Raw genomic sequence first — 55,987 nt, 5'->3', positions numbered from 1 at the left:
ACCCACCGCGTCGCGCAGCGCCGCGGCCAAGCCGACCGCCGCGGCCACGTCGGAGGTGCCCGAGCGCAGGTCGCGCTCGTGGCCACCGCCGTGGACCAGTGGCACACAGGGCACCTGCCTGCCGAGCAGCAGCACGCCGATGCCGTGCGGGCCACCGACCTTGTGTCCGGCGACACTGAGCGCGGCCAGGCCGCTCGCGCCGAAATCGACGGGGATCTGGGCCACCGCCTGGATCGCGTCGCTGTGCATCGGGACGCCGAATTCCTCGGCGACAGCTGCCAATTCGGTGATCGGCTGGATCGTGCCGACCTCGTTGTTGGCCCACATGACGCTGACCAGCGCGACCTCGTCGGCGTACTCGGCGAGCACCTCGCGCAGCGCCTGCGGCGACACCACGCCCTCGGCGTCCACGGGCAGCCAGCTGACCCGCGCGCCCTCGTGCTTCTCCAGCCACTCGACCGCGTCGAGGACCGCGTGATGCTCGACGGAGCTGGTGACGATCCTGGTGCGCCGCGGATCGCCCGCCCTGCGCCCCCAGAAGATGCCCTTGAGGGCCAGATTGTCGCTCTCGGTCCCCCCGGAGGTGAAGATCACCTCGGACGGCCGGGCACCGAGCTCGGCCGCGATCGACTCGCGCGCCTCCTCCAGCGCCCGCCGCGCGGCCCGGCCCGATCCGTGCAGCGACGAGGCATTACCCACCGTCGTCAGCGCGGCCGTCATCGCCTCGACGGCGGCCGACAGCATCGGAGTGGTGGCCGCGTGGTCGAGGTAGACCGTCTTGGGCGCACCGTTGACCGGACCCGTGTAAGCCGACTTCATGACCGACAAAGCCTATACCACCGCTGACCTGGGCATCTTCGGGGTCCACCCCTGCTCTCTACGATTTTTCGACGATTTACCCAGGATCCTCAACGCGTGCGTCGCCTCTCGGTATTCCCGCATCGGCGACGAAGGGCCCGGTCAGCAGGGCTGCGAGTACGACGCGCGGAGGCAGTGGCGGCCTCGCGCGAGCGGCGACGGTGGGGCGGTCAGGTTGTCGCGGAGTGGGCGGCCTGGACGACGCCGAGTTGCTGCAACATGCCGAGCGTGTCCCAGCAGGCCCAGCTCTCGATGATCTTGCCGTCCTGGAAGCGATTGACCGTGATGCCTTGCACGACCGCCGATTTCCCAGTGGCGTGCATGCCCATCATCTCGCCGTCGTTGGTTCCCGTCCCGGTCCATCGGGTGGTCACGAAGTCGCCCTCGGCGATCTGTTCGTTGACCAGGAAACGCTGATCCGAGAACGCGGCGAGATACATCTGCGCGAGTCGTTTCAGGCCGTCGGGTCCATGGAGTTCGGCGAAGGGGTTCTGTGGATCGTGGTTGATGCAGTCGGGCGCGATGACCTCGTCGAAAACGTCGAGGTCGCGCGAGTTCCACGCGTCGAAGATGCGCTTGGCGGCAGCCTTGTTCTGCTCTGACATGGCGTGTCCTATCCAGTAGTTACGCCGAACCGGCGAAGGCTCGCAGTCGCTACAGGCAGCGTTCGCCGCGCCCGGCGTTCAGTGGGGTGTGCGCGATGCCGACGGCGAAGCCAATCGTCACTACCCGATACGAAGACACTGCCGGCACGATGCCCGCCGGAGTCCAGCCCGGCAGAGATTCGGCTACCCGTCGGTCGCAACCTTGAAGCCGGTGTACGGAATCATTGTGCGCCCTTTTTCTCCGCGAGGTAAGGGGCGCCGGAGAGCGCGACTCCCCGGCGCACCACCGTCAGGTCAGCGCACTCATATCGACGTCGTACTCCTTGATCCAGGCGTTGGCGCGCAGAATCGTCTCGGTCCGAAGGCGGGCCCACGAGCCGCTGCCCGCGGTATCGGTGCCGTCGACGATCGCCGTGGCCGCGTCGACGTTCAGGAACTCCCGGATCGGCTCGTCGGCGCCGGTCAGCACCTCGTTCAGGCCCTTGCGCAGCATGTCGTCGTAGCCGGTGTCCAGGGTCGCCGGGAAGACCGACTTCGGGCGGTTGCGCACCGCGTCCGGCAGCAGATCACCGGCGGCGGCGCGCAGCAGCCATTTGCTCTCGCCCGGGCGCTGTTTCATCGACCACGGCACGTTGAACAGGTAGTCGATCAGGCGGTGGTCGCAGAACGGGACGCGGACCTCGAGCCCGACCGCCATGCTCATGCGGTCCTTGCGGTCGAGCAGCGGCCGCATGAATCGGGTGAGGTCGAGATAGTTGGCCGCCCGCATCCGCGCGTCCTGGGGTGATTCGCTGTCGAGGCGGGGCGCCTCGGCGATGCCCTGCGCGTACATCCCGCCGATGCGCTCGAACAGGCCGGTACGCGCCAGCACGCCGCCGTCGAACAGGCTGAACGTCGACGGGGTCCCCTGCAACAGCTGGAACGCCATCCACGGATAGATCGGCACGTCGAGAACCTTCTCGTCGTGCAGCCACGGGTACCCACCGAACACCTCGTCGGCGCCTTCCCCGGAGATCGCCACCGTGCAGCGCTCCCGCACCGCCTGGAACAGCAGATACAGCGAGACGTCCATGTCGCCCAGGTGGTTGGGCAGATCCCAGGCCCGCAGCACCCGGCGCCGGACGTCAGGGTCACAGAGCGCGGCGGTCGCCACGTCGATGCCCTCGTGCTTGCAGCCGACGTAGTCGACCACCTCGCGGATGAAGGGCGCGTCCTCGGTCGCGCGCAGGATGTCGGCGGAGGTCTCGAAGAAGTCGGCGTGCCCGACGAAATCGATGGAGAACGACCGCACCACATCGGCCGCGGTGTTGGATCGAGTCGCCAGCGCGGTCAGCAGACTCGAGTCGATGCCGCCCGACAGCAGCGTGCCGATCGGCACGTCGGACACCAGCTGCCGCTCCACGATGTCGGCCAGCAACGCGCGCACCGTCTCCACGGTGGTGTCGAGATCGTCCTCGTGCGGGCGGGCCGTCAACCGGTAGTAGCGATGCCGCTCGATTCCCGCTCTGCCGACCCGCAGGTATTCGCCGGGCTGCAATTCCAGCAGACCGGCGAACGGCGTCTGGCCCGACATATTCGCCTGCAACACAAGGAAACTGGCGAAACCGTCGACATCGACCTTTCGCTCGGCCGCCGGGTTGGCCAGGATGGCCTTGGGCTCGGAGCCGAACAGGATCCCGTCGGGGGTCGGGTAGTAGTAGACGGGTTTGACGCCCACCCGGTCCCGCACGAGGAACAACTCCTGGCTGCGCTCGTCCCAGATCGCGAACCCGAACATGCCGTTGAAGCGCTCGACGCAGGCGATGCCCCACGCGAGGTAGGCGCGCAGCACCACCTCGGTGTCGCTCTTGGTCGTGAACCGGTGACCCGCGCCTTCCAATTCTTGCCGCAATTCCCGGAAATTGTAGATCTCGCCGCTGTAGGTCAACACGACGTCATCGCGGACCATCGGCTGGACACCGCCCTCGATATCGATGACCGACAATCGACGATGCCCGAGCGCGGCGTGCCGGGAAATCCATTCCCCGCCGGCATCCGGTCCGCGCAGGAGCATCGTCTCCGTCATTCGCCGAACAATCGATCGTTGCGTCTCGAGATCTCTCGAGAAGTCGACCCATCCGACAATTCCACACATTTGTTTTCAACCTCCGAGAATATGACCGAGCGAATGCGGCGACGCGCGTGCGCAGGGGCGCCTGGCAGGTCACCGCCGGGACGAAACCGGTTGGCCACCAACCGGATCACGCCCTCGACACGGGGCCGACATGGTTAGCTACGCCACCTATCGAATTCGCCGAGCCCGCCGCCACACACCCCCATCGAACGCACACGGGGCACGGTCGCGCAATGACCGGAACCCAAGAGAATGCCCGACTCAGCTCAGACGACGAGCGCGGACTCCAGTTTTCTTTCCCCCTCGCCTCAAAGCCCGCAGCCCAAAATATGCGCTCGACCTTCGTGCGTCAAGGCGCTCGACTCGACACCATTCAGGGAATCACCCGACGAGAGCGGAACTCTGGTGCGCGACACTATTGCGCCGATCCGCGGGGCCGCCTCAGACCCGGCCCGCGACGGCGCGGCCCGCTGCGCGTCCGGAGAAGAGACAGCCGCCCAGGAACGTGCCCTCCAGCGCGCGATACCCGTGCACCCCGCCACCGCCGAATCCCGCGACCTCACCCGCCGCGTACAGGCCCTCGACCGCCGTCCCGTCCGGTCGCTGGACCTGGGATGACAAGTCGGTTTCGATGCCGCCCAGCGTTTTCCGGGTGAGCAGATGCAGGCGGACGGCGATCAGCGGGCCCGCCTCGTGGTCGAGCAGCTTGTGCGGTGCGGCTACCCGGATGAGCTTGTCGGGGCGGTAGGCGCGCGCCGCGCGGATCGCCGCGATCTGCAGATCCTTGCCGAAGGGATTGTCGAGCTCGCGGTCACGCGAGGTCACCTCACGCCGCACACTCGCCACGTCGAGCACATCGTCACCGGCGAGTTCGTTCATCCGGCGCACCAGATCGTCCAGTTCGTTCTCGACGATGAAGTCGGCGCCCTTGCGCTTGAACGCCTCGACCGGGCCCGGCGCGCCCTTCTTCACCCGCTCCAGCAGCAGCCGAATGTTGCGGCCGGTCAGGTCGGGGTTCTGTTCCTGCCCGGACAGCGCGAATTCCTTCTCGATGATCCGCTGGTCCAGCACCAGCCAGGTGTAGTCGAAGCCGGTGCGGTTGATGTACCGCATCGAGCCGAGCGTGTCGAAGCCGGGGAACAGCGGAGGCGGCAGCCGCGTGCCGGTGGCGTCCAGCCAGAGCGAGGACGGACCGGGGGCGATGCGGATGCCGTGGTTGGGCCACACGGGGTCGTAGTCGATGACGCCCTCGGTGTAGTGCCACATCCGGTCGCGGTTGATCACGCTCGCACCGGCGCGCTCCGAGATCTCGAGCATCCGCCCGTCCACGTGCGCGGGCACCCCCGCCAGCATGTGCTCGGGCGCGCGACCCGCACTCGCCGGCCAATTCCGGCGGATCAGCTCCGGGTTGTGCCCGATGCCGCCGGAGCTGACGATCACCGCCTGCGCACCGAACTCGAACTCCCCCAACGGTTTCCGGGACGACGCGACACCACGCGCCGTGTCCGAGGGCTCGAGCACGGTGCCACGCACACCCGTCACCGCGCCGTCGGTGACGACCAGTTCGTCGACCTGATGGCGGAACGCGAAGGTCACCAGCCCCCGATCGACGCCGTCGCGAACCCGCGACGCGATGATCTCGACGATCCGCGGCCCGGTGCCCCAGGTGATGTGGAAACGCGGCACCGAGTTGCCCGGCCCGTAGGCGCCGTAGCCACCCCGCTCGGCCCAGGCGACGATCGGAAACGACTTCCAGCCGCGTTGGGACAGCCAGCCGCGCATTTCCCCGGCCGCAAATTCGACATAGGCCTGCGCCCACCTGCGCGGCCAGTGGTCCTCACGCGCACGATCGAATCCGGCATTGCCCAGCCAGTCCTGCCATGCCAGGTCATAGGAGTCCGTGATGCCGACCCGGCGCTGCTCCGGGCTGTTCACCAGGAACAGCCCGCCGAAGGACCAGAACGCCTGTCCGCCGACATTGCCGGCGTTCTCCTGCTCGACGATGAGCACCCGCTTGCCCGCGTCGACCAGCTCCGCCGCGGCGACCAATCCGGCGAGTCCGGCTCCGACGACGATGACGTCAGCAGATTCGGCCATCATCAACGGTAACTCCGCGTCCCGGCCCGGGGAAGAGACACTTCCGCCGTGCCAGAATGCGGCATGACCATCAAGTTCGACGCACTCGATGCCGCGTTGCTGGCCGAACTGGCCGCGGACCCACGGGCGCCGATCCTCGAGCTGGCCCAGCGGCTCGGAATCGCCCGCAATACGGTGCAGGCGCGGATGAAGCGGCTCGAATCCTCGGGCGCGGTGCGGGGCTATCCGCCGGACATCGACGTGCAGGCGATCGGCTTCGCCGTGCACGCGTTCCTCGGGGTCGAACTCGATCAGAACAAGATGGATCCGATCATCGAGACGTTGCGCGGTTTCCCGCACGTGCTCGAGGTGCACGCCACCACCGGACGGGCGGATCTGCTGGTCCGCATCGCGGCGCGGTCACAGCAGGACCTGCTGGAGATCATCCAGCGGGTACACGCCATCGACGGGGTCAACCACACCGAGACCATGCTCGCGCTGGCCACCCCGATCGGCTACCGGAGCCTGCCGCTGGTCGACCATCTGACCCACCGGCCGAATCAGCCGTAGCGGAGTCGGGTCGCCACTTCGACGACTCGCCGTCGCCGACCGGTGCCGCGACGGCGACGGAAGACCTCGGCCTGCGGGACCTGCGGCCCTGGCCGGGGCGATCGGCCGACGACGATGCTGGAGGTGACAGCACCAACCGACGACAGAAGGCACCCATGCGCGGGTCCCGACTCTCCGAGACCGATTTCCTCACGTGGCGGCTGCAGCAGAACCCGATCCTGCGGCCGACGATCGTCGCGGTGCTGATCCTCGATTCCGCACCCGGCTGGGATCGGCTGGTCGGCGCGGTCGAGCGCGCGACCCGGGCGGTGCCGGGATTCCGGAGCAAGCTGGTCGGCGAACGCCTCGGCCTGCGTCCGCCGCACTGGGTACCGGACCAGGCCTTCGACCTGTCGTGGCACCTGCGAGAGGTGCGAACTCACCGCCCGGTGGATGCCTCCGTGGCGCTCGAGTTCGCTCGCGCGGAGGCGATGGCGGTCTTCGATCGCGCCCGTCCGCTGTGGCGAGCGCAGCTGATACAGGGACCCGATGACGGCACCGCCGCACTGGTGCTGACGGTCCACCACACCCTCACCGACGGCGTCGGCGGTATGCGCATGCTGTCCGCGATGTGCGATGGCGAGGCAGCCGGGCACCGCTCGGACACCGGACCGGCGGCCGGCGCCACGCGTTCCGGCCCAGCCCACCGCGTGCGATCCGTGCGGGGCGCCGCCACGGCGGTGACCTCCCTCGCTCGCCTGGTCAAACCGGTCCTCTCGACCCTGTCACCGGTCATGACCGAACGCAGCACCGGACGCAGGCTCGCGGTGCTCGATCTTCCCGCCGAGCAGTTGCGGCGCAGCGCGCACACCGCTGGATGCACGATCAACGACGCCTTCCTGACCGCGGTCCTCCTCGGCCTGCGCCGCTACCACGACCAGCACGGCGCGACCGTCGACCGGCTGCGGGTGACCATGCCGATCAGCCTGCGCGCCACCGACGATCCCCTCGGCGGCAATCGGATCAGCCTCGCCCGCTTCGTGGTCCCGGCGGACATCGCCGATGCCACCGACCTGATGCTCGCGGTGGACACAGCGGTTTCCGCCCAGCGGAACGAGCCGGGCGTCCACTACTCGGGCGCGGCCGCCGCTGTCCTCAACCGGGTCCCGATCCGGTTGATCTCGAGCATGCTGGAACACATCGACTTCGTCGCCTCGGATGTCCCGGGTTCCCCGGTGCCGCAGTTTCTCGCCGGGGCGCGCATCGATCGCCTGTACGCGTTCAGCCCGACGCTCGGCGCGTCGTTCAACATCACGCTCACCACGAATACCGGGATCTGCGGTGTCGGCATCAACGCCGACACCGCGGCCGTTCCCGATCTCCCGGCGCTGCGCGACTGCGTCGCGGCGGGATTCGACGCCGTACTGCGGGTGGGGCGCGACTCGGGCGAGACGGACCAGACGTGATGTGACCAAGGTCTCCCCGCTCGAGCAGATTGACACCCCCACCCCAGTGGCGTAGATCACTTTTGAGCAGACTGATCAACTTTTCGACTGACTGTTGACACCCATCACCCACCCACGGCAGATTTCGCGGCACCGATAGCAAGTTCCTTCGTTGCAGTGAGGCGTCCATGACCACCGTCGTCTGTCCGACCGCCCGGCCGCAGGCCGAGCCTGCCGCGCCCTACGACCTCGCCGATCGTTATCGCTCCGGAGCCGGACCGGTGCTGCTCACCGGCGTCCAGGCCATCGCGCGGCTGCTCGTGGAACAGCATGTGCGCGATCTGCGCGCCGGGCGCCGGGTGGCGACCTTCGTCTCGGGCTATCAGGGCAGTCCGCTGGGCGGGGTGGACAAGATGCTGCTCGGGATGCCGGAGGTGCGTGCCGAGCACGACATCACCTTCGTCCCCGGGTTCAACGAGGAACTGGCCGCCACCGCGGTCTGGGGCAGTCAGGCCGAGCTGCCCGCCGGCACAGCGACCCATGACGGCGTGGTCGGCGTCTGGTACGGCAAGGGGCCCGGCGTCGACCGCGCCACCGACGCGATCCGCCACGCCAACATGTACGGGGTGAACGCGCGGGGTGGCGTACTGCTGCTGGTGGGCGACGATCCGGCGTCGAAGTCGTCGACCGTGCCCGCGGTGAGCGAACGCTCGCTGGCCGCGCTGGGCGTGCCGGTGCTGTTCCCGCGCAATGCCGAGGAGATCATCACTCTGGGGATGCGGGGCATCGCGCTGTCGCGGGCCTCGGGCTGCGTGGTGGCGTTGAAGATCGTCGCCGACGTGGCCGACGGCGCCTGGACCGTCGACGCGAGCGTGGCCGATCTCGCCGTCACCGTGCCCGAGGTGCAGTGGGAGGGCAAGCCGTTCGGCTACCGGCAGCGGCCGATGGCGGCGCCCGCCGACAGCGTGCTCGCCGAGGCGGACCTCTACGGTCCGCGCTGGGCGATGGTGCAGGCGTACTCGGCGGCCAACGCCCTCGACGTGGTCGAGGTGGATCCGGCCGGGGCGAAGCTGGGCATCGCGGCCACCGGGACCACCTTCGACGCGGTCCGCCAGGCGCTGCTCGACCTGGGCGTCGACGAGGCGGCCATGCATCGGGCCGGTATCCGGCTGCTGCGCATCGGCATGCCGTACCCCGTCGGCGCGGCCGCGGTGACCGAGTTCGCCCGCGGCCTCGACGAGCTCGTGGTGGTCGAGGACAAGACCGCGTTCATCGAGACCCAGATCCGCGACATCCTCTACGGCACCCAGGACGCACCCCGCGTCCTCGGCAAGCACGACGAGCGCGGCGCGCGCCTGATGCCGGTCGACGGCGAACTCACCGCCGGTCGGCTGCTCGCCCCGCTGCGCCGGGTCCTCCGCGGCCGGGTGGAGCTGAAAAGGGCAGCGCCCCCGGCACTTCCGCTGGAGGTCCTGTCCGCCAAGCGCACGCCGTACTTCTGCAGCGGCTGCCCGCACAACCGGTCCACCGCGCTGCCGGAGGGCTCGATCGGCGGCGGCGGCATCGGCTGCCACACCCTGGTGACCATGTCCGGACGCGCCGACAGCGCGGTTACCGGGCTGACCCAGATGGGCGGGGAGGGCAGTCAGTGGATCGGCCAGGCGCCGTTCACCGATGTGCCGCACCTGTTCCAGAACATCGGCGACGGCACCTTCTTCCACTCCGGGCAGCTGGCCGTGCAGGCGTGTGTCGCGGCCGGGGTGAACATCACCTACAAGCTGCTCTGGAACGAGGTCGTCGCGATGACGGGCGCCCAGGACGTGGAGGGCGTGCTCACCGTCGCGCAGCTGACACACAAGCTCACCACCGAGGGCGTGCGGCAGATCATCATCTGCGCCGACGAACCTCGGCGGCACCGGAAGCGCTCGCTCGCCAAAGGCACGCTGCTGTGGCACCGCGACCGGCTCGACGAGGCCCAGCGGAGGCTGCGCGAGATCGAGGGCGTCACCGTGCTGATCTACGACCAGCACTGCGCCGCCGACGCGCGCAGGCAGCGCAAGCGCGGCGCGCTGCCGGTGCGCAACACCCGGGTGGTGATCAACGAGGCGGTCTGCGAGGGCTGCGGCGACTGCGGCACCAAGTCGAACTGTCTGTCCGTGCAGCCGGTCGAGACCGAGTTCGGCCGCAAGACCCGCATCGATCAGACCTCGTGCAACACCGACTACAGCTGCCTCGACGGCGACTGCCCGTCGTTCGTCACGGTGGAGACGGTGCCCGACAAGCCCCGAAAGGCCAAGCGCCGCAAGTCCACCGCACCGCCCACCGTCGCCGACCCCGGCCTCGGCGCGCCACAACGCACCCAGAACGTGCTGATCGCCGGCATCGGCGGCACCGGCATCGTGACGGTGAATCAGGTCTTGGCCACCGCTGCCCTGCGCGCCGGCTACGAGGTGGAGAGCCTGGACCAGATCGGGATGAGCCAGAAGGCCGGTCCGGTGGTCTCACACCTGCGGTTCTCGGGTGCGGAGCTGGAGCCGGCCAACCGGCTGACCCCGGGCAGCGCGGACTGCCTGCTCGCCGTCGACCTGCTCACCGCCACCGAATCGCGGTATCTGCAGTACGGCGACGCGGCCCGGACCGTGGCCGTGGCCTCGACGAGCCAGACCCCCACCGGCGACATGGTCTACGACAAGTCGGTGGCCTACCCCGCCACCGAGACGCTGCTGGATCGGCTCGCGGCGGTATCGCGTTCGACGCACCAGCTCGACGCCCTCGCGGCGGCGCAGACCCTGTTCGGCAACACCGCGGCGGCCAACTTCCTGATCGTCGGCGCGGCCGTGCAGTCCGGTGGGCTGCGGCTGCCGGTGGCGGCGATCGAGGAGTCCATCGGGATCAACGGGGTCGCGGTGGATGCCAATATCGCGGCGTTCCGATGGGGGCGGGTCGCCGTCGCCGATCCGGCCGCGTTCGCCGCGGCTGTCGATGAGGGGCAGCCGCGACGCACTCCCCCGCGGGTGCCGGTGGAACTGCTGGCGCACACCGACTTCGACGGCGAGGTGCGGCGGCTCCTGGAGCTGCGGGCGGCGAACCTGATCGGCTACCAGAACGCCGAGGTGGCCCGACGCTACATCGAGACCGTCGACATCGCCTGGGCGGCGGAGCGGAAGGTCACCGACCGCACCGACTTCAGCGAGGCCGTGGCACGCGGGCTCTACAAGTTCACCGCCTACAAGGACGAGTACGAGGTGGCCCGGCTGCTGGTCGATCCGGCATTCCTCGACGAGGTAGGGGCCCAGGTCCCCGGCGGCGAGAAGCTCACCTACCGGCTGCATCCGCCGGTACTGCGGGCCCTGGGCAGGCGCAAGAAGATCGGGCTGGCGCCGAAATCGCATGTGGCGCTGAAGGTACTGGCCAAGGGCAAGTTCCTGCGCGGCACCAAGCTCGACCCCTTCGGCTATGCCCACGTCCGCAAGGTCGAGCGGGAACTGCTGGCCCACTACACCGACATGGTGCGGCGGCTGGCGGCCGAGCTGCGCCCGGAGAACTACGACACCGCCACCGCGGCCGCCGCGCTGCCCGACGTGGTGCGCGGCTACGAGGACATCAAGCTCGCCAATGTCGAGCTGTACCGCGACAGACTGCGCGAGCTCGGCATCGAGTACTGACGAAACACCCTGCGGCGCGCCCACTGCGGAGCTCCGCGACACCCGTCGCGCACCGGCGGTGACGATCCCACCGTCGTGCGCCACCGCACCACGACCCCCGTGGTGCGCCCCACCGCCGCACACCCGCGGCACCACAACACCGACGCACCCCGGCACGACCCGTGGTGCGCGGCCACCGAAAGGAATCGACAGTGACCGTTGTGCACACCGAAGCGGGAGTCTTCGGCCGATCGCACGAGTTGAGCGCCCGCGCCCACGAGCAGGTGGTGTTCTGCGAGGACGACAGGTCCGGGCTGAAGGCGATCATCGCCATCCACTCGACCGCGCTCGGTCCGGCCCTGGGCGGCACCCGCTTCTACCCGTACGCCGACGAGTCCGCGGCGCTGCAGGACGTGCTGCGGCTGTCGTGGGGCATGACCTACAAGGCCGCCGCGGCCGGGGTCGACCTCGGCGGCGGCAAGGCGGTGATCATCGGCGATCCGGCGACCGCCAAGAGCGAAGAACTGCTGGCGGCCTACGCCCGCTTCGTCGAGACCCTCGGCGGGCGCTACATCACCGCGGGCGATGTGGGCACCGACACCGATGACCTGGATGTCATCGGCAGGCACACCCGCTACGTCACCGGCCGCAGCGTCGCCGCGGGCGGCAGCGGCGACAGCGCCAGGCTGACCGCCCTCGGTGTCTTTCACGCGATGCGCGCCGGGGCGGAATCCGTGTGGGGCGCACCGACACTGGCCGGTCGCACGGTCGGCGTGGAAGGCGTCGGCAAGGTCGGCCGCGAGCTCACCGCTTTGCTGCTGGCCGACGGCGCCGAGGTCTGCGTCACGGATGTGAACGAGGCGGCCCTGCGGCGCATCGCCGACGAACAGCCCGCCGTGCGGCTGCTGTCCACGGTGGCCACCGCCCCGGTCGACGTCTACGCCCCGTGCGCCATGGGCGCCACGCTCACCGCGGCGAGCGCACCGACGATCGAGGCCAAGCTGATCTGCGGCGCGGCCAACAACCAGCTCGCGACCCCCGAGGTGGAGCAGGCGCTGAGCGACCGCGGCATCACCTGGGTGCCCGACTTCGTCGCCAACGGCGGCGGCCTCATCCAGGTCGCGGGCGAACTGCGCGGCGCCGCTCCGGCCGAGGTCGAGGCCGAGGTCGCCGACATCTACCCGCGCTGCCGCGAGATCATCGCCACCGCGCTGTCGGCAGGGATCGGGACCGGCGCCGCCGCCAACCGGTTCGCCGAACGCCGGCTCGACGCCATCCCCCGGTCGCTCTGATGACCGGCACGAGCGGCTTGTTCCGCACCAAATCGGTCGAGCAGTCGATCCGGGACACCGACGATCCGGAGTCCAAGCTGCGCAAGGATCTGACGGCCAAGGACCTGACGATCTTCGGTGTCGCGGTGGTGATCGGCGCGGGCATCTTCACCCTCACCGCGCGCACCGCGGGCACGGTGGCGGGACCCGCGGTCTCGCTCGCCTTCGTCTTCGCGGCGGTCGCCTGCGGCCTGACGGCCCTGTGTTACGCCGAGTTCGCCTCGACCGTGCCGGTCGCCGGCAGCGCGTACACCTTCGCCTACGCGACCTTCGGTGAGGTCATCGCCTGGATCATCGGCTGGGATCTGATCCTGGAGTTCGCACTCGCGGTCGCGGTGGTCGCCAAGGGATGGTCGCAGTATCTGGGCAATGTGCTCGGGTCGTCGGCGCCGGTGGTGCAGATCGGCTCGCTGCACTTCGATTGGGGCGCGGTGCTGATCATCGCGGTGGTCGGCGTGCTGCTGGCCACCGGGACCAAGCTGTCCTCGCGGGTGTCGGCCATCGCCGTGGCGATCAAGCTGGGCGTGATCGCGCTGGTCCTGGTGGTCGGCGCGACCTACTTCACGCCGTCGAATCTGACCCCCTACATCCCGCCGTCGGCACCGTCGGAGAAGGCCGAGGGCCTGCGGCAGTCGCTGTTCGCCTTCCTCACCGGCTCCGGCGGCACCAGCTACGGCTGGTACGGCCTGCTCGCCGCGGCCAGCCTGGTGTTCTTCGCCTTCATCGGCTTCGACGTGGTCGCCACCACCGCCGAGGAGACCCGCAACCCGCAGCGCGACATCCCGCGCGGCATCCTGGGCTCACTGGCCATCGTGACCGTGCTCTACATCGCGGTCTCGCTGATCCTCACCGGCATGGTCCCCTACACCGCGCTGGCCGACGGCAACGCCACCCTCGCGACGGCCTTCGCCATCCACGGTGCCACCTGGGTGAAGAACATCATCGCGATCGGCGCGCTGGCCGGTCTGTCGACGGTGGTCATGGTGATGTTCCTGGGCCAGACCCGGGTGCTGTTCGCCATGGCCCGCGACGGGCTGCTGCCCCGCGGCCTGGCCCAGACCGGGAAGAAGGGCACGCCGGTCCGGTTGACCGTGATCGTGGGCGTGGTCTGCGCGCTGCTGGCCGGGTTCGTCGACTTCGGCACGCTCGAGGAAATGGTCAATATCGGCACCCTGGTGGCCTTCGTGCTGGTGTCGGTCGGTGTGCTGGTGCTGCGCCGGACCCGCCCCGATCTGCCGCGTGGCTTCCGCGTCCCGTTCGTTCCGGTGGTGCCCGTCCTCGGCGCGCTGGCGTGCGTGTGGTTGATGGTGAACCTCTCGATCGAGACCTGGCTGCGCTTCGTGATCTGGATGGCCCTCGGTGTCGTCGTCTACTTCGCCTACGGCCGTCGGCACTCGGTCCTCGGTCGCGGGCGACGGGAGCCGGCCGAGCCGGAGCTGACGCCCGTCCGATAGCNGCCTACGGCCGTCGGCACTCGGTCCTCGGTCGCGGGCGACGGGAGCCGGCCGAGCCGGAGCTGACGCCCGTCCGATAGCCGAAACCCGCTGGGCCGCCACCGCTCGACCATCGAGGCGGTGGCGGCCCGGTGGGCGTCCGTGCCCCCGGTGGCCAGCGCTTTCGACAGCCTGTGGCACTCAGTGCCAGCTCGGGTGAAATAATCCCCGGGACAGCCAGGGCAATGCGATGTTGGGAGTTCTGCAGTGGAGTTGATCGGAGTGATCGGTGGCGGCACCATGGGTGCCGGCATCGCGGAGGTGTGTGCCAAGGCAGGCAGCTCGGTGCTCGTGCTCGAGACCAAGCCGGAGTTCGCCGAGGCGGCCGAGCAGCGGATCGCGAGCTCGATCAGCCGGGGCGTGTCCCGCGGCAAGATCACCCAGGAGGAGGCCGACGCGGCGATCGCGCGCGTGCGGGTCACCCTGGACATCGACGAGTTCGCCGACCGTGACCTGGTGATCGAGGCCGCGCCGGAGATCGAGTCGGTCAAGTACGAGATCTTCGGCAAGCTCGACAAGATCGTCAAGCCCGAGGGCATCCTCGCCACCAACACCTCCTCGATCCCGGTGATCAAGGTGGCCGGCGCCACCGAGCGTCCCGAGCGCGTGGTCGGCGTGCACTTCTTCAACCCGGTGCCGGTGATGCCGCTGGTCGAGATCATCTCGACCCTGGTGACCGCGCCGGAGGCGGCCGCGGCCGTCACCGACTACGCCAAGAACACCCTGGGCAAGATGACCGTGCAGGCCGGTGACCGCTCCGGCTTCATCGTCAACGCGCTGCTCATCCCCTACCTGTGCTCGGCGATCCGGATGCTCGAGTCCGGCTACGCCACCGCCGAGGACATCGACGCGGCCATGAAGGGCGGCTGCGGCTACCCGATGGGTCCGCTGACCCTGCTCGACACCGTCGGCCTCGACATCGCCCTGGCCGCCTCGGAGTCGCTCTACGCCGAGTTCGCCGAGCCGCACCTGGCCCCGCCCGCGCTGCTGCGCCGGATGGTCGACGCGGGCCGCCTCGGCCGCAAGTCCGGCCGCGGGTTCTACGACTACGCGAAGTGATCGCGTCCCGCGGGAGCCGGCTGCGCGGCTCCCGCGGGGTCTTCCCCTCAGAAACTCACCCGCAGGGCCGAGGCGGCCAGCAGGTCGATGAGATCGCGGTCGTGCACCGGTAGCCGGCCGGTCGTGCCGATGGCCGCCAGCGCGCCCGCGACGGTGCCGTCGGTCGCGCGCACCGGCACCGCGACGGCGCTGCGGCCGACGCGACATTCGTTCACCTCGGTGGCGACGGCGCGCGCGCTGACCCGCCGCAATTCGGCGGCGAGTTCGGCCGGGGAGGTGATCGTGAAGGTCGTCACCCGGCGCAGTGGGCCCTCGGCGAGCTCGGGGTGCTGTGCCATCAGCACCTTGCCGATGGCCGAGGCATGCGGATGGCGGACGAGAATCTTCTCCCCGCTCAGCTCGTGATCGGGATCCTTGTCGATCATCCGGATCCGGTGGCCGGTGAACGCGGCGAGATGGATGCCGAAGCGCACCTGGGCACGCACATCCTCGAGTACCTGACGGTGATCGGTCGCGGGTTCGGGTGCGGCACCGGCCAATTCGCGAGTGCGGCGGCCGAGCGCGAAGCCGGACAGGTCCTCGATGCGCACCAGGTAGCCGTCGGCGACGAGCAGATTCAGCAGCCGATAGGCCGTCGCCGGGGCGATCCCGGTCTGCGCGGCGATCTCCTTCGCGGTGGCGCCCGAGCCCAGCCGCGCCACCGCTTCCAGCAGGGCCAGGGCCTTCTGGACAGCGCGCGGCTCGTGTCCGGTCGGGCCGTCGCGGCGGGTCGTCGCGGTCATCGTTCGCCGGGGCCGAACCGCCGCCGCCCGGCCTGATTCCCCCCGTTTCGCCGCACCCCGACCAGGGCGATCGCGCCGCGGGCGTTGACGGCGAACACCCCGGCGCCCGGTAAGACGTCGGCCGACTCGGGGCTGTCGAAAACCCCGATGGCGCGGAGGCTTTCGGGATGCGCCCGCCGGAGATAGCGGTACCAGAGCGCGCCCGCGAGCAACACGGCGACGACCATCACGGGCGCGATCAGGACACCGTGCCGCGCGTCGGAGACCGTCAGATACCCGAGGACGACGGCGAGGACGGAGCTCGCGGTCCCGCCCGCGTAGCGATCCAGGTGGCTCAGCTCGTCGATGCGGGCGAGAAACCGCACCGCCGCCACCGCGACCAGGATGTAGGACAGCGCCAGCGCGGTCCGCACGACGGTCTTCACCGGCATGGGCACCCCGTCGAGCGCGACGAAGAGCAGACCGCCCGCCGCGACCGTGCCGGTGCTGACGATCAACGCGACGTGCGGGGTCCGCAGCCGCGCGCCCACCCGGCCGAACACCCGCGGCAGTACACCCTCCACGCTCATCGAATAGACCAGCCGCGAGGCGGCATTCGACGACGCCATCGACGAGCCGAGCCACGAACACGTGAGTCCCGCGTCCAGCAGGATCACCACGAGCAGGCCGGCTCCGCCCGCCGTGCCGTGCAGATACGCGTTGACCACCGTCCCCGCGCGCCCCGACCAGGCCGCCCAGGACGCGAAGATGAACAGGGCACCGCACAGGATCGGGGTCCACAGCACGGTGCGGGTCACCGTCACCAGCGGACGCCGCGTCTCCGGCGCGAAGAAGGTGGCACTCTCGAATCCCGCCAGGGCGAACAGCGCCGACAGCGCGATCGCCAGCACCGCGGGCACGTTCGGCGCGACCGGGGTGATCGGCACCGCGGGCCCCGACACCAGCATCAGACCGATGATGAAGCTCAGCGAACACGCCTCGACCGCCAGGATCGCGATCGCGGCGAACCGGACACCCCGCACCAGCACGGCGCCGACGAGCACCGCGATGGCGAGGTAGACCGCGCCGATCCCCCAGCCGCGCACAGTGATTCCGAGCTGCGCGGCCAGCGCCAGCGCGGTCTGCGAGCCGTGATACATCGTCAGCGCGGCACTGCCGAGATACTTCACGAGCATGCCGACCCCGCAGGTCAGCGCCGCCCGCGGCCCGGCGCCGTGGCTGACGAAGGTGTAGAGCCCGCCCGCCGCGGACAGCCGCCGGGTGAACTGCGCCAGGCAGTGCGCGATCAGGGTGACGACCACCGTCGCGACGACGATCGTGACCAGCCCGGGCAGCAGCGCGTCGTGGGTCAGCATGGTCACCGGCAGCAGCACCATCGAGGCGGCGGGCGCGGTCGTGGCCACCGACTGACCGAGCAGCGCGACACCCGAGAGCTGCCTGCGGCCCAGCGCGCGCAACGGCGACACCGCGGGCCGTTCGGGTTCGCCCGCCGCGAACGACCTCGCGACCGCGTCGGCCAGAGCAGTCACCACACACCTCCCACGCCGGCGACGCGTGCTCGCCGGTGCGGGCGACCCTAACCAGAGCGGGTTTCGGCGATATTGCGGTGGTGAGTCCGTCGGTGGACACCGAGCGAGAAAGTGCCGCCGCCCCTCTCACTCGCCACCCGGTGAACGTTTTCCCCGGCGTAGCGCCACCGCCGCAGCGCCCTTCGAGACTTTCACGGAACGGACATCGCGGATCAGCGGACGGAGCGCCCCATGGCAGTCACCAGAAGATCATTCATGCAGAGCCTCGGGGTCACCGGCGGCGCGGGGCTGGCCTACGGAGCGTTGTCGACGCTGGGTCTGGCGCCCGCCACGGCGCAGGTGCCGTTCCGGTCCCCCGCCAGGGGCGATCTTCTCGGCACGTCGGCCGCGGGCGCGTCGGTCGCGATCCTCGGTGGCGGGCCCGCCGGACTGTGCGCGGCCTACGAATTGCGCAAGGCGGGCTACGACGTGACCGTGCTCGAGGCCAGGAAGCGGCCGGGCGGGCGGGTGTGGTCGGTACGCAACGGCACGACCGAGACCGACCTCAACGGCGAAACCCAGACCTGCACGTTCGCCGAGGGGCACTACTTCAATCTGGGCGCCACGCGGATTCCGCAGGGCCACATCACCCTCGACTACTGCCGCGAACTGGGGGTCGAGGTCCAGCCCTTCGGCAATCAGAACGCCAACACCCTGGTCAACTACCAGAGCGCGACGCCGATCTCCGGGCAGTCGGTGCAGTACCGGGCGGCCAAGGCCGACATGTACGGCTACCTGTCGGAGCTGTTGCAGAAGGCAGCGTCGCGGGGCGCGCTCGACGATGTGCTCACCGGCGCCGACAAAGAGGCGCTGGCCTCGTTCCTGCGCGACTTCGGCGATCTGTCCAGCGACGGCCGCTATCTCGGTTCGCCCCGGCGCGGCTACGACTCCGAACCCGGTGCGGGACTGAACTTCGGCGACCAGCGCAAGCCGTTCGCCCTGTCCGACACCATCCGCAGCGGTCTCGGCCGCAACTTCAGCTTCGAGTTCGGCTACGACCAGGCCATGATGATGATGACCCCGGTCGGCGGCATGGACCGCATCTACACCGCCTTTCAGCGCGAGATCGGCACCGAGCGGATCCGCTTCGGCGCCGAGGTCTCGGCCATGCGGAACACCCCGGGTGGGGTGCGGGTCGAGTACACCCAGGACGGTGCGAAGCAGGCCATCGACGCCGACTACTGCATCTGCACGCTGCCCCCGAATCTCGTCGGGCGCCTGGCCACCAATCTGCCCGCCGGCGTGCTGACGGCGCTGAAAGCGGCGATCCCGGTGTCCTCCGGCAAGCTCGGCATCGAGTACTCGCGGCGCTGGTGGGAGCTGGAGGACCGGATCTACGGCGGCGCGACCAATACCGACAAGGACATCGCGCAGATCATGTTCCCGTACGACCACTACCACGGCGAACGCGGTGTGGTGGTCGGCTACTACAACACCGGCAAACGGCATCAGGCCTTCGAATCCCTCACCCACCGCCAGCGATTGGCGAAGGCGGTCGAAGAGGGTTCGGCCATCCACGGCGAGAAGTACGGGCGCGATATCGCCTCGTCGTTCTCCGGCAGTTGGCGGCGCACCAAGTATTCCGAGGGCGCGTGGGTCGGTTGGTCCGGCAGCGACGCGCACGGCGGGGTCGCCACGCCGGAATACACCACGCTGCTCGCGCCGGTCGAACGGGTGTATTTCGCCGGCGACCACCTGTCCAACGCGATCGCCTGGCAGCACGGCGCCTTCACCTCGGCCCGCGATGTGGTCACCGCGCTGCACGCCCGCGTCGCCGCCTGAACAACCCACTCGGACAAGGAGACCCACCATGAAGACCCTGATCGGTGTCGCCGCGACGACCCTCGTGACCCTCACCCTCACCGGCTGTTCCGCCGATTCCGACGCCGCCCAGACCCCGAAGCAGGCCCCGAGCTCGTCGATTCTGGAAGCGGGACAGGCCACTCCGATGATCGCGCAAGGCGTGGTGATCGCCGCCGACGCCGCCGTCTACAAGACCAGCGGCATCGGCCCCACCGCGCTCAACAAGACAGCCCCCACCGGCAGTCCCGAATCCTTCATCGACACCCAGCAATTCGCCGGCGGCACGCTGGGGCCCGGCGTGACCGTCACCGAGGCGCAGGGGATGTCGGTACTGGCCCGGATCAGGGAGAACCTGGAAGCTCAGGGACTGACCCTGGACGACGTGGTCACCATGCGGGTGTTCCTCGACAACGCTCCCGGCACCGACCGTGCCGACTACGCGGGCTGGAACCGCGCCTACCGCCAGTTCTTCGCCAACACCAACCTCGACACCGGCGATACCGAGCTCGTCCCGCTCGGCACCGCCGCCCCCGCCGCTCCCCTGGTCCGCAATGCCGCGCGGCCGACCAGGTTCGCGCTCGAGGTGGCGAGCCTGCCGGTCGCGGGCTGGCTGGTCGAGGTGGAGGTCGACGCGGTGTTCCCGGCGGACGCCTAGGCCGGCGCCAGGGTGCCCGCGTCCGGTGCGGGGAAGAACCCGGTCTCGATGTAATGGTCGAAGTAGCGGCTGATGACGGTCGCGTCGACCGCGGGGAACTCGATCGGCAACCCCCGGTAGGGCTCGGCGGGGGCGGCGGATTCGACCGCGCTCAGGACCGTCGCGGGGGTCGCCGCGGCGGTGGCGGCGGCGTAGTTGCCGCTCAGGGCCGAGGCGCGGGCCAGGATCGGATCGGCGTCCGCGCGTTCGGCGGCGGAGGTCAGGGTCAGGCCGAATTCCATCGGGTCGATGAAGTCGAACCGGTAGTGACGGCGCAGGATCTCCTCGTAGACCACCTGCAGCGGCACCTGGGCGCCCGCCGCCCGGTAGATGTTGCCGATCGCGGCGGCGTCACGCGACTGGTGCACGATGCCCGCCGCGACGTGGTCGACCGGGGCCATCTCGACGCCGATCGCGCGCACGTCGACGGCGACACCGAGCACCAGCATGGCGCGCAGCATGGTCCACCAGGCGTCCTCGGCGGGCGCGACGCCGGTGCGCGAGTCGCCGGTGATCAGGCCGGGCCGGTAGACGGCGACCGGGATGCCGCGCTCGATCGCGGTGTGCACCAGCTGCTCGGCGACCCACTTGGTCATGGCGTAACCGGGCAGACCGCCGGGCACGCCGCTGTCCTGCGGGATACCGGCCAGTACCGACAACGTCGAGACGTAGTGCACCGGCTTGACCCGGGTGGTGGTCGCCAGGCGCAGCACCTCGGTGGTGCCGCCGACATTGGCGTCGCGCATCCGGGCGTACGGCTCGAGATGGTTGACCAGCGCGCCGTTGTGATAGATCGCGTCGACCCGCGCGGCCAGTTCGGCGAAGCGCAGCTGTTCGATGCCCAGCCTCGGCTGCGCCAGATCGCCCGGCACGCCGACGATCCGGTCCCGGTAGGGCGTCAGATCGATGCTGTACTTCGCGGCGGTCGCGACGATCCGGTCCACCGCGCTCGCGTCGTCGGTGGCCCGGACCAGGCAGTGGATCGTCGCCCGGGTCTGCTCGAGCAGTTCGCGCAGCAGGAAGCTGCCGAGGAACCCGGTGGCGCCGGTGAGCAGCAGCGTCGCCGGATCGCCGGGGCGCTGGGGCGCGCAGCCGGTGAGATCGATCGCGGGGTCCAGGACGGTGTCGACGGCCGGATCGGGGCCCGCCGCCGAGGCCGAGGATTCGTCGCGCACGGCCAGTGCCAGGTCGCTGACCAGCGGGTAGCTGAACAGCAGACGCAGGGGCACCTCGATGCCGAGGCGCTCGGCGAGCGCGGCGCGCACCCGGATCGCCGAGAGCGAGGTGCCGCCGAGGACGAAGAAGTCGTCGTCGCGGCCGACCCGCTCCAGGTCGAGGACCTGCGCGAACACCGCCGCCACGATCTCCTCGTCGAGGGTCGCGGGCGCCTGGTACTCGCGCTGTCGCACCGCGGGCGCGGGCAGCGCCTTGCGGTCGAGCTTGCCGGTGGCGCCGAGCGGGAACTCGGCCAGCTCCAGCAGCCGGTGCGGAATCATGTACGGCGGCAACAGTGTTCGGATCACGGCCTGCACATCGGCGAGGTCGACGGTCTGCCCGGCGGCCGGGACGACGTAGCCGACGAGCTGTTCATGGTGCACCGTCACCGCGGCGCCCGCGACGGCCGGGTGGGCGCGCAGCGCGGCCTCGATCTCGCCGGGCTCGATGCGCAGGCCGTGCAGTTTGAGCTGGACGTCGGTGCGGCCCAGGTAGGTCAGGTCACCCGAGGGGAGCCTGCGGACCAGGTCACCGGTGCGGTACATGCGCTCACCGACGGGACCGTACGGATCGGCGACGAAGCGCTCGGTGGTCTTGTCCGGGCTGCCGAGGTAGCCCCGCGCCAGCTGCGCGCCGGCCAGGTAGAGCTCACCGGGCGTGCCGACCGGCACCGGCCGCAGCCGGGCGTCGAGGACGTAGGCGCGAGAGTTCCAGTGCGGCGTGCCGATCGGGACGATGCCGTCGCCGATATCGGTCACATCGGCGGCGGTGATGGACACCGTCGCCTCGGTGGGTCCGTACAGGTTGTGCAGCCTGCCCGCGGTGGCGGTGGTGAAGCGGGTGATGGTGGCGTTGGGCAGCGCCTCGCCACCGACCCAGACCGCGCGTACCGAGCGCAACGCGCCGGACGGCGCCGCCTCGAGCAGCATCTGCAACACCGACGGCACGATCGTGGTGCCCGTGACCCGATGTCGCGCGATGAGACCGGCGAGGTAGGCCGGGTCGGTCAGACCGGGCGCGGCGGCCACGATCATGTGCGCGCCCGCGCGCAGCGGGGTCGCGAAGCCGATCATCGAGGCGTCGAAGGTCCACGGAATCGATTGCAGGACGGTGTCGTCGGTGCCCACGGCGTACTCGCCGACCATGAAGGCCGCCTGGTTGACGATGGCCGAGTGCGGCACCCCGACACCCTTGGGCTTGCCGGTGGACCCGGAGGTGAAGATGACATAGGCCAGATCCAGCGCGCGCAGCGGGCGCAGGCGGTCGGCATCGGTCAGCGGACGGTCCGGGAAGGCCGACAGCGCACCGGAGTTCGCGACCAGATCGACCGAGACGACCGGCAGACCGTCCACCTCGACGGTGTCGGCCACCGTCGTCAGCACACAGACCGGGGCGGCGACCGACACGATGTCGGCGCGGCGCTCGGCCGGGGCGTCCGGGTCGATCGGCACGTAGGCGCCACCGGCGGTGAAGACCGCGTACATGGCGACGACCAGGTCGATCGACGGCCGGATCGCGACCGCCACGGTCGTGCCGGGGCCGACGCCGGTGGCGACGAGCAGCCGGGCCAGCCGGTTGACCCGGCTCGCGAATTCGCCGTAGGTCAGCGTCGATTCGGCGAAGGTGACGGCGGGCGCGTCCGGGCGCAGCAGCGCCTGCGTCGCGACGGCCTCGGCGAGGGTCGCCTCGGGGACCAGCCGCTCCTCGCCCGCGGGTTCGCCGCGTTCGGCCTCGGTCAGCAGCGGCAGGTCGCCGACGGGGCGGTCCGGCGCGGCGACGGCCGCGGCCAGCAGCCCGGCCAGGCGCTGACCCAGCGTCGCCATGGTCGACTCGTCGAACAGATCGGTGGCATAGCGCCAGGAGCAGCGCAGTCCGGCCGGGCCCGCCGCGTCCTCGTGCGGGACGACGGTCAGTTGCAGATCGACCGGCGCGACCTCGTCGCCCAGGTCGACGGCCGAGACCGCCAGGTCGGGCAGTTCCAGCCGGGCGCCGCCGAAGTTCTGGAACGACAGCGCCACCTGGTAGAGCGGGTGATGCGCCTGGGTGCGCGGCGGATCCAGTTCGGCGACAAGACGTTCGAACGGCACGTCGGCGTGGGCGAAGGCGGCCAGGTCGGTCTCGCGGACCCGATCCAGCAGGGCGGTGAAGGGTTCGGCGGCGTCGACGCGGGTGCGCAGCACGACAGTGTTGACGAACATGCCAACCAGGTCGTCGAGTTCGGGCTCACCACGACCGGCGACCGGCGCGCCCACGGTGACATCGTCGGTGCCCGCGATGCGCGCGAGCAGCACCGACAGCGCGGCCCGCACCACCATGAACAGCGACGCGTTGTGGTCGCGCGCCAGGGTGTCCAGCGCCCGGTGCAGCGACGCGTCGACCGCGAAGTGGTGCGCGGCGCCGCGACTGCCCGCGATCGGCGGACGCGGCCGGTCGGTGGGCAGCTCCAGCAGGGTCGGCGTGCCCGCGAGTTCCTCGCGCCAGTACCCGAGCTGCTGGGCCAGCAGCGAGCCGGAATCCTCGGCCGCGCCGAGCATCTCCTGCTGCCAGAGGGTGTAGTCGGCGTACTGCACCGGCAGCGGGGCCCAGTCCGGCGCCGCGCCGTGGGTGCGCGCGGCGTAGGCGGTCACCAGGTCACGGGTGAGCGGAGCGAGGGAGAAGCCGTCGGTGGCGATGTGGTGCACCACCACGGCCAGCACGTGTTCGGTCGCCGAGAGCTGGAACAGCGCGGCGCGCACGGGAACTCGCGCGCAGACATCGAAGCCGCCGAAGGTCAGCCGGGCCAGCTCCATCCGCAGGTCGGACTCGGCGATCGCGGTGACGGGCACGTCGAGCCCGGCCTCGGCCACCGACAGCACCCGCTGGTAGCCCTGACCGTCGTACTCGGGGTACACCGTGCGCAGGACCTCGTGGCGGTCGAGCACGTCGTCGAGAGCGGCGGTCAGGGCCGCGGTGTCGAGCGGGCCGGACAGCCGCAGCGCGACCGGGATGTTGTAGGCGCTGGAACCGGGGTCGAGGCGGGCCATGAACCACATGCGCTGCTGGGCGAGCGACAGCGGTACCCGCTCGCCGCGCGCACGCCGGGTCAGCGGGACCCGCACGGCCGCCTCGCCGACGAGTGCGTCGAGCGCGGCGGCCAGGTCGGCGACGGTGCCGTGTTCGAACACGGTACGGGCGGGCACGCGCACGCCGGTGCTCGCGCCGAGGCGGCCAGCGAGGCGGGTGGCCAGCAGCGAGTTGCCGCCGAGGGCGAAGAAGTCGTCGTCGCGGCCGATCGGGCCCGCGCCGAGCAGGTCGGCGAAGATCTCGGCGACCGACTCCTCGGTGCCGGTGCGCGGAGCCGCGAAGGCGCGGGCGGTCAGCTCCGGCTCGGGCAGCGCCCGGTAGTCGAGCTTGCCGACCGGGGTGAGCGGCAGCCGCTCGATGGGCACGATGGCGGCGGGGACGGCGTGCGCGGGCAGACGCCGCTCGGCCAGGCGGGTCAGCGCGGCCGAGTCGACGGTGGCGGCCGCCGCGGGCACGACGTAGGCGATGAGCGCGTCCACGCCGCTGGGCAGGGTGCGCACGAGGGTGGTCGCGAAGCGGACGGACGCGTCGGCGGTGAGCACCGCGTCGATCTCGCCCAGCTCGATGCGGAAGCCACGCAACTTGACCTGGGCGTCGGTGCGGCCGAGGAAGGTCAGCTGCGGGTCGCCGTCGGCGGTGAACTCCCATTTCACCAGGTCGCCGGTGCGGTAGAGCCGGCCACCGGTGATCGGATCGGCGACGAAACGGGCCGCGGTCAGCCCGGCGCGCTCGTGATAGCCGCGGGCCAGACCGGGACCGGCCAGATACAGCTCGCCGGGGGTGCGGTCCGGGACCGGCCGCAGCCGGGCATCGAGGACCACCGCGGTCATGCCGGGGATGGGGCCGCCGATGGTGATCAGGTCACCGGGGGCCAGCGGATCGCTGATCGAGGCCGCGACGGTGGTCTCGGTGGGGCCGTAGAGGTTGTAGAAGTTGCGTCCCGGCGACCAGCGCGCGATCAGCTCCGGCGGGCAGGCCTCGCCACCGACGACGATCGCGGCCAGGTCCGGCAGATCCGACCCGTCGACACCGGCGAGCGCGGCGGGGGTGATGAAGGCGTGGGTCACCCGTTCGGCGCGCAGCAGGTCGGTCAGCTCGTCGCCGCCGTAGATGTCGGGCGGCGCGATGACCATCGTCGAGCCGGCGCCGATGGCCAGCAGCAGCTCCAGGATGCTGGCGTCGAAGCTGGGCGAGGCGAAGTGCAGCGTGCGGGACGCGCCGGTGATCCGGAAGCGGCGGATCTGCTCGGCGCACAGCCCGGCCAGGCCGGTGTGGGTGACGGCGACGCCCTTCGGCACGCCGGTCGAGCCGGAGGTGTAGATGATGTAGGCGATGTCCTCGCCGAACAGCCTGCGGGTGCGGTCGCCGGCGACCACGGGCGCGTCCGGGGCGCGCTCGAGCTCGTCGCGGCACTCGGCGGAGTCCAGGGCCAGCCAGCGCAGTCCGGCGTCGAGCCGGGCGGCGTCGGCGGCCAGGGCGACGCCGAATCCGGCGCCGGAGTCGGCGAGCATGTGCGCGACCCGCTCGGCCGGATAGCGCGGGTCGACGGGCACGAACGCGGCGCCGGTCTTGGCCACCGCCCACAGCGCCACCATCGACTCGATCGATCGGGTCAGTGCCAGCACCACCCGGTCACCGGGGCCGACACCGCGCTCGATCAGCACCCGGGCCAGCTGCGAGGACTGCTGGTCGAGTTCGGTGTAGGTGAGCACGCGTCCGGCCAGGCTCAGCGCCTGCGCCTCCGGTGCGCGCTCGACGGCGGCCATCAGCAGCCGGGGCAGGGTGGACACCGGCGATCGACGGCCGCGGCGCGCGGCGGGACGACGTACGCCAGAAGCTTGCTCGGTCACCGGTAATGCTTCCCTTCACCATCGATCACCCCTGCGATCGCACTGCTCGAACGTCGCCTGGACTCTCGGCTACACCGGGGTATCGGGAAAATCCTGCGTGACGGTACCGCAAATATCTCATCAATTTTGGCGCAGCGGCAATTTGGAGGTTTCAGTTCACAATGGTTGGGTATAGCCAACTGCCCGGTATGTAACCCACGTCATACGCAGGTCATATGCTGCGCGAACGACTTTGGGGCGGATGTGACTGTTTCACATTTCGCGCCGATTCCCCGCCGGTCTCGGACCTGCGAATCCTCCGCAATTCGGTCAGACGAACGCCTTTACCGGAGACCGCGAGCGCGGTCCCCGGTAAAGGACGAGAAGCACCGGCAATCGGTTACCAGGCAGTAGCCGATACCTTTTCCGGCGTCCGCTGATCGACCGACGGATCTTGCACGCGGGTGTTGCCCGCTTCGATCCATTCGGTGTCGCGCACGCCGTGGCGCGAGCGGTCCGTACCGCGCACGGCGGCCTCGCACCGCCGCGCGAGATCGCGGCGGTCCGACCCCGGGTGCTCCAGCGGCTCGAGCGAGATCTCGACGACCATGCCGCGACTGCGCAGTACCCGCTTCGCCGAATCGGCGAAGCTGTCGTCGCCGACGAAACCGGGCACCGTGCACGGGACGCCGTGCCGGTCGAGGTAGCGCAGCCGAACCGGCTGCACCGGGGTGGTGGTGTCGATCGCGGCCTGGAACATGGCCGGGCGCATCGAGCCGTAGGCCCGCCCGCACCAGGTGGTGCCCTCCGGGAAGACCGCGATCCGGTTGCCCTCGGCCAGCCGCCGCCCGACCTGACCGACCACGCCCGGCAATTCGCGCAGGCGGGCCCGCTCGATCGGGATCACCCGGGTGAGCTGGGCCAGCTTGCCCAGCACCGGCCACTCGACCATGTCGGCGCGGGCGACGAAGCCGACCGGCTGCACCGCGGCCAGGGCGACCACGTCGGCCCAGCCGATGTGCCCGGTCACCACCATCACCGCGGTGCCCGGCTCGGCGAAGCCTGCCGTCGACGCGCCCTGCTCGGGGGTGCGGTTGTCGATGATGCGCAGTCGCATCCCCAGGCAACCGAGTGCGGCGCGGGCATACCGGCGCTGCACGTTCTCCCGGCGTGACCTCGGCGTCGCCGCGGTCAGCACGGGGAAGGTGAGCACCAGGCCGATCACCCCGGCCAGCCGGGCGATCGTCCTGGCGGTACCGACCTGGTCGATCGGTTCGATGCAGCGTGAACCACAGGGGCTCGACGGCATCCACGAGTGCGAGTGAGTGGCGGGCGGCGCGTCGAACACCATGGTGATTACTTCCCGTCGAAATTGGCGGCCGCGCTCTGCAGCCGCTCCAGATACCGGGTGTTGATGGTTTCCATGCCGAGCAGCGCGACGAAGTCGGCGACGGCGAAATCGGGATCGTGGGCCGGTTCGCCGCAGATCTCGGCGCCCAGGCGCAGGTATCCGCGCAGCAGCGGCGGGAGCTTGGGGCGGCTCGGCGGGGTCAGCTCGTCGAGGCAGAGCCCGTCGACGACGACCGGGCGGTGCGGGTGCACCCGGCGCTCGGGGTCGCAGGCGTGGCGGCCCAGCAGCAGGTCACGCACGCCGCGCACGTTCACCCCGGCCGGGTCCTGAGGGCCGTCCTGCATGGGCACCGAGACGCAGCCCATCACCCAGTCGTAGCCGGTGAGCTGGATGTAGTGCAGAATCCCCGCCCACATCAGGGTGAGCACCGAGCCGTTGCGGTGGTCGGGCACCACGCAGGCCCGGCCCATCTCGACGATCCGGTGACCGGTCGGGTCGAGCTGGGTGAGATCGAATTCGGTCGCCGTGTAGTACCCGCCCGCGGCGGTCACCTTGTCCGGCGGCAACATCCGGTAGCAGCCGACGAACTGCTCGGTGAACTCGTCACGGACCAGCAGGTGGTCGCAGTGCTCGTCGAACCGGTCGGCGTCCAGGCCGGTGCCGTTGTCGGGCATCCGGAACCCGGGTTCGGAGGCGAAGACCTGGAATCGGAGCCGCTGCGCGGCCTCCCTGTGCTCGGCATCGGACGCGACGACCAGACTGTACCGAGACTTCCCCACCCCGGAGTCCGGCGCCGGCGCGGTCAACACGGACGAAATTGTCATACCGCTGATGAAGCCAGTCCGAGCTGGCATCGGGGCGACACATCGGTGTCGTGTCGATGCCCGTTCGGTGAACGAGATGGGGGTCACACCGAGCGTTCATTTCACGGCCGCACAACATTCGCCGATACCCAGTTCCGCCCGTACGGCAGCGCCCATCGCGGCGATCGCGGCGGGCAGCGTCACCGCCGGATCGGGGGCGAAACGCGAGGAGTGATTGACCGGGAAATGCGGCGGTACCGTGCCTTCGGCCAGCATATACGCCGCGTCGTCGGGGCCGAAGCGATCGGGGCCGAAGCCACCGATGTTCCAGAACACCGACGGACAGCCTGCCGCCGTGCCGAGGAGACCGAAGTCCTCACTGCCGCTGAGCGGGTTCCTCAAGGGCAGCACAGCCAACCCGGTCGCGCCGAGTTCGGCCATCACCCGCTCGGTGGCGCCCACAGTGTTCACCGTCATCGGGAAGTGGTCGTAGAACTCGACCTCCGGCGCGATGGCGGTACCCGCCGCCGCGGCCTCGGCCGCGACGACCCGCCGGATCGCCTCCATCATCTGCGCGCGGGAACGCTCGGAGAACGTGCGCAGAGTGAGCAGGAGTTCGGCGTTCTCGGCAATGATGTTCGGCCGCGTGCCCACGTGCAACGAACCCGCGGTGAGCACCGGACTCGACCCTACGGCCGCCTGACGCGCGACCAGGCCGTCCAAGCGCAGGACGAGCGAGGCGGCCATGGTCAGCGGATTCACGGCCAGATGCGGACTCGACCCGTGTCCGCCGATGCCCGCCAGCCGCACCCGCACCGAATCCGATGCCGCCATCAGGGTGTCGCTGCGGGTGAGGACCAGTCCGGCCGGGGTCGGCCCGACGTGCTGCCCGAGACAGATATCCGGGCGTGGAAAGCGCTCCAGCAGACCGTCGTTCAACATGCCGGCCGCACCCGCGCCGGTTTCCTCCGCGGGCTGGAAGATCGCGACGACGGTACCGGTGACGGTATCGCCGGCGGCCAATTCGGCGCAGACACCGAGCAACGCGGCCACGTGTATGTCGTGTCCGCATGCGTGCATGACACCGGACACGGTCGAGGCGTAGTCCAGTCCGGTGTCCTCGTGCACCGGCAGAGCGTCCATATCGGCCCGCATCCACACGACCGGGCCCGGCCCGCCCCGCAGGACCCCGACCACCCCGGTGCCGCCGACCCGTTCGGTGACCTCCCAGCCCGGCAGCGCGCGCAGCTGTTCGGCTACCAGGCTCGCGGTGGCGAATTCCCTGCCCGACAGTTCCGGATGGGCGTGCAACTGCCGGTACACCCGCTGCCAGGGGTCCTCGGTGGTCGCCGGGACGATCGTTCGACCGAGCCCGGCGAGGGGGGACGGGGTCGATAGCGCGCTGAGTTCGTTCACCACGGTGGGCTCCTCGGATGGAAGGGCTGGGCCGCTTCACGGTGCCGATCGAGTCGCCGGACCGATACAATTTGCCGGATCTCGCCGTTGAAAGGCCCAACTATGCAGAATTCCGCCACGCTGGACGAGCTCGACTACGAATTGGTGGCGGCCCTACAGGTGGCGCCGCGGGCACAGTGGCAGCAGATCGGACGTGCCCTCGGCATCGACGGCTCCACCGCGGCACGCCGCTGGGCGCGGCTGCACAGCGAGGGCCTGGCCTGGCTCACCTGCTATCCGCTCAGCATCGACGGCGTGTCGCCGATCCTCGCCGTCATCGAAATCGACTGTGCTCCAGGACGTCTGCATGAAGTAGCGGCCGAACTCGCCCTCGATGTGAACCTGGTGACCGTCGAACTCACCACGGGTGCGCGCGACCTGATGATCACCGCGGCCTTCTTCGACCACGCGTCCCTGGCCCGCTATGTCACCTTCCGGCTCGGCGCCCTCGCCGGTGTGGTCACCACCCGCTCGCAGGTGGTGACCACCTCGTTCACCGAGGGCAGCCGCTGGCGGCTCGATCGGACCCGGATGGCCCACACCGCGTTGTCGGCGCAGACCCAGCGCCGCACGCCCGGTTACGGCTCCATCCACGCCGCCGACATCCCGCTGGTGACCGAACTCAGTCGCGACTGCAGGCAGTCGGTCACCACTCTGGCCGAGCGCACCGGGATGAGCCCGACCACCGTGCGCAGGCGACTGGCGCGACTCGACCACGACAACGCCATCGCCTATCGCTGCGAAGTGGCGCGGTTCGCGTCGGGCTGGCCGCTCAGCGTCACCTTCTGGGCCGCAACGCCGCTGGCGCGGGCCGCCGAGATCGGCCACGCGATCGCGGCGATGCGCGAGACCCGCATGTGCTACTCGATGACCGGGCCGCGCAATCTGATCTTCAACGTCTGGCTGCGCACGATGGCCGATATGCCCGCCTTCGAGGCGCGGCTCACCGAAGCCATGCCGGACCTCGCCATCGCCGATCGGTCGATGGCGCTGTGGCCGCTGAAGATCGGCGCTACCCTGCTCGACCCCCACGGGCGCTACCTGCGCCACATTCCGATCGGTCGCTGGGCGGACCGCACGGCTTCCGGAGCCGAGGACGCGCTCGTCGATGCCCTGCGCACGCGCGCCACGGCGGCCGACTCACCCACCGATCGATAGAACCCGGCGGCCCGCCGCCGGCGCGCAGCGCGAGCCGGGCCCCGCCGGTGGCGATTATCCTCGGCAAAACAACCTTCTCCGCCCGTATTCGGCACCAGCGCGCCCGCAATGGCCGACATTTGCGATAGTCCGGCGTTCGGCAGCGACGCTGCTTCCTTGATGTCACCTCACGCATCAAGGAGTTCGCATGAAACGCCCCCTCTTCGCAGCGTGTGTCGCGGCGGTCGCGACACTCGCCGCGTGCACGACATCGCAGACCGCCGATCGGGGCGGCGCGTCCGGCGGGACGGTGCGCCTGGCGCTGACCTCCGACGTCGGTAGCTTCGATCCCGCACGGGCGGCCGGATCCTCCGAGTACGCCGTCGACCGGCTGCTCTACTCGACGCTGGTCGGCCTCGACGACGACAACGTCGTCGTCCCGCGCCTGGCCGCGTCGTGGGACGTCACCGCGACGCAAGCCACCTTCACCTTGCAGCAGGGCCTGACCTGCTCGGACGGGAGCCCGCTCACCGCGCGCCAGGTCGCCGCATCGCTGGAGTACTTCCGCAAGACGGCTCCAGGCGCGGCGTACACGTTCGGCCCGGCCAATGGCGGCGACAAGACCACCATCACCGGCGACGACGCGGCCGGCACCGTCTCGGTACGCATGGCTACGCCCTGGACGGAGTTGCTCCCCTCGCTGGGCTTGGTCAACTCGGGCATCATCTGTCAGCCCGGTCTGGACGACCCCACCGGCCTGGCCACCGGTTCGGTGGTCGGCGCAGGCACCGGCCCCTACGTCCTGACAGCGAGTGAACGCGGCTCCCGCTACATCGCCTCCCTGCGCGAGGGTTTCGACGCGTTTCCCGCTTTCGCCGCCGACCGGGCGGGCCGCTCCCCCGCCACGCTCGAGCTCAGCATCGTCAAGAGCGAATCCGCCGCGGCCAATCTCCTGCAGACCGGTCAGCTCGACTTCGCCGGCTTCACCGGTCCCGACGGGACCCGATTGGCACAGGGCTTCGACACCGAGACCGCGCCGATGGTCCGCAACTTCCTGTTCTTCAACCAGCGCGCGGGCAAGCCGGGCGCCGACGCGGAGTTCCGCAAGGCCGTGGGACAGGCCATGGAGGCTCCGGCCTACAACAAGGTCCTCGGCGGCTCGGGAACCCTGCTGAAGAGCTATGTCGACGACACCGCCAATGTCTGCGCCAACACCGACGATGCCCTGCTGACCCGGCACGACCTCGCGGCGGCCACCCGAGTTCTGGCAGGCAAGAAGATCACGGTGACCGGCACCAACGCGATCGCCGACGGCGCGGGCAACACCTATGTCGCCGAGGCACTGCGCGCGGCCGGAGCCGAGGTGAAGCTGGTCAATGTCGACAACAACACCTGGGCCTCGTCGGTACTACCCGGCGGGGACTGGGACATCAACGTGATGGCGTCGCTGTCGACCACGCTGCTCACCGCGTCCAACCTGCTCACCGGTGCCGAACCGCCGGCGGGTCGCAACTACGGCGCGACCCACAACGACGCCTTCGACGAGGGTCTGCGCGCGGCGGTCGTCACCACCGACCAGACGGCCAAATGCGCAGCCTGGCAACGGGGTCAGGCGGGGCTGCTCAGCGCCGTCGACATCGTGCCGTTGTCGACGCTGAACGTGCGCTACGTTTTCGCCGACGGTGTGCGCGCACACATCCCCAACGGCCAGATCGACCTCAGCACCCTGCGGATCGGCGCGTGACAGGGTGGATCGGCTTCGCGGTGCGCCGCGCGGCCGGACTCCTCGCCGTGGCCGTGGTGCTCGTCGTAGTCACCTTCGCCATGATCCAGCTCATTCCCGGTGACCCCGCCGAATCGCTGGCCGGGCAGAACGCGACCCAGGCCGACATCGCCCGGATCCGGGCCGAACTGGGCCTGGACCGCCCGCTGCTCACCCGCTTCACCGACTACGTGTCGGGGCTGGCCCAGGGTGATCTCGGCAGGTCGTTCCAGACCAGGGAGGCGGTCTCGGACGTGATCGCGACGCGGCTGCCGTTCACCGCCGAGCTGGCGGTGTTCTCGCTGATCCTGGTGCTCGCGGTCGCGCTGCCACTCGGCATCGCGGTCGCGGCACGACACAGCAGGCGGGCCGACGGGGCGTTCACCCTGACCACCGGATTGCTCGGTGCCGTCCCGGAATACGTGGTCGGTACGGCGCTGGTGGTGATCTTCGCGATCATGCTCGGGGTGTTGCCCGCGGGTGGCGCGCAGACCGCGCAGTCGCTGATCCTGCCGGTGCTGGCGATCAGCCTGCCCAGCCTGTGTGTGATGGCACGGGTGGTGCGACGCGAAGCCGGAAACGTCTTGTCCCAGGACTACATCCGTACCGCGCGCGGTAGACGGCTGCCCCTGCTACGGCTGTATCTGCGGCACGTACTGCCCAACCTGCTCACTGCCGTCATGACCCTGAGCGGTCTGGTCCTGGCCTCGATGCTGGGCGGCACGGTGATCGTGGAGACCGTGTTCGCCTGGCCAGGCATCGGCCAGCGGGTGGTCGACGCGTTGCTGGTGCGCGACTACCCGGTGATCCAGGGCTGCGTCCTGGTTCTCGGACTGCTGGCCGCCGTGCTGAACCTACTGGTCGACATCGCGCTGGCGATTCTCGACCCGCGCTCCTCGCTCGCCGGAGGCAACCGATGAAGACTCGTCCCCATCCCTCTCTGGTGGCCGGTGCGGTCGGCTTCGCCGTCGTCGTCCTGGTCGCCCTCCTCGCCCCGCCCCTGCTGTACGACACCGCCACCGCCATGTCCGACACGGTGCGCGGCGGGAGCAGCGCCGAGCACTGGCTCGGGACGGACTCACTCGGGCGCGATGTGTTGGCGCGGGTCCTGGTCGCGACCCGGCTCACGGTGGTGTTGACCACCGTGGCGACCGTGCTCGCCGCTGCCGTCGGCATCGCGATCGGTACCGCGGTGTGGGTGTCCGGGCCCCGGATCCGTGAAGTCGGGCTCCGGATCATCGACATCATGGTCACCGCCCCGACGCTGATCATGGCGCTGGTGATCGCCACCATTCTCGGCGCGGGTCCGACCGCCTCGGTGATCGCCATCGTGCTCGGCGGCTCGCCGTCGTTCGCACGGCTCACCGCCAACCTCGCCGGCTCGGTCGCCGGGCGCGACTTCGTCTCCACCGCCAGACTTCTCGGAGTCTCACCGGCGCGGGTGATGAGCAGGCATTTGCTGCCCAACATCGCCGGACCGCTGACAGTGCTGTTCTCCTCCGCGTACGCGCAGGTGCTGGTCGCGCTGTCGGGTCTGTCGTTCCTCGGGCTCGGCGTGCAGAACCCCCAATTCGACTGGGGCTCACTGCTCAACGGCGGACTGCGCTCGCTCTACACCACACCGGCGGAAGCTCTGGGTCCCGCTGTCGCGATCACGGTCACCGGGGTGTTCGCCTCGCTGATCGGTGACGGCCTCGCCGCCACTATCGATCCGCGCGAGCGCACCGCCCCGCGGCGAGCACCGGCGGTCACCGCACCGGTCACCCCGAAAGCTCCCGAGCCCGGCGCACTGCTGACGGTCACCGACCTCAGCGTCGAGTTGGACAGTGGTGTCCGCCTGGTCGATTCGGTCTCACTGCGGGTGGCGCCGGGCGAGATCGTCGGCCTCGTCGGTGAATCGGGCTCGGGTAAGTCGTTGACGGCGATGGCGGTGGCCCGGTTGTTGCCCGACGAACTCACCATCAGGGCGGCCTGCCTCGATCTGGACGGGCTCGACCTGACGAGCACCGACAGCGACCCGGCGCGATTGGCGACCGCGCTCGGCATCGTCTACCAGGACCCGTCCGCTTCCTTCAATCCCGCGCTGCGCATCGGTACCCAGCTGACCGAAGTGCTACGCGTGCACGGCAAGACGACACGACGCAAGGCTGTGGCGCGGGCCACCGAGGCCCTGCGCCGGGTACATGTGCGGCAGCCGGAGACAGTGCTCGGCCAGTATCCCCACCAGCTCTCGGGCGGAATGCGGCAGCGGGCGATGATCGCCGCTGCGGTGCTGCCCGATCCCCGGTTGATCATCGCCGACGAGGCGACGACCGCACTCGATGTGACCGTGCAGGCGGAGGTCCTGGACCTGCTGCGGGAGATCAATGACCGCGGTACCGGAATGTTGTTCATCTCCCACGACATCGGTGTGGTCGGCACGCTCTGCCATCGCGTGGTGGTGATGTACTCCGGGCGGGTGGTCGAGGAGCTGACCGCTGCGGAACTGCGCGCCGGACGCGCTCGGCACCCGTACACGCGCGCCCTGCTCGCGGCCAGCCCGACCCTCGACGGCAGCGCGCCCGGAGGCAGGCTGGCGACCATCCCCGGCCGCCCGCCCGCACCCGCCGACCGGCCGATCGGGTGCGCCTTCGCGCCACGGTGTCCGCTCGCGGTGCCACGTTGCGCGGCCGAGCCGCCACCGCGAATCGGCGGCGTTGCCTGCCATGTCGTCGAGGCCGCACAGGAGGTTCCCACGCGATGACCACAGGACTCGAGATCACCGGGCTCAGCATCGCCTACGGCTCGGGCCGACACGCCACGACCGTGGTCGACGAGGTCACCCTGCGGGTGCCGACCGGCCGAACCCTCGGCCTGGTCGGCGAATCCGGCTCGGGCAAGTCGACGATCGCCAAGGCAGTGGTCGGGCTCGTGGCGCCCACCGCCGGGCGGATCACCCTCGACGGTCAGTCACTCACCGGAAAGTCACCGCGCCGGTTGCGGCGCCGCGTGCAACTGGTGTCCCAAGATCCCTACGCCTCGTTGAACCCGCGCATGACCATCGGGCGGGCCATTGCCGAAGCCATCGACCCGACCCGCGCCGATCCGCGCGTACACGCCGAGGCGATCGGGCGACGGCTGGCGACGGTATCGCTGGATCCCAGCGCAGCAGGGCGTTATCCCCACGAGTTCTCCGGCGGCCAGCGTCAGCGGATCGCGATCGCCCGGGCGCTGGCGGTGGAACCGGAGGTGATCATCGCCGATGAGATCACCTCCGCGCTGGACTGCTCGGTGCAGGCAGAAGTTCTCAATCTGCTGCTCGATCTGCGCGAACGCCTCGCGTTGACGATGCTGTTCATCTCGCACGACCTGGCGGTGGTGCGCCATGTCAGTGACGCGGTGGCGGTGCTGCGGCACGGCAAGCTCGTCGAATCCGGGCCCTGCGCCCAGATCTACGAGGCTCCGGCCGCGGCCTATACGCGCACGTTGCTGGCCAGCGTGCCCACCTTCGCGGCCGCCTCGCATCACTGATCGCCGCTGACCGACAGCGACAGCGCCCCGTCATCACGATGACGGGGCGCTGTCGTCTCGGTCAGACCGCGATGTGCTCTCGCGTGTCGGGCTGGTGCTCGGCCTGTCGGGCGTCGACCTTCGTCTCGGCCGCGTCGGCGAAGCCGGGGCGGGCGGTGCCGATGAAGGCCACCAGCCACGAGGCGACCGCGGCGAAGCGGTTGCGGAAGCCGACCAGATACATCAGGTGCACGGCCAGCCACATCGCCCAGGCGATGGTGCCCTTGAACGTGATGCGGTCGTTGAGCTTGACCACCGCGCTGAAGCGGCTGATCACCGCCATGCTGCCCTTGTCCCAGTAGACGAACGGCGTGCCCGCGTCCTTCTTGCGCCGGATGATGTCGGCGGCGTGGCGACCCTCCTGCATGGCGACCGGCGACTGGCCGGGATAGCCGTTGAGCGAGGTCATGTCGCCGATGGCGAAGATGTCGGCGTGGCCGCCGACGGTCAGGTCGGGGTTGATCAGCAGCCGGCCCGCGCGGTCGGTCTCGGCGCCGGTGGCCTCGGCCAGCAGTGCCGCGAATCCGCCCGCCTGCACGCCGGCCGACCACACCACGGTCTCGGCGGCGATGCCGCGCTCGATGCCCTCGGCGTCCTTGACCGTCACCTTGCCCTCGTCGATATCGGTGACGAAGGTCCCGAGCAGCACCTCGACGCCGCTGTCGGTCAGCGAGCGCTTCGCGTATTCCGAGAGCCCGCCGCCGAACGGGGGCAGCACCGCGCCGGCGCCCTCGACCAGGGTCACCGAGACCTCCTGGTGGAAGTGCCGCTTGGCCAGTTCCTTGATCTGGCCCGCCACCTCGACGCCGGTCGCGCCCGCGCCGACGACGACGAAGCTGAGCAGCCTGCGCCGGGTCGCCTCGTCGGCGTTCTCGGCCGCGGCGAACACCGAGGCGATCTGGTCGCGCAGGCGCTGGGCGTCGTCGATGGTCTTGAGCGAGAAGGTCTTGTCGGCGAAGTCGTCGCGGCCGAAGTAGCTCTGGCTGGCGCCGGTGGCCGCGATCAGCGAGCCGTAGCTGATCTGGCGGGTACCCTCGGCGGTCTCGTAGGTGAGCACGGCGGCCTCGGCGTCGATCGCGGTCACCTTGCCGAGCCGGACGTCGGCCTCGGGGTGACGGCGCAGTACGTTCTTGATCGGCGGTGCGATCTCCTCGGGCGCGAGCACGCCGGTGGCCACCTGGTAGAGCAGGGGCTGGAACAGGTGCTCGGGCGTGCTCGAGATCAGGACGTAGTTGATTCGTGACTTGCTCAGTTGCTTGGCAGCGGCGAGTCCGCCGAAGCCCGAACCGACGATGACGACATCCGTGTGTTCCATGATCGCGCGCTCCAAGATCGGTAATGAGTCCTTTCATATGAGTAAACGCGATGCGGAACGCAGATGTTTCCAGTGTTTGGGCGCATACTGAAGATGACTCTTATCTGCATAACTAATCAATAGGAGGGACCTGGTGGAACTTCGCCAGCTGGCGTACTTCGTCGCGGTCTGTGAGGAGCTCAGTTTCAGCCGCGCGGCGAGCCGCTGCTTCATCTCCCAATCCGCGATCAGCCACCAGATCGCGAGACTCGAACGTGACCTCGGCGCCCAGCTGTTCGAGCGCACGACCCGCGCCGTCGTCCCCACCGACGCCACCCTGCGCCTGCTGCCGCTGGCCAAGCAGATGCTGAGTCTGGAGTCCGCGATCCGCGCCGCCGTGCGCACCACCGGCCCGCGCATCCGGCTCGCCGCCAACATGTCGTTCGCGGCCCGGTCGCTGTCCGCGATCGCCGCCGCCCGCGCCGCCCACCCCGACGCCGAGATCGAATACGTCATCAAGCCGTTCCGTCAGCGGATCACGGCCGTGGCCGACGGTGACTGCGATCTGGCGCTGATCCGTGGCAGTGTGGATCAGCCGGGGCTGGCGGTGGAGCAGTTGTGGGTCGAGGATCTGGTGATCGCGATCTCGAGCAGTCACCCGCTGGCGGGCAAGGGGGTCGTCACGCTCGCCGACCTCAGTCCCTATCCGCTGTTGCTCCCGCCCGAGCAGGAACAGGTCCTGCTGCACACCCTGATCCGCTCGGCCTTCGCCGATCTTCCGGTCGGCCCCACCTTCGGTCCACCGATTCCCCCCGACCACACCGCCACGATGGAACTGCTCAACCGGCCCGAGTCCTGGACGGTCCTCTACGAGGGCCCGACCAAGGGGCTGCTCACCCTGGACCTCACCGACCACCGCCTGCGTATCCCGGTGTCGGCGGTGCTGCGTGAGGACGCACGCCAGAATCCGATCGTGAACACCCTGCTGGACGCGTTGCACCGGCGGTAGGAGCGGCTAGCCGATGGGCGAGCTCGCCAGGGCGTGTGCGACGGCCAGGTGGAGCGGCAGCGTCTCGGCATCGTCGTCCTCGACCGACCAGATGATCTCCTCGATCGCGCGCAGGAAGGCCCAGCCGTGGGCGCGGTCGGCGGGGATGCCGAGGTCACGTGCCGTCGCGGCGACGACGGCACGGGCGTGCTCGGGGGTCGGGGAGGACTGCACCTGGATCATGATCACAAAGCCCGCGTCGAAGGCGGCTTCGCCGAGGTAGGGCTTCGGATCGATGAGCAGCCACGGTTCGCGTTCGGCGGCAACGATATTGCCGAGGTGGGTGTCGCGATTGACGACGAGCAGCGGGCCCACCGGAACCGCGAGGCGCGCGCACCACGCCAGTGCCCGCTCGCGCAGAGCGTCCGGAAGGACCTCGGCGAGTTCGGGTTCCGGCTGCTGGAGCCGCGCGGTCCACTGCGCGACCACGTCGGTCGCGATCGGTAGTGCCGGATAGTCCTCGGGAACGTCGACCGGCTCCCGCCGCAACCGGCGTAGCAGCCCGCAGGCCAGGCGGACCCGCTCGGTGTTCTCCGGCCTGCCCTCCAGACTCGGGAACCCCGGCTGCTCCAGCAGCGGCTCCCCCGGCCGCGCCCACTCCATCAGCATCGCGCCACTGTCGACGTCGAACCGGTACAGCGTCGCCGCCCCGTCCCCGCCGTAGCAATACAGCCCGGTCGCCTCCGCCGCGTTCTCTTCGTCGACCACCGGCACCTTGAGCACCGCCACCGACCCGTCCCCGCGGCGCACCGGCGCGACGAACGCGTGCGTCCCACCCTCGAACGCCGGGCCGATCAGCATCAGCTCCCAAGCCCCACAGAGCTTTTCCACCAGCGCGGGCAGGTCGTCCAGCCACCGCTCCCCCGCGGCCCCGAACACCGCCCGTACCGTCTCCTCGACCTCCGGCGGCACTACGATCGGCAACATCGTCACCCATCCCACCCTGCCATGCCGATCCGCGTGCCGGGAGAGCCCCACCGGGCATCCGGGTGACCCGAAACCCGCTCGACAGCGCGGTATCCGGCCTGCGATTCTGCCCACATGACCGACACCCCACTACCCGAGATCCCCGACGGTTACGAGGTCTCCACCGAGACCGCCCGCATCGACGCCGCCCGCGTGCACACCTGGCTGTCCACCGACTCGTACTGGGCCATGGGCAGAACCCGCGAGCTGCAGGACCGCGCCATCGCGGAATCACTCAATTTCGGAGTGTACGAACGTGTTTCGGGTGAGCAGGTCGCCTACGCGCGCGTGATCACCGACCGGACGACCTTCGCGTGGCTGTGCGATGTGTACGTGGATCGCGCGGTACGCGGCAAGGGGGTCGGCGTCGCGCTGGTCGCCGCGATCCGCGACCACCTCGCCCCCGACAACCTGCGCCGCGTCGTGCTCGCCACCCACGACGCCCACGGCCTCTACGAGAAGTTCGGCTTCGAAACCCTCACCGACCCGGACAAGTGGATGGTGCTCGGCCGCCCGGTGAACGCTCCCGGCTAGACGAACCCTTCCTCGACGAGGTCGAACCCGTCCGGCCGAACCCGATGCCGTTGGCCCGAACCACCGGCCACCCGGCACCAGCTGGATACCTCGAGTTCGTCCGCATCGGCGACCAGCTCGATCGCGAAGCCGCCGTACATGCCCGGAATCGCCGCCCACAGCGTCGCGCCCGGGTACTCGAGCAGCGGTGTCAGCGGCGGCGGTCGGAAGCCGCACTTCCGGCACAGGTCCAGCACTCGCCCCAGAATCACGGCGTGCAGCTGGCATTCGAGCTGAGCCGGCACCGTCGCGTCGACCTCGCGCACCAACCGGGGCGCGAGCAGACCCGCCAGCTGATCCTTACCGCGCGCGGCCGCGATGTCCGCGGCGGTATCGCCGTCGGCGGTCCGCAGGGTCCGCCATGCCCCGAGCCCGAGCAGTCGTTCGACGACCGACTCCGGCGCACCGTGCCATGCGGCTTGATGCAGCGGCGCGAAACCCGAACTGCCGGCGTCGGCCAACCGGTCACGCGCGGCTATCTCCTTGTCATCGAAGAAGTTTCGCCGATACCAGCCCCACCACACCATCTCCACGAGCACAACATAGCCACCGGCTCGACCACCGTTCCAGCAGTGGTCGCACGGCCTCCACAAGGCGGCCCTCCACTCGAAACGCCGCGGCAATCACCGGTCACCGGAGAAACCTTCGACGCATCGGAGACACGAAACATCAGAAGGCGAGCGCGGACCAGGGGACCTCGATCGGGAAAGGTTGAGGGAATGACACCGTGCCGTCGGCATCGTTGATCCACTCATCGACGAGTCGATAGTCGACAGGGTGCAGTGGACCACCTAGACAACGGTGTATCAAGAAGTCCGGGGTGACAAAGTCCGACTTTCCGGTCGAACCGAGGAACACGGTCGTCTCGAGATTGGCGACCCAGCAACGGTCAGGGTGCCCCGCCATGTCGTCTCCCGCGGACCGCTCCAGCGCATTGGTCAGCCGACGCATGAAGATCTGATGCTCGCCGGGGCCACGCCGCAGCCAGACGACCCGACCCTCCCAGAGCTCGATCTGGCCGGCGATCTCATCCGGAAGTTGCCCCAACTGCTCCCACGTCATGAATTCGGGCAGGTCAGGACGGCCGATACCGGGCAGGGGTATGCCGCCATCATAGGTGAATCGACCGCCTCGATCAGCGGCAACGACGACCTGCCATACCACGGTGCACAGCCCACCCGAACAGAAGTCGCCGTAGCGGTGTCAGCAGGGCGCGGGCTACGACATCTCTCGCGAGACGCAAGCGGCCCCGCCCGGGATACCCGGACGGGGCCGCAGTGCGCTCAGCGCCTCAGCGATTTATCCCTTGTGGGACTTCACGGCCTCGGTCAGCTGCGGGGCGACGTTGAACAGGTCGCCCACGATGCCGTAGTCCGCGATCTCGAAGATCGGGGCCTCTTCGTCCTTGTTGACCGCGACGATGGTCTTCGAGGTCTGCATGCCGGCGCGGTGCTGGATGGCGCCGGAGATGCCCAGGGCGATGTAGAGCTGCGGGGAGACCGTCTTACCGGTCTGACCGACCTGGAACTGGCCCGGGTAGTAGCCCGAGTCGACGGCGGCACGCGAGGCGCCGACGGCGGCACCGAGCGAGTCGGCCAGCGCCTCGACGACCGCGAAGTTGTCGGCGGAACCGACACCACGACCACCGGAGACGACGATGCTCGCCTCGGTCAGCTCCGGACGGTCGCCGCCCACGATCGGCTCACGCGAGACGACCTTGACGACGCCGTCTTCCTGGGCCGGAACCTCGACGACGACCTGCTCGCCCGCACCGGCCTGCGCGACCGTCTCGATGGCGCCCGGACGGATCGAGATCACCGGCACGTCGCCGGTGGCCTTGGCGTCGACGGTGAACGCGCCACCGAAGATGGAGTGCACGGCCGAGCCGTCGGCGTTGACGCCGATGACGTCGACGAGCAGGCCGGAGCCGATGCGCGCGGCGAGGCGGCCCGACACCTCCTTGCCCTCGGCGGTGGCGGCGACCAGCACGGCGGCGGGCGAGGCGGACTCGACCAGGCCGGCCAGCACGTCGACCTTCGGGGTGACCAGGAAGCCGTCGACGTCGTCGGACTCGGCGACGTAGATCTTCTCGGCACCGGCGGCGGCCAGCGCGGAGGCCAGCTTGTCGGCGGTACCGGCCGGGCCGGTCACGACGGCGGCGGGCTCGCCCAGGGTACGGGCGGCGGTGAGCAGTTCGGTGCTGACCTTCTTCACGGCACCGTCGGCGTGCTCGATGAGCACAAGTACTTCAGCCATTGTTCTTTCTCCTTCGAAGTCTCGGACGGGGCCGGATCAGATGATCTTCTGACCGATGAGGTAGGTGGCGATCTGGTTGCCGCCCTCACCCTCGTCCGCGATCTTCTCGCCCGCGGTGCGGGCAGGCTTCGGGGTGGAGCCGGTGACCTGGGTGCCGGCGTTGGCCACGCCCACGGTCGACGGGTCGATGCCCAGATCGGCCAGGGTGAAGACCTGAACTTCCTTCTTCTTCGCGGCCATGATGCCCTTGAAGGACGGGAAGCGCGGCTCGTTGATCTTCTCGGTGACCGAGACGATGGCGGGCAGGGACGCCTCGAGCTTGAAGACGCCCTCGTCGGTCTCGCGCTCGCCGGTGATCTTGTCGCCGTCGACGGCCAGCTTGCGCAGGTGCGTCAGCTGCGGGATGCCCAGGTACTCGGCGATGATCGCCGGCACGGCACCCGCGCGACCGTCGGTGGCCTCGTTGCCGGCGATGACCAGCTCGACGCCCTCGACCTGGCCCAGCGCGCCGGCCAGCACCCACGCGGTCTGCACGGCGTCGGAGCCGTGGATCGCCGGGTCGTTGATGTGGATGGCCTTGTCGGCACCCATGGACAGCGCCTTGCGGATGGCCTCGGTGGCGCGATCCGGACCGGCGGCCAGCACGGTGACCTCGCCGCCCTGCGCCTCCTTGATCAGCAGCGCTTCCTCGACGGCGCGCTCGTTGATCTCGTCGAGGACGGCGTCGGCGGCCTCGCGGTCGAGGGTGTAGTCACCATCGGTCAGCTTGCGCTCGGACCAGGTGTCGGGAACCTGCTTGATGAGTACGACGATGTTCGGCATCGGTCTTCGTCGACCTCCTTCTGGGTACACGTGTGTGGTGGCCGCACGAGCTGGGCCGTACGTCCGTGTGAGTAGCTCAGAGCGGAACACTACCCTACGCTAAGTTACTCGTGGGTAACCTACATGCACAAGGGGTTCGGAACCGATCCCTGAGTCCTGGGGGAACCGGCGGTACCAGTAACGTCGGAGAAATGAGCGAGGCTGTGATCCCTGCCGCACCTGTGGCCGCCACACATGAACCACTGCCGCTGACCGGTGAGCGGACCGTGCCCGGCATCGCCGAGGAGAACTACTGGTTCCGTCGGCACGAGATCGCCTATGCCCGCCTGCTCGACCGGTGCACCGGCAAGACCGTGCTCGAGGCGGGTTCGGGCGAGGGCTACGGCGCCGACATGATCGCCGGCGTGGCCGCGCGTGTCGTCGGCGTGGACTACGACGACGGCGCCGTCGCGCACGTGCGCGCGCGCTACCCGCGGGTCGAGATGATCCAGGGCAATCTCGCCGAGCTGCCACTCGACGACGAATCCGTCGATGTCGTCGTGAATTTCCAGGTCATCGAGCACCTCTGGGACCAGGCGCAGTTCCTGCGCGAGTGCCTGCGGGTGCTGCGCCCGGGCGGGCAGCTGCTGATCAGCACCCCGAACCGGATCACCTTCTCCCCCGGTCGCGACACCCCGCTCAACCCGTTCCACACCCGCGAGCTCAACGCCGCCGAGCTGACCGAACTGCTGGTCGAGGCCGGTTTCACGGTCACCGAGATGCTCGGCGTGCACCACGGCGCGAGCCTGAAAGCGTTGGACGCCAAGCACGGCGGGTCCTTCATCGACGCCCAGATCGAGCGCGCGCTGGCCGGTGAGCCGTGGCCCGCCGACCTGACCGCCGACGTCGCCGCCGTCACCATCGACGATTTCGACCTGCGCGCGGGTGAGATCGACGCGAGCCTGGACCTGGTCGCGATCGCCGAGAAGGCAAGCGCCGCAAAGGCAAGCGCCGCAAAGGCACGGCCTTGACCGATTCGCGCTCCGCCCGGTCCGGCTCCGTGCCGGGCCAGTTCACGCTCGTCCTGCACTCCCACCTGCCTTGGCTGGCCCATCACGGACGCTGGCCGGTCGGCGAGGAATGGCTCTATCAGTCCTGGGCCGCGTCCTACCTGCCCGTGGTCCGGGTCCTGAAAAACCTTGCGGCCGAAGGCCGTACACACCTGCTGAGCCTGGGCATCACCCCCGTGCTGGCCGCCCAGCTCGACGATCCGCACTGCCTGGCGGGCATGCACCACTGGCTGGGCAACTGGCAGTTGCGCGCCGACGAGGCGTCCATGTCCGGCAACGTGGCGCTGGGCAGGCACGAACATCGGCTCGCCGCAACGGCGTTGGCCGAGTTCGAGCGGGACTGGCGGCACGGCAGCGCGCCGGTGTGGCGCTCGCTCATCGACGCCGACGCGATCGAGCTGCTCGGCGGCCCGCTGGCGCATCCGTTCCAGCCGCTGCTCGACGAGCGACTTCGGCAGTTCCAGCTCACCGAGGGCCTGGCCGACGCGCGCCTGCGCTGGGGCACCACCCCCACCGGCATCTGGGCACCCGAGTGCGGCTACACCCCCGGCATGGAGCGGAACTACGACGCCGCGGGTGTGACGCATTTCATGGTCGACGGCCCGTCGCTGCGCGGTGACACCACCCTCGGCAGACCCGTTCGCGACGCCGACGTGCTCGCGTTCGGCCGCGATCTCCAGGTGAGCTACCGGGTGTGGTCGCCGAAACAGGGCTATCCGGGCCAGAGCGCCTACCGCGATTTCCACCACTACGACCACGCGACCGGTCTCAAACCGTCCCGGGTGACCGGCAAGACCGTCGCCGGTCCTGACAAGGCCCCTTACGATCCGGAGCTCGCCGCCACCGCCATCACCCGCGACGTCGCCGACTTCGTCGAGACCGTGCGCGCCCGGCTGATCGAGGAGTCCACGCGGATCGGCAGGCCCGCCCTCGTGGTGGCCGCCTTCGACACCGAGCTGTTCGGTCACTGGTGGCACGAGGGTCCCGCCTGGCTCGAACAGGTGCTGCGCGCGCTGCCCGAAGCGGGCGTCACCGTCGGCACCCTCGCCGACGCCCGCGACAACGGCTTCGTGGGCGAACCCGTGCAGCTCAACGACTCGTCGTGGGGTTCCGGCAAGGACTGGCGGGTGTGGGCGGGCGACCAGGTCGCCGACCTCGTCGAGCTCAACGCCGACGTCGTCCGGCTGGCGCTGGACACCCTCGACAAGGTCGGCCGGGACGGTTCGCTGCGCGATCCGGTCGCCGATCAATTGCTGCGCGAGGCGATTCTCACCGTCTCCAGCGACTGGGCCTTCATGGTCTCCAAGGACTCCGCCGCCGGGTACGCCCGGGATCGGGCACACGAGCACGCGCACGCGGTCCGCGAACTCGCCGAGGCCATCGGGGCCGGCCAGTTCGCCAAAGCGGCCCGTCTCGCGGCAGGATGGAACCTGGCCGACGGATTCTTCCCTGGTCTGGACGCGCGGCGGTTGCCGAGCGCTGTCCCGTCGGCCGCCGCTGAAGGATTCGCATGAAGATTTTGATGGTGTCGTGGGAGTACCCGCCGGTCGTGGTCGGCGGGCTCGGTCGACATGTCCATCACCTGACGGTGGAGCTGGCCGCCGCCGGTCACGAGGTCGTGGTGCTGGCGCGCAGGCCCACGGGCACCGACTCGATCACCCACCCCACGCACTCCTACATCGCCGACGGCGTACTCGTCGTCGCGGTGGCCGAGGACCCGCCCTGCTTCGACTTCGGCGAGGACATGCTCGCCTGGACGCTGGCGATGGGGCACGCGATGGTCCGCGCCGGTGTCGCCCTGGGCAAGCCGGGCGTCGGCGAGGGCTGGACGCCCGATGTGGTGCACGCGCACGACTGGCTCGTCGCGCACCCCGCCATCGCGCTGGCCGAGTACTACGACGTGCCGCTGGTGGCGACCATCCACGCCACCGAAGCCGGTCGCCACAGCGGCTGGGTGTCCGGCCGGGTCAACAAGCAGGTCCACTCGGTCGAGTGGTGGCTGACCAACGAGGCCGATCAGCTGATCACCTGCTCGAGCTCGATGCAGGACGAGGTGGAACGGCTCTACGGGCCCGAGCTCGCGCCGATCACGGTGATCCGCAACGGCATCGACGTGGGCGCGTGGACTTTCCGGCCGCGCGCACCGCGCTCCGGGCCGCCGAAGCTGCTCTACGTCGGCAGGCTCGAGTACGAGAAGGGCGTGCAAGACGCCATCGCGGCGCTGCCCCGCATCCGGCGCGCCCACCCCGGGACCACCCTGACCGTGGCCGGTGTCGGCACCCAGTTCGACTGGCTGCGGGAACGGGCGCGGGTGCATCGCGTGGCCAGGGCGGTGCAGTTCGTCGGCAGTCTCGGGCACTCGGAGCTGCTGGGCTGGCTGCACGGCGCGGACGCCATCGTGCTGCCGAGCCGGTACGAGCCGTTCGGCATCGTCGCCCTGGAAGCGGCCGCGGCGGGTGTTCCGCTGATCGCCTCCACCGCGGGCGGGCTCGGTGAGGCCGTCATCGACGGGGTCACCGGCGCCTCCTTCGAACCGGCCGACGTGGACGGCATCGTCGACGCCACCCGTGCCGTCCTCGACGACCCCGCGACCGCCCAGGACCGCGCCTACAACGCCCGCGAACGGCTCACCGCCGACTTCGCCTGGGACGTGGTCGCCGCGGAGACCGCGCAGGTCTACTCGGCCGCCAAACGCCGGGTGCGCACCTCGCTGGGCCGTCCCGACATCGTGGAACGTCCGCTGCCCGAGCGCGACCCGAAGTAGGCAGCTCCAGTTCACCCACAACGCATGACGCCGGGGTCCTCCCCCGGCTCTACCGTCGCTGGTGCCGACCACCACGACGAAGGAGCCGATCATGCCCCTGGAACCGATTCCGCACCTGCCCGCCGCCACCATCGGCCTGCGCGCGACCGGCACCGTCACCGCCGAGGACTACACCACCGTCCTCGACCCGGCGATCGACGCGGCCCTCCAGCACGAACAGCCGATCAACCTCGTCTACGTCCTCGGCCCCGACTTCGACCGCTACTCCCTCGACGCCATGTGGCAGGACCTGAAACTCGTCCGCGTCCCCCGCAGCGCCTGGGGCCGCATCGCCCTGGTCACCGACCACAAGGCCCTCGGCGAAGCCGTCCACCTCTTCGGCTTCCTCATCCCCGCCGAAGTCCGAGTCTTCCCCGTCACCGCCGAACCCGACGCCATCGCCTGGGCGGGATGACAATCGTCGTCGCTGGTCACGATAGTTCCGCCCATCTAAACGTGAGTTGTGTAACACCTGCGGTCTCAGCACCGACATTCCTCGGCATCGCCGCTGAATCGTGGTGTGCGGTAAGGGGGTCAGCGGGTGGGTCGGCTGCATCGCCTTGCGGGTGAGTGTCGTGCCGAGCCTCGGAGGGTGAGCTGCTGTGTCGTCTTCGCTGTTGTCCAAGGGCCAGAACATCGCACTGCCGGAGGATGTCGACCGTATCGACATCCTGATCGGCTGGCCGGAGCCGGCGGTCGAAGTCGACGCTTCGGCACTGCTACTCGGCACCGACCGCAGGGTCGGCTCGGACGCGGACTTCGTGTTCTACAACCAGCCCGAATCCCCCGACGGGTCGGTGCGATTTCTCGGGACGAGCGTGACCGAGGAGGGTATGCAAGCCAGGGTCTCGATCGACCTCGCCACCGTTCCGGATCGGGTGCACACCATCGCCCTGGCGGGCAGTGTCGGCGCGGGAACATTCGGTGACCTCGGCAAGCTCGCTCTCCATGTCATCGATCCGGCCGGGGGATCGCTGGCCGAGTATCTGACCGCCGACGCCGACACCGAATCGGCGTTCGTGTTCGGGGAGGTCTACCGCAGGGACGGCGGGTGGAAGGTCCGCGCGGTCGGCCAGGGCTGGGATTCGGGACTGAGTGGGCTGGCAACAGATTTCGGTGTGTCGATCGATGACGCCGAACCGTCACCGGCCGAAGCGCCGGTCGAACCGGCACAACCCGCGCCTGCACCGAAACCCGCTCGGGTCGGCGGTGTCCGTACCGCCAAGCGTCCGGTCCGCAAGGTCAAGCCGATCGAATTCCGGCAGGCCGAGGCCGAGGGATGGCAACCCGCGCGGCTGTTCTCGGTGATCGGCGTCGGCGCGGGCGAAGAGCAGGAACGGCGCACGACCTCGGCGTTGATCGCGACCATGCAGGCGGTGCGACCGTTCGCCCGCGCCGTCTGCGCCAGGATGGGCGCCCCCGCAGGCGCATTCGAGGGCTACATCGAAGTCCAGTACGAGGCGGGCGACTCGAAGGTCGTCCCGGATGCCGTGCTGAAAGTGAGCCGGGGAAGCAGACAGTGGACCGGGCTGCTCGAGGTGAAAACCGGCAGCGGCAAGCTCAGGAAGGACCAGCTCGAGAGCTATCTCGACATCGCACGGCGGAAGAAGTACGACGTCGTCGTGAGTTTGTCCAATGACATTCCCGCCAGCCCGGGCGAGCTCCCGGTGCAGGTCGACCGCCGCAAACTGACGAAAGTCGCCCTGCGCCATCTGTCCTGGGCCGAGATCGCCCACGAGGCCAGGATGCTGCTCTCACACGGTGATATCGACGACCCGCTGCAGTCCTGGATACTGGCCGAGTTCCTGCGCTTCCTCGACCATCCACGGTCGGGCGCTGCGGAATTCGTCGACATGGGCAGGCATTGGGTGACCGTCCGCGATGCCGTGACCGCGGGCACCTTGCGCGCAGGTGATCAGAAAGCGCTGGCGGTAGCCGATACGTGGGTATCGCTGAGCAGGCACCTGGCCCTGCGACTCACCGCGGAGCTCGGCGTCGAGGTCAAACACGTGCTCGCCCGCAAGTATCGGGCCGATCCCGCGGCTCGCGCGGCAGCTGTCGCCGAACGGTTGGCCACCGACGGCTCCTTCGAGGCCGTGCTGCGAATCCCCGACACCGCGGGCGAACTGACCATCGTCGCCGATGTCCGCACCAACAAGGTGCGCTGCCGCACCACTATCGCCGCACCGGACGAAGGAACGGCTGCCCGGCGGGTCTCGTGGCTGACCAAGCAACTCACCGACGCCCCGGGCCGCCTCCAGATCGAAGCCGTGTTCGCCGAACGTGGCAACGAGACCTGTGAACTGCTCGACACGGTCCGCGCGAACCCGAGGTCCCTCACCGAAGGACGCACCGCCCCGATCGTCTCGTTCACCCTCGAACACACCTTCCCGATGGGTAGCAAACGCTCCGGCACCGCCGCCAGCTTCATCACCAGCGTCACCTCGGCCACCGATGCCTTCTACGGCACGGTGGTGCAGCCGCTCCGCGAATGGGTGCCTGCCGCCCCGATCCAGGCCGACATCGCCCCTGCCGAACCGGCCGAATAGGCATTCGCTGGGACCGCCCCAGCCCGAGTCGGCGACGAACTCAGGCTGGGGGAATGCCGCCACTGTGGTAGCGGGTGGCGGCGTTCCAGAGGAAGAAGCTGTCGATGCCGGTGTCTCGGGTGGCGTCGATCTGGGCGCGGAGTTCGGCGTCGCCGTAGGGGACGCCGAGGCTGAAGTCCTGGAGCCAGGGGATGACCTTCGCGCCGGTGCCCGCGGTGCTGGTCCGGAAGTCGTGCAGGGAGCGGGCGATGATGTCGTAGGGCTGGGCGTTGGGGTCGGGGACGCCGTATTCGCCGGAGTTCCAGTGGGAGGGGTAGAGCATGGGGGCGACGAAGTCGACGTTGCGGGCCATCCGGGGGATGTCCTGGGCGATCTGCTCGGGGCGGGTGGCGGCGATGCCGTAGACCGCGGCGCTCAGGTGCGCACCGGCGAGGTGGACGGGGTAGCGGCTCTCGGCGAGGAAGCCGGCGACCGCGTCGGTGGGGGTGCCGGCGAGGCCGGGGAAATGCATGCTGGTCAGGCTGCCGTCGGGGCGGCGGACATAGTCGTACATGACGCCGTCGAAGCCGAGCCGGGCGGCTTCGACCGCCAGATCGATGGTGTAGCGACGGATGTCGGGATGCGCGACATTGGTGAAGGCGATCGGGCCGTAATGGCTGGAATAGGGCTGTCCGGACGGGTTCTGGACCACCCAGTCGGGCCGGCCGTTGTGCCAGGCCCACGCGGCGACGGTCGGATCGCGGAAGGCGACGATGCGCCCGACCACCTGCAGGCCCAGCTCGTGTAGCTGCCGCAGGGCCGACGGCGCGTCGTAGATATCGGCGACGGCACCGGACTCGCGGGCCAGCGGGACCTGGGAGTCGTAACCGACGACGCCGTCCTCGTCCTTGATATCGAGCTGCACGGTGTCGATGCGGCCCTCGCGCGCGAGATCGAGCACGGCCTCGCGCAGCCCCTCGTGCGACCAGGCGTGCGCGGTGACGTGCACCGCCCGCATCCGCGGCAGCGCGACCGCCGAGACCGCGATCGCGCTGCTCCGGTTACCGGCCGCGTCCACCGCGACGACCTCGACGGCGGGCGCCCACGGCACCGAGATCTCGAAGGTGCCGTCCGCGGCGGGTGTCACCGCATCGGTGCCGATCGACACGCGGACCGCGTCGACGGCCTTGCCGCGCAACACGATCGGTGCGCGATAGGACCGCGCGAGCTCCGCTGGTGCGACCTCGAGCACCGGCGGCACGGTATCGGCCGACGGCTCGGAAGCCGTTCTGCTCAGCGCGAATCCCGCCACCATCGCCACGATGACCATCGCGAGGACAGCACCCGAGGCGATCGTCGCCCACCGCCGCCGCTCGCCCGACCGGATCCGCAATCCCAACGCCCGCACCAACTTCCACTACCGTTCGCCAGGCCACTATGGCGCAGTCGCGCGGACTGTCCGCGGGTTATCGCAAGATCGGGGGAAAACCTGCGCCGCCGCGTAATATCGCCGCGATGACCGGCGGTTCGAACGTTGCCCTGCGACTCGCGCCCGCGCTGGTGCTGATCACCGCGCTCACCGCCTGCGCGACACCGCAGGCAGCGGCCCCGGCACCACCACCGGCGACGACGGCGAAACCCGTACCGCCGGATCCGGCCGAGATCGCCGCCAACGAACTGGGATTCGTCCCGGTGCTGATGTATCACCAGATCACCCCGCACCCGGCCGGTGAATACGACCAGACCCCGGCCGAGTTCCGGGACGAGCTGGAACGGCTCTATCGCGAGGGCTACCGTCCGGTGACCGCCGCGAGCTACCTCGCCGGCGATCTCGACCTGCCCGCGGGCACGCACCCGGTCGTGCTCACCTTCGACGATTCCACCGGCAGCCAGCTCTCGTTCACCGACAGCGGTGCCGTGTCCCCCGACAGCGCCGCGGGGATCCTGGCCGAATTCGGCGCCCGCTACCCGGATTTCCGACCGGTCGCCACCTTCTACGTCAACAACGACCCGTTCGGCGGCGACCCGCGAGCGCTGCCCTGGCTGGCGGCCCACGGCCACGAGATCGGCGCGCACACCGCCGATCACGCGAATCTCGCGACCCTGGACGCCGACGGCGTGCAACGCGAACTGGCGCACAACGTCCGCGCGATCACCACGGCCGCGCCGGGAGTCGCCGTGCGCACCATGGCCTTACCGCTGGGCATCTACCCGCGCGAGCGCGCGCTGGCCGCAGAGGGCAGCTGGGACGGGACCGGCTACCGCTTCGAGGCCGTCATGCTGGTCGGCGCCGGCCCGGCCCCGGCACCGTACGGCGCGATCGACCCGCTCGCCGTGCCGCGCATCCGATCCGGCCGGGGCGCGGTCCCGTTCGACTCGGGCTACTGGCTGGACCGGCTGGCCGCGCACCCGGAGCAGCGCTACACCGCCGACGGCGACCCGGCCCGCGTCTCGTTCCCCCGCCACCTCACGGCGGAGATCGGCGCGCGCTGGGCGGACCGGAGCAACCCGTACTGACGGTCGATCAGGCGTCGGGGGTGAAGGTGAAGATCTCGCCGACGCGGGTGGCGACGACGACCTCACCCTTCGGCCCGACGGAGGTGCCGGTGGTGGTGCCGGTGGCGCCCGGCAGCACATCGGAGTCGACGGTGTTGCCGGTGGCGGTGTCGAAGGTGATCAGGCTCAGGCCCGCGCCGATGGCGGCGACGGTGTAGCCGATACCGCCCGCGGTCTGGGCGGGGGTGCCGCGCAGGGTCAGGTCCTTGCGCTCCCAGGCGGGCTCGGCGCGGTCACCACGGTCGTGCACGGCCATCAGGTAACCGTCGTCGCCGGCGGGAATGATCAGGTCGTCGACCACGGAGATGCCGCCGCTGGGCGTCCAGCCGAGCGCGTGGGTCCAGCGGGTGCTGCCGTCCTCGGCGTTCACCGCGATCAGGCGGCCGCTGTTGTCGCCGATGTAGACGGTGTCGCCGTCACCGGAGAGGGTGGGGCTGGTGGCGCTGCCACCGGTGAGCATGTCGGCGCTCCACTCCTGGACGACCTTGCCGTCGGCGTAGCGCATCGACCGCAGCGAGGCGGCCGCCTTGCCCGGCTCCCACACGGTGACGAAGAACCGACCCGACTCGGCGTCGACGGCGGTGGTGTTGGCGACCGCGCAGCGCGGGCCGCCGGTCCGGCAGTCGCCCAGGCCGTCGCCGGAGGCCGGGCGGGTCAGGCCCGGCAGCTGCAGGAAGTCGGGCTCGCCGAGCAGTTGCAGGGTCGGCACCTCGCGGCCGCCGGTCTGGCGGCTCAGGATGTCGACCTGACCGGACTGGGTCACCGTCAGCACGCGGCCGTCACCGGTGAACTGGATCGCCACCGGGACACCGGCCACCGGCGTGCGCCAGCGGGGCTGGCCGAGATAGTTGAAGGAGTTCACCGCGCCGTCGTCGCCGACGTAGACGTTGCTGACGCCGTCGACCACGGTCGGCGCCTCGATCGTCGACGGGCCGAGCGGGTTGCAGAAGCGCTTGCGGCCGGTGCGCATCTGGAAGGAGAAGATCGCGCAGTTGCCGGTGCTCGAGGTGACGAACATCTGACCCTCGGAGCCGATCGTCAGCGGCTGGGCGATCGGGCCGCCCACCGGACGTGACCAGCTCAGCGTCATCGCGTCCGCGCCGGCCACCGGGCTCGCCCCGCCGTTGCGGCCGTCGTGATGGGCTGCGGGCCAGCCTTTTCCGCCGCCGACGGTGATGTCGTCCACATCGGTGCCGCATCCTGCCAACGCCACCACACCGGCGGCAGCGAGCGAGGCCGCGACGCGAGTCCGAGTTCGCACCTGCTGATCTCCCTGGGTAATCGAGCCGATGATCGGGGTATCGCACGGTAGGCGTGCGCTCCGAAAGTACTCTGTGTAACCGACGACCGAATCCCCGGGGCTGGCCCGGTGCGATCACGACGGGAGAGTACTTCGTGACGAGCATGTGGGGCGCGCCGCTGAGCGCGCGCTGGCGTGGTTCCCGCCGCCGCGATCCGCAGCAGGCGCGGTTCCTGACCAAGGACTCGCTGCGCTGGGTGCTCGCCAACCGCGCGTACACCCCCTGGTACCTGGTGCGGTACTACCGGCTGGCCAAGTTCCGCCTGGCCAACCCGCACATCGTGCTGCGCGGGATGGTGTTCCTCGGCCGCAATGTGGAGATCCACGCGACGCCGGAATTCGCCCGCATGGAGATCGGCCGCTGGGTGCACATCGGGGACGGCAACGCCATCCGCTGCCACGAGGGTTCCCTGCGCATCGGCGACAAGGTGGTCTTCGGCAAGGACAACGTCGTCAACACCTACCTCGACATCGAGATCGGCGAGTCCACGCTGGTCGCCGACTGGTGCTACATCTGCGACTTCGACCACAAGATGGACGACATCACCCTGCCCATCAAGGACCAGGGCATCGTCAAGAGCCCGGTCCGGATCGGCCCCGACACCTGGATCGCGGCCAAGGTGACCGTGCTGCGCGACACCCGTGTCGGCCGTGGCTGTGTGCTCGGCGCGCACGCCGTGGTCCGCGGTGACGTCCCGGACTACAGCATCGCCGTCGGCGCCCCGGCCAAGGTCGTCAAGAACCGCAAGGTCGCCTGGGACGCGAGCGCCGAGGAGCGCGAGGCCTACCTGGCCGCGCTGGCCGATATCGAGCGCAAGAAGAACGCCGCCGCCGCGCAGGCCTGACGTCGTCGCGGCGCGCTGCGATGGTGCGTGTCGGTGGCGGTCGGTACGGTCGGCTCCGTGGAGAGCTATGCGGCGCTGCTGCGGGGGATCATGCCGACCAACCCGAACATGCGCAACGAGAAGTTGCGCGGGGTGCTGGAAGGGCTCGGGTTCGACAAGGTGGCCTCGGTGCTCACGAGCGGCAATCTGGTGTTCCGCACCGATGACGATCCCGCCGACCTCGAGGACCGCATCCAGGAGGCGCTGGCGGCCGAGCTCGGCATTCCCGGCGGCACCATCATCCGCAGCCATCGGGTGCTGCGCACGCTGCTCGATCGCGACCCGTTCGAGGGGCTCCCGCACGAGCGCGGCTCGTATCTGACGGTCACCTTCTTCAAGCACGAGATGCGCGAGGCGGACCTGTCCTCGTTCGACGACGATCCGCTGACCCGCGTCATCGGCTACGACCGCGACGCCCGCGCGTTCCTGACCGTCATCGACAACAGCACCGGCGCGACGCCGGACTTCATGGCCCGCCTGGAGAAGACCTACGGCAAGGACATCACCACCCGCACCTGGCTCACGGTGCAGCGAGTGGTGAAGAAGATCGAGGGCTAGGCCGCCGCGGCGACCGCGGTGCACACGAACACGACGCCCGCCCGGCCGATCCGGGTGACGACCAGGGTGTACGGAACCGAGCCGCGCGGCTTGAGCTTCTTGCGCAGCGCGTCGGGGTCGAGATCGATACCGCGGACCAGGATCTCGAGCGAGCCGCAGTCGCGCCGGGACAGCTCCTGCCGCAGGGTCTTCTCGCGCAGTTCGAACCGGTCCTCGATGCGGAAGCCGCGCAGGCCCGCCGGGACCGTGTCGCCGGTGAGGTAGGCGATCTGCGGATCGAGCTGCCAGAGACCGTGTTTCGCGGCGTAATGGCGGACCAGGCCCGCGCGCACGATCGCGCCGTCGGGGTCGACGATCCACTCACCGGGGGCGCGTTCGGGGATGTCGTCGGGGTCGGCGTCGGTGAGCGTGGTCGCGCCGCCCCGGGAATCGAGCACGGTGGCGCGCCGGGTGATGCCGGGTTCGGTCAGCCCGGGCGACCACAGGCAGGCCTCGCGGACCGCGCCGTCGAGGGAGACGATCTCGATCTCGCCGTCCCAGCCGAGGCGGTCGAAGTCCAGACCGGGCGCGGACTTCACCGCGATGTCGCGACCCGCGTACGCGGCCAGCAGGTCGGGCAGCGGAGGCTGGAGTTTCGCGGGGTCGTAGGTGCGCCTGCCGTCGGCTCGGCGCGCCGGGTCGGCGATGATCACGGTATCGCGGGTGGTCGGGGTGAGGGCGTCGGCTTTCGCCAACACGATGTTGCGCCGCCGTGTCGACGAGGTCTCGGGGGCGCCCGGCGCGGCGTCGGGGGCGGCGGGTGGTTCGGCGTCGACCGCGGTCGCGCGGAGCGACACGGCGCCGAGATTGTGGGCCGCCATCGCCAGCCGCACGTCGTCGAGATCGCTGCCGATCACCGCCGGGCACACGGCCGACAGCTCGGCCAGCTCGGCGCCGATCGAACAGGTGACGTCGTGCACGGCCCTACCGGCCAGCCGGGCCGCCCGGTGCCGAGCGACCAGCGCGGGTGTCGCCTGCTGCAACGCGTCGTCGGTGAACAGCCAGTCGGCGGCCGCGGGCAGCTTCACCGCGGCCTTGCGCCGCAACCGCACCGTCTCGATCAGCGCGGCGGCCTGCTCCGGAAACGAGCGACGCACCTGCTCGATATCGCGCAGGTGCGTCGCCGG

Annotated in this window: 42 protein-coding genes; 23 read left to right on the top strand and 19 right to left on the bottom strand. The window is 70.0% G+C overall.

The window, feature by feature from the left end; translation table 11 throughout:
- The 4 genes from V8688_RS12395 to V8688_RS12380 form a co-directional block, all read right to left on the bottom strand.
- The coding region (locus V8688_RS12395) for a cysteine desulfurase family protein (protein ID WP_342800835.1) at window positions 1–819 on the bottom strand (819 nt) is incomplete at its 3' end.
- 209 nt (window positions 820–1,028) lie between these two features.
- Entirely contained in the window at window positions 1,029–1,463 is a 435-nt protein-coding gene (locus V8688_RS12390) for an ester cyclase (RefSeq protein WP_218719336.1), read from the bottom strand.
- 289 nt (window positions 1,464–1,752) lie between these two features.
- A complete protein-coding gene (asnB, locus tag V8688_RS12385; RefSeq protein ID WP_342800834.1) occupies window positions 1,753–3,597 on the bottom strand; it encodes an asparagine synthase (glutamine-hydrolyzing) in 1,845 nt (614 codons plus the stop codon).
- A gap of 420 nt (window positions 3,598–4,017) precedes the next feature.
- Window positions 4,018–5,673 (bottom strand): FAD-binding dehydrogenase, encoded by a 1,656-nt coding sequence (locus V8688_RS12380; RefSeq protein ID WP_342800833.1) that lies wholly within the window; start codon window positions 5,671–5,673, stop codon window positions 4,018–4,020.
- 63 nt (window positions 5,674–5,736) lie between these two features.
- Between V8688_RS12380 and V8688_RS12375 the strand changes: the two genes are divergently transcribed.
- The 6 genes from V8688_RS12375 (at window position 5,737) to V8688_RS12350 (ending at window position 15,173) form a co-directional block, all read left to right on the top strand.
- Window positions 5,737–6,222, top strand: coding sequence for an Lrp/AsnC family transcriptional regulator (locus tag V8688_RS12375; RefSeq protein ID WP_218719333.1), 486 nt, complete (start codon window positions 5,737–5,739; stop codon window positions 6,220–6,222).
- Window positions 6,223–6,377: 155 nt separating this feature from the next.
- Window positions 6,378–7,667, top strand: coding sequence for a wax ester/triacylglycerol synthase domain-containing protein (locus V8688_RS12370; protein WP_316575674.1), 1,290 nt, complete (start codon window positions 6,378–6,380; stop codon window positions 7,665–7,667).
- Between the two features lie 167 nt (window positions 7,668–7,834).
- Complete coding sequence (locus V8688_RS12365; protein WP_342800832.1) at window positions 7,835–11,311, top strand: indolepyruvate ferredoxin oxidoreductase family protein; 3,477 nt, start codon at window positions 7,835–7,837, stop codon at window positions 11,309–11,311.
- A 191-nt stretch (window positions 11,312–11,502) separates the two neighbouring features.
- The gene (locus V8688_RS12360; protein ID WP_316575676.1) at window positions 11,503–12,582 is read left to right on the top strand and encodes a Glu/Leu/Phe/Val dehydrogenase dimerization domain-containing protein; all 1,080 of its coding nucleotides are present in this window, start codon (window positions 11,503–11,505) and stop codon (window positions 12,580–12,582) included.
- Entirely contained in the window at window positions 12,582–14,075 is a 1,494-nt protein-coding gene (locus V8688_RS12355; protein ID WP_218719330.1) for an amino acid permease, read from the top strand. The genes V8688_RS12360 and V8688_RS12355 overlap by 1 nt, the downstream gene beginning before the upstream one ends.
- A 246-nt stretch (window positions 14,076–14,321) precedes the next feature.
- On the top strand, window positions 14,322–15,173 hold the full coding sequence (locus tag V8688_RS12350; RefSeq protein ID WP_218719329.1) for a 3-hydroxybutyryl-CoA dehydrogenase: 852 nt from the start codon (window positions 14,322–14,324) through the stop codon (window positions 15,171–15,173).
- A 47-nt stretch (window positions 15,174–15,220) separates the two neighbouring features.
- On the opposite strand, the gene V8688_RS12345 is transcribed toward V8688_RS12350, so the two are convergent.
- Both V8688_RS12345 and V8688_RS12340 read right to left on the bottom strand, forming a co-directional pair.
- A complete protein-coding gene (locus tag V8688_RS12345) occupies window positions 15,221–15,955 on the bottom strand; it encodes a helix-turn-helix domain-containing protein (protein WP_316575677.1) in 735 nt (244 codons plus the stop codon).
- Window positions 15,952–17,484 carry an APC family permease gene (locus V8688_RS12340; RefSeq protein ID WP_342800831.1) on the bottom strand — a complete coding sequence of 511 codons (1,533 nt, stop codon included), beginning with the start codon at window positions 17,482–17,484 and terminating at the stop codon, window positions 15,952–15,954. Before V8688_RS12340 ends, V8688_RS12345 begins: the two co-directional genes overlap by 4 nt.
- 255 nt (window positions 17,485–17,739) lie before the next feature.
- Here V8688_RS12340 and V8688_RS12335 point away from each other — a divergent pair, with 255 nt between their 5' ends.
- Both V8688_RS12335 and V8688_RS12330 read left to right on the top strand, forming a co-directional pair.
- Window positions 17,740–19,305 (top strand): FAD-dependent oxidoreductase, encoded by a 1,566-nt coding sequence (locus V8688_RS12335; RefSeq protein ID WP_218719382.1) that lies wholly within the window; start codon window positions 17,740–17,742, stop codon window positions 19,303–19,305.
- Window positions 19,306–19,333: 28 nt separating this feature from the next.
- On the top strand, window positions 19,334–19,981 hold the full coding sequence (locus V8688_RS12330; protein ID WP_218719326.1) for a Rid family hydrolase: 648 nt from the start codon (window positions 19,334–19,336) through the stop codon (window positions 19,979–19,981).
- Here the strand turns inward: V8688_RS12330 and V8688_RS12325 are convergent.
- From V8688_RS12325 to V8688_RS12310, 4 genes are all read right to left on the bottom strand, one after another.
- Window positions 19,978–26,088, bottom strand: coding sequence for an amino acid adenylation domain-containing protein (locus V8688_RS12325; protein WP_342800830.1), 6,111 nt, complete (start codon window positions 26,086–26,088; stop codon window positions 19,978–19,980). The genes V8688_RS12330 and V8688_RS12325 overlap by 4 nt on opposite strands.
- A 439-nt stretch (window positions 26,089–26,527) precedes the next feature.
- Window positions 26,528–27,478 (bottom strand): lysophospholipid acyltransferase family protein, encoded by a 951-nt coding sequence (locus V8688_RS12320; RefSeq protein WP_218719324.1) that lies wholly within the window; start codon window positions 27,476–27,478, stop codon window positions 26,528–26,530.
- 5 nt (window positions 27,479–27,483) lie between these two features.
- Window positions 27,484–28,302, bottom strand: a complete 819-nt coding sequence (locus tag V8688_RS12315) for a GNAT family N-acyltransferase (RefSeq protein WP_218719323.1) — start codon at window positions 28,300–28,302, stop codon at window positions 27,484–27,486.
- Between the two features lie 96 nt (window positions 28,303–28,398).
- Window positions 28,399–29,700 (bottom strand): amidohydrolase, encoded by a 1,302-nt coding sequence (locus V8688_RS12310; protein ID WP_342800829.1) that lies wholly within the window; start codon window positions 29,698–29,700, stop codon window positions 28,399–28,401.
- A gap of 99 nt (window positions 29,701–29,799) precedes the next feature.
- Here V8688_RS12310 and V8688_RS12305 point away from each other — a divergent pair, with 99 nt between their 5' ends.
- The 5 genes from V8688_RS12305 to V8688_RS12285 all read left to right on the top strand — a co-directional run bounded on the left by V8688_RS12305 (window position 29,800) and on the right by V8688_RS12285 (window position 36,145).
- Entirely contained in the window at window positions 29,800–30,894 is a 1,095-nt protein-coding gene (locus V8688_RS12305) for an Lrp/AsnC family transcriptional regulator (protein ID WP_218719322.1), read from the top strand.
- Between the two features lie 187 nt (window positions 30,895–31,081).
- Window positions 31,082–32,617: an ABC transporter substrate-binding protein gene (locus V8688_RS12300; protein ID WP_218719321.1), complete on the top strand. Its 1,536-nt coding sequence runs from the start codon at window positions 31,082–31,084 to the stop codon at window positions 32,615–32,617.
- A complete protein-coding gene (locus tag V8688_RS12295; protein WP_218719320.1) occupies window positions 32,614–33,555 on the top strand; it encodes an ABC transporter permease in 942 nt (313 codons plus the stop codon). Before V8688_RS12300 ends, V8688_RS12295 begins: the two co-directional genes overlap by 4 nt.
- The gene (locus V8688_RS12290) at window positions 33,552–35,378 is read left to right on the top strand and encodes a dipeptide/oligopeptide/nickel ABC transporter permease/ATP-binding protein (protein WP_342800828.1); all 1,827 of its coding nucleotides are present in this window, start codon (window positions 33,552–33,554) and stop codon (window positions 35,376–35,378) included. Before V8688_RS12295 ends, V8688_RS12290 begins: the two co-directional genes overlap by 4 nt.
- Window positions 35,375–36,145: an ABC transporter ATP-binding protein gene (locus V8688_RS12285; RefSeq protein ID WP_342800827.1), complete on the top strand. Its 771-nt coding sequence runs from the start codon at window positions 35,375–35,377 to the stop codon at window positions 36,143–36,145. The genes V8688_RS12290 and V8688_RS12285 overlap by 4 nt, the downstream gene beginning before the upstream one ends.
- Before the next feature lie 61 nt (window positions 36,146–36,206).
- On the opposite strand, the gene V8688_RS12280 is transcribed toward V8688_RS12285, so the two are convergent.
- Window positions 36,207–37,499 (bottom strand): NAD(P)/FAD-dependent oxidoreductase, encoded by a 1,293-nt coding sequence (locus V8688_RS12280; RefSeq protein WP_342800826.1) that lies wholly within the window; start codon window positions 37,497–37,499, stop codon window positions 36,207–36,209.
- 133 nt (window positions 37,500–37,632) lie between these two features.
- Here V8688_RS12280 and V8688_RS12275 point away from each other — a divergent pair, with 133 nt between their 5' ends.
- Entirely contained in the window at window positions 37,633–38,487 is an 855-nt protein-coding gene (locus V8688_RS12275) for a LysR family transcriptional regulator (protein ID WP_189027249.1), read from the top strand.
- A 6-nt stretch (window positions 38,488–38,493) separates the two neighbouring features.
- On the opposite strand, the gene V8688_RS12270 is transcribed toward V8688_RS12275, so the two are convergent.
- Entirely contained in the window at window positions 38,494–39,453 is a 960-nt protein-coding gene (locus V8688_RS12270) for an aminoglycoside phosphotransferase family protein (RefSeq protein ID WP_316575683.1), read from the bottom strand.
- 114 nt (window positions 39,454–39,567) lie between these two features.
- On the opposite strand from V8688_RS12270, the gene V8688_RS12265 reads away from it, so the two are divergent.
- Entirely contained in the window at window positions 39,568–40,026 is a 459-nt protein-coding gene (locus V8688_RS12265; RefSeq protein ID WP_218719316.1) for a GNAT family N-acetyltransferase, read from the top strand.
- Here V8688_RS12265 and V8688_RS12260 read toward each other — a convergent pair.
- The 4 genes from V8688_RS12260 to V8688_RS12245 all read right to left on the bottom strand — a co-directional run bounded on the left by V8688_RS12260 (window position 40,023) and on the right by V8688_RS12245 (window position 43,143).
- Complete coding sequence (locus tag V8688_RS12260) at window positions 40,023–40,598, bottom strand: hypothetical protein (protein WP_316575684.1); 576 nt, start codon at window positions 40,596–40,598, stop codon at window positions 40,023–40,025. The two genes, V8688_RS12265 and V8688_RS12260, sit on opposite strands and share 4 nt — an antisense overlap.
- Window positions 40,599–40,734: 136 nt before the next feature.
- The gene (locus V8688_RS12255; protein ID WP_342800825.1) at window positions 40,735–41,229 is read right to left on the bottom strand and encodes a hypothetical protein; all 495 of its coding nucleotides are present in this window, start codon (window positions 41,227–41,229) and stop codon (window positions 40,735–40,737) included.
- A 135-nt stretch (window positions 41,230–41,364) separates the two neighbouring features.
- Entirely contained in the window at window positions 41,365–42,321 is a 957-nt protein-coding gene (locus V8688_RS12250) for an electron transfer flavoprotein subunit alpha/FixB family protein (protein WP_218719314.1), read from the bottom strand.
- 36 nt (window positions 42,322–42,357) lie between these two features.
- Entirely contained in the window at window positions 42,358–43,143 is a 786-nt protein-coding gene (locus V8688_RS12245; protein WP_218719313.1) for an electron transfer flavoprotein subunit beta/FixA family protein, read from the bottom strand.
- A gap of 191 nt (window positions 43,144–43,334) precedes the next feature.
- Here V8688_RS12245 and V8688_RS12240 point away from each other — a divergent pair, with 191 nt between their 5' ends.
- The 5 genes from V8688_RS12240 (at window position 43,335) to V8688_RS12220 (ending at window position 49,544) form a co-directional block, all read left to right on the top strand.
- The gene (locus V8688_RS12240) at window positions 43,335–44,153 is read left to right on the top strand and encodes a methyltransferase domain-containing protein (RefSeq protein ID WP_342800824.1); all 819 of its coding nucleotides are present in this window, start codon (window positions 43,335–43,337) and stop codon (window positions 44,151–44,153) included.
- Window positions 44,150–45,706: a glycoside hydrolase family 57 protein gene (locus V8688_RS12235; RefSeq protein ID WP_218719311.1), complete on the top strand. Its 1,557-nt coding sequence runs from the start codon at window positions 44,150–44,152 to the stop codon at window positions 45,704–45,706. Before V8688_RS12240 ends, V8688_RS12235 begins: the two co-directional genes overlap by 4 nt.
- Entirely contained in the window at window positions 45,703–46,956 is a 1,254-nt protein-coding gene (locus tag V8688_RS12230) for a glycosyltransferase family 4 protein (RefSeq protein ID WP_342800823.1), read from the top strand. The genes V8688_RS12235 and V8688_RS12230 overlap by 4 nt, the downstream gene beginning before the upstream one ends.
- 91 nt (window positions 46,957–47,047) lie before the next feature.
- Entirely contained in the window at window positions 47,048–47,410 is a 363-nt protein-coding gene (locus V8688_RS12225) for an STAS/SEC14 domain-containing protein (protein ID WP_218719309.1), read from the top strand.
- Window positions 47,411–47,597: 187 nt separating this feature from the next.
- Window positions 47,598–49,544, top strand: coding sequence for a TerD family protein (locus V8688_RS12220; RefSeq protein ID WP_316575688.1), 1,947 nt, complete (start codon window positions 47,598–47,600; stop codon window positions 49,542–49,544).
- A 40-nt stretch (window positions 49,545–49,584) separates the two neighbouring features.
- Here the strand turns inward: V8688_RS12220 and V8688_RS12215 are convergent, their stop codons facing one another.
- Entirely contained in the window at window positions 49,585–50,922 is a 1,338-nt protein-coding gene (locus tag V8688_RS12215) for a putative glycoside hydrolase (RefSeq protein ID WP_342800822.1), read from the bottom strand.
- Between the two features lie 116 nt (window positions 50,923–51,038).
- Here V8688_RS12215 and V8688_RS12210 point away from each other — a divergent pair, with 116 nt between their 5' ends.
- Window positions 51,039–52,040: a polysaccharide deacetylase family protein gene (locus V8688_RS12210; RefSeq protein ID WP_342800821.1), complete on the top strand. Its 1,002-nt coding sequence runs from the start codon at window positions 51,039–51,041 to the stop codon at window positions 52,038–52,040.
- A gap of 7 nt (window positions 52,041–52,047) precedes the next feature.
- Here V8688_RS12210 and V8688_RS12205 read toward each other — a convergent pair whose 3' ends face one another.
- A complete protein-coding gene (locus V8688_RS12205; protein ID WP_316575690.1) occupies window positions 52,048–53,340 on the bottom strand; it encodes a PQQ-binding-like beta-propeller repeat protein in 1,293 nt (430 codons plus the stop codon).
- Window positions 53,341–53,474: 134 nt separating this feature from the next.
- On the opposite strand from V8688_RS12205, the gene V8688_RS12200 reads away from it, so the two are divergent.
- Both V8688_RS12200 and V8688_RS12195 read left to right on the top strand, forming a co-directional pair.
- Window positions 53,475–54,224, top strand: a complete 750-nt coding sequence (locus V8688_RS12200; RefSeq protein WP_218719306.1) for an acyltransferase — start codon at window positions 53,475–53,477, stop codon at window positions 54,222–54,224.
- 57 nt (window positions 54,225–54,281) lie between these two features.
- Window positions 54,282–54,821, top strand: coding sequence for a DUF1697 domain-containing protein (locus V8688_RS12195; protein ID WP_316575691.1), 540 nt, complete (start codon window positions 54,282–54,284; stop codon window positions 54,819–54,821).
- Here the strand turns inward: V8688_RS12195 and V8688_RS12190 are convergent.
- The coding region (locus tag V8688_RS12190; protein WP_342800820.1) for a class I SAM-dependent methyltransferase at window positions 54,818–55,987 on the bottom strand (1,170 nt) is incomplete at its 5' end. The genes V8688_RS12195 and V8688_RS12190 overlap by 4 nt on opposite strands.

This window comes from Nocardia sp. No.11, assembly GCF_038752175.1.
Classification (GTDB): Bacteria; Actinomycetota; Actinomycetes; order Mycobacteriales; family Mycobacteriaceae; genus Nocardia; species Nocardia canadensis.
This window is presented reverse-complemented; position numbering and strand designations above follow the sequence as displayed.

Bases quoted from the DNA above. Each gene is read 5' to 3' on its own strand.
- V8688_RS12390 (WP_218719336.1), bottom strand. From the start codon at position 1,463: ATGTCAGAGCAGAACAAGGCTGCCGCCAAGCGCATCTTCGACGCGTGG.
- asnB (WP_342800834.1), bottom strand. From the start codon at position 3,597: ATGTGTGGAATTGTCGGATGGGTCGACTTCTCGAGAGATCTCGAGACG.
- V8688_RS12380 (WP_342800833.1), bottom strand. From the start codon at position 5,673: ATGGCCGAATCTGCTGACGTCATCGTCGTCGGAGCCGGACTCGCCGGA.
- V8688_RS12375 (WP_218719333.1), top strand. From the start codon at position 5,737: ATGACCATCAAGTTCGACGCACTCGATGCCGCGTTGCTGGCCGAACTG.
- V8688_RS12370 (WP_316575674.1), top strand. From the start codon at position 6,378: ATGCGCGGGTCCCGACTCTCCGAGACCGATTTCCTCACGTGGCGGCTG.
- V8688_RS12365 (WP_342800832.1), top strand. From the start codon at position 7,835: ATGACCACCGTCGTCTGTCCGACCGCCCGGCCGCAGGCCGAGCCTGCC.
- V8688_RS12355 (WP_218719330.1), top strand. From the start codon at position 12,582: ATGACCGGCACGAGCGGCTTGTTCCGCACCAAATCGGTCGAGCAGTCG.
- V8688_RS12345 (WP_316575677.1), bottom strand. From the start codon at position 15,955: ATGACCGCGACGACCCGCCGCGACGGCCCGACCGGACACGAGCCGCGC.
- V8688_RS12335 (WP_218719382.1), top strand. From the start codon at position 17,740: ATGCAGAGCCTCGGGGTCACCGGCGGCGCGGGGCTGGCCTACGGAGCG.
- V8688_RS12330 (WP_218719326.1), top strand. From the start codon at position 19,334: ATGAAGACCCTGATCGGTGTCGCCGCGACGACCCTCGTGACCCTCACC.
- V8688_RS12320 (WP_218719324.1), bottom strand. From the start codon at position 27,478: ATGGTGTTCGACGCGCCGCCCGCCACTCACTCGCACTCGTGGATGCCG.
- V8688_RS12315 (WP_218719323.1), bottom strand. From the start codon at position 28,302: ATGACAATTTCGTCCGTGTTGACCGCGCCGGCGCCGGACTCCGGGGTG.
- V8688_RS12305 (WP_218719322.1), top strand. From the start codon at position 29,800: ATGCAGAATTCCGCCACGCTGGACGAGCTCGACTACGAATTGGTGGCG.
- V8688_RS12300 (WP_218719321.1), top strand. From the start codon at position 31,082: ATGAAACGCCCCCTCTTCGCAGCGTGTGTCGCGGCGGTCGCGACACTC.
- V8688_RS12290 (WP_342800828.1), top strand. From the start codon at position 33,552: ATGAAGACTCGTCCCCATCCCTCTCTGGTGGCCGGTGCGGTCGGCTTC.
- V8688_RS12285 (WP_342800827.1), top strand. From the start codon at position 35,375: ATGACCACAGGACTCGAGATCACCGGGCTCAGCATCGCCTACGGCTCG.
- V8688_RS12280 (WP_342800826.1), bottom strand. From the start codon at position 37,499: ATGGAACACACGGATGTCGTCATCGTCGGTTCGGGCTTCGGCGGACTC.
- V8688_RS12270 (WP_316575683.1), bottom strand. From the start codon at position 39,453: ATGTTGCCGATCGTAGTGCCGCCGGAGGTCGAGGAGACGGTACGGGCG.
- V8688_RS12265 (WP_218719316.1), top strand. From the start codon at position 39,568: ATGACCGACACCCCACTACCCGAGATCCCCGACGGTTACGAGGTCTCC.
- V8688_RS12250 (WP_218719314.1), bottom strand. From the start codon at position 42,321: ATGGCTGAAGTACTTGTGCTCATCGAGCACGCCGACGGTGCCGTGAAG.
- V8688_RS12245 (WP_218719313.1), bottom strand. From the start codon at position 43,143: ATGCCGAACATCGTCGTACTCATCAAGCAGGTTCCCGACACCTGGTCC.
- V8688_RS12240 (WP_342800824.1), top strand. From the start codon at position 43,335: ATGAGCGAGGCTGTGATCCCTGCCGCACCTGTGGCCGCCACACATGAA.
- V8688_RS12230 (WP_342800823.1), top strand. From the start codon at position 45,703: ATGAAGATTTTGATGGTGTCGTGGGAGTACCCGCCGGTCGTGGTCGGC.
- V8688_RS12225 (WP_218719309.1), top strand. From the start codon at position 47,048: ATGCCCCTGGAACCGATTCCGCACCTGCCCGCCGCCACCATCGGCCTG.
- V8688_RS12210 (WP_342800821.1), top strand. From the start codon at position 51,039: ATGACCGGCGGTTCGAACGTTGCCCTGCGACTCGCGCCCGCGCTGGTG.